The organism is Aquimarina aggregata (assembly GCF_001632745.1).
Taxonomy (GTDB): domain Bacteria; phylum Bacteroidota; class Bacteroidia; order Flavobacteriales; family Flavobacteriaceae; genus Aquimarina; species Aquimarina aggregata.
Map to the genome: position 1 here is coordinate 1 of NZ_LQRT01000001.1, position 57,671 is coordinate 57,671.

At 32.1% G+C, this 57,671-nt stretch carries 51 protein-coding genes (1 of these 51 running past the window's edge); 26 read left to right on the forward strand and 25 right to left on the reverse strand.

The genetic code is table 11. The features are described 5' to 3' along the window. Positions 1 to 752 precede the first annotated feature (752 nt). Both AWE51_RS00005 and AWE51_RS00010 read right to left on the reverse strand, forming a co-directional pair. Positions 753 to 3,053 carry an FdhF/YdeP family oxidoreductase gene (locus AWE51_RS00005; RefSeq protein WP_066307721.1) on the reverse strand — a complete coding sequence of 767 codons (2,301 nt, stop codon included), beginning with the start codon at positions 3,051 to 3,053 and terminating at the stop codon, positions 753 to 755. A 209-nt stretch (positions 3,054 to 3,262) separates the two neighbouring features. Beyond that, complete coding sequence (locus AWE51_RS00010; protein WP_066307724.1) at positions 3,263 to 5,233, reverse strand: putative porin; 1,971 nt, start codon at positions 5,231 to 5,233, stop codon at positions 3,263 to 3,265. 125 nt (positions 5,234 to 5,358) lie between these two features. Here AWE51_RS00010 and AWE51_RS00015 point away from each other — a divergent pair, with 125 nt between their 5' ends. From AWE51_RS00015 to AWE51_RS00025, 3 genes are all read left to right on the forward strand, one after another. Beyond that, positions 5,359 to 5,958, forward strand: a complete 600-nt coding sequence (locus tag AWE51_RS00015) for a ribonuclease HII (RefSeq protein ID WP_066307729.1) — start codon at positions 5,359 to 5,361, stop codon at positions 5,956 to 5,958. 155 nt (positions 5,959 to 6,113) lie between these two features. Continuing rightward, on the forward strand, positions 6,114 to 8,582 hold the full coding sequence (locus AWE51_RS00020) for a hypothetical protein (protein WP_157765989.1): 2,469 nt from the start codon (positions 6,114 to 6,116) through the stop codon (positions 8,580 to 8,582). Positions 8,583 to 8,796: 214 nt separating this feature from the next. Further along, entirely contained in the window at positions 8,797 to 9,588 is a 792-nt protein-coding gene (locus tag AWE51_RS00025; RefSeq protein WP_066307733.1) for a hypothetical protein, read from the forward strand. Between the two features lie 84 nt (positions 9,589 to 9,672). Here the strand turns inward: AWE51_RS00025 and lipB are convergent, their stop codons facing one another. The 3 genes from lipB to AWE51_RS25975 form a co-directional block, all read right to left on the reverse strand. Then, positions 9,673 to 10,368 carry a lipoyl(octanoyl) transferase LipB gene (gene lipB, locus AWE51_RS00030; RefSeq protein ID WP_066307738.1) on the reverse strand — a complete coding sequence of 232 codons (696 nt, stop codon included), beginning with the start codon at positions 10,366 to 10,368 and terminating at the stop codon, positions 9,673 to 9,675. 96 nt (positions 10,369 to 10,464) lie between these two features. Beyond that, positions 10,465 to 12,057 carry a S41 family peptidase gene (locus AWE51_RS00035; protein ID WP_066307741.1) on the reverse strand — a complete coding sequence of 531 codons (1,593 nt, stop codon included), beginning with the start codon at positions 12,055 to 12,057 and terminating at the stop codon, positions 10,465 to 10,467. A gap of 83 nt (positions 12,058 to 12,140) precedes the next feature. Further along, positions 12,141 to 12,299: a YqaE/Pmp3 family membrane protein gene (locus AWE51_RS25975; RefSeq protein ID WP_082832250.1), complete on the reverse strand. Its 159-nt coding sequence runs from the start codon at positions 12,297 to 12,299 to the stop codon at positions 12,141 to 12,143. A gap of 112 nt (positions 12,300 to 12,411) precedes the next feature. Here AWE51_RS25975 and AWE51_RS00040 point away from each other — a divergent pair, with 112 nt between their 5' ends. From AWE51_RS00040 to AWE51_RS00050, 3 genes are all read left to right on the forward strand, one after another. Continuing rightward, positions 12,412 to 13,476 (forward strand): response regulator transcription factor, encoded by a 1,065-nt coding sequence (locus tag AWE51_RS00040; RefSeq protein WP_066307744.1) that lies wholly within the window; start codon positions 12,412 to 12,414, stop codon positions 13,474 to 13,476. A gap of 112 nt (positions 13,477 to 13,588) precedes the next feature. Then, complete coding sequence (locus tag AWE51_RS00045; protein WP_066307745.1) at positions 13,589 to 14,071, forward strand: DUF1573 domain-containing protein; 483 nt, start codon at positions 13,589 to 13,591, stop codon at positions 14,069 to 14,071. Between the two features lie 98 nt (positions 14,072 to 14,169). Further along, the gene (locus tag AWE51_RS00050; RefSeq protein WP_082832251.1) at positions 14,170 to 14,727 is read left to right on the forward strand and encodes a thioredoxin family protein; all 558 of its coding nucleotides are present in this window, start codon (positions 14,170 to 14,172) and stop codon (positions 14,725 to 14,727) included. Positions 14,728 to 14,793: 66 nt separating this feature from the next. Here AWE51_RS00050 and AWE51_RS00055 read toward each other — a convergent pair whose 3' ends face one another. Next, positions 14,794 to 16,308, reverse strand: a complete 1,515-nt coding sequence (locus AWE51_RS00055) for an alpha/beta hydrolase (RefSeq protein WP_066307747.1) — start codon at positions 16,306 to 16,308, stop codon at positions 14,794 to 14,796. 303 nt (positions 16,309 to 16,611) lie between these two features. On the opposite strand from AWE51_RS00055, the gene lysS reads away from it, so the two are divergent. Together lysS and AWE51_RS00065 are read left to right on the forward strand one after the other, a co-directional pair. Beyond that, a complete protein-coding gene (gene lysS / locus AWE51_RS00060) occupies positions 16,612 to 18,300 on the forward strand; it encodes a lysine--tRNA ligase (RefSeq protein WP_066307751.1) in 1,689 nt (562 codons plus the stop codon). 95 nt (positions 18,301 to 18,395) lie between these two features. Next, the gene (locus tag AWE51_RS00065; protein WP_066307754.1) at positions 18,396 to 19,988 is read left to right on the forward strand and encodes a hypothetical protein; all 1,593 of its coding nucleotides are present in this window, start codon (positions 18,396 to 18,398) and stop codon (positions 19,986 to 19,988) included. 82 nt (positions 19,989 to 20,070) lie between these two features. Here the strand turns inward: AWE51_RS00065 and AWE51_RS00070 are convergent, their stop codons facing one another. Then, positions 20,071 to 21,804 carry an alkaline phosphatase D family protein gene (locus tag AWE51_RS00070; RefSeq protein WP_232517312.1) on the reverse strand — a complete coding sequence of 578 codons (1,734 nt, stop codon included), beginning with the start codon at positions 21,802 to 21,804 and terminating at the stop codon, positions 20,071 to 20,073. A 196-nt stretch (positions 21,805 to 22,000) separates the two neighbouring features. Between AWE51_RS00070 and AWE51_RS00075 the strand changes: the two genes are divergently transcribed. Continuing rightward, complete coding sequence (locus tag AWE51_RS00075) at positions 22,001 to 22,603, forward strand: SPOR domain-containing protein (protein WP_066307758.1); 603 nt, start codon at positions 22,001 to 22,003, stop codon at positions 22,601 to 22,603. A 74-nt stretch (positions 22,604 to 22,677) separates the two neighbouring features. On the opposite strand, the gene AWE51_RS00080 is transcribed toward AWE51_RS00075, so the two are convergent. The 4 genes from AWE51_RS00080 to yiaA form a co-directional block, all read right to left on the reverse strand. Then, positions 22,678 to 23,238, reverse strand: a complete 561-nt coding sequence (locus tag AWE51_RS00080) for a GDYXXLXY domain-containing protein (RefSeq protein WP_066307760.1) — start codon at positions 23,236 to 23,238, stop codon at positions 22,678 to 22,680. A gap of 51 nt (positions 23,239 to 23,289) precedes the next feature. Further along, entirely contained in the window at positions 23,290 to 24,591 is a 1,302-nt protein-coding gene (locus tag AWE51_RS00085; RefSeq protein ID WP_066307762.1) for a DUF2157 domain-containing protein, read from the reverse strand. Positions 24,592 to 24,622: 31 nt separating this feature from the next. Beyond that, the gene (locus AWE51_RS00090) at positions 24,623 to 25,363 is read right to left on the reverse strand and encodes a ceramidase domain-containing protein (RefSeq protein ID WP_066307769.1); all 741 of its coding nucleotides are present in this window, start codon (positions 25,361 to 25,363) and stop codon (positions 24,623 to 24,625) included. Positions 25,364 to 25,518: 155 nt separating this feature from the next. Further along, a complete protein-coding gene (gene yiaA / locus AWE51_RS00095) occupies positions 25,519 to 25,995 on the reverse strand; it encodes an inner membrane protein YiaA (RefSeq protein WP_066307771.1) in 477 nt (158 codons plus the stop codon). 154 nt (positions 25,996 to 26,149) lie between these two features. Here yiaA and AWE51_RS00100 point away from each other — a divergent pair, with 154 nt between their 5' ends. From AWE51_RS00100 to AWE51_RS26305, 4 genes are all read left to right on the forward strand, one after another. After that, positions 26,150 to 27,631: a hypothetical protein gene (locus AWE51_RS00100; RefSeq protein WP_066307773.1), complete on the forward strand. Its 1,482-nt coding sequence runs from the start codon at positions 26,150 to 26,152 to the stop codon at positions 27,629 to 27,631. A gap of 472 nt (positions 27,632 to 28,103) precedes the next feature. Beyond that, positions 28,104 to 30,620: a zinc-dependent metalloprotease gene (locus tag AWE51_RS00105; RefSeq protein ID WP_066307779.1), complete on the forward strand. Its 2,517-nt coding sequence runs from the start codon at positions 28,104 to 28,106 to the stop codon at positions 30,618 to 30,620. 292 nt (positions 30,621 to 30,912) lie between these two features. After that, positions 30,913 to 32,400 carry a hypothetical protein gene (locus tag AWE51_RS00110; protein ID WP_066307782.1) on the forward strand — a complete coding sequence of 496 codons (1,488 nt, stop codon included), beginning with the start codon at positions 30,913 to 30,915 and terminating at the stop codon, positions 32,398 to 32,400. Between the two features lie 479 nt (positions 32,401 to 32,879). Further along, positions 32,880 to 36,014 (forward strand): family 16 glycosylhydrolase, encoded by a 3,135-nt coding sequence (locus AWE51_RS26305; RefSeq protein ID WP_066307785.1) that lies wholly within the window; start codon positions 32,880 to 32,882, stop codon positions 36,012 to 36,014. A 196-nt stretch (positions 36,015 to 36,210) separates the two neighbouring features. On the opposite strand, the gene AWE51_RS00120 is transcribed toward AWE51_RS26305, so the two are convergent. Further along, positions 36,211 to 36,855, reverse strand: a complete 645-nt coding sequence (locus AWE51_RS00120) for a DUF4494 domain-containing protein (RefSeq protein WP_082832252.1) — start codon at positions 36,853 to 36,855, stop codon at positions 36,211 to 36,213. Positions 36,856 to 37,048: 193 nt separating this feature from the next. Between AWE51_RS00120 and AWE51_RS00125 the strand changes: the two genes are divergently transcribed. From AWE51_RS00125 to AWE51_RS00135, 3 genes are all read left to right on the forward strand, one after another. Continuing rightward, positions 37,049 to 37,993, forward strand: a complete 945-nt coding sequence (locus tag AWE51_RS00125; RefSeq protein WP_157765990.1) for a hypothetical protein — start codon at positions 37,049 to 37,051, stop codon at positions 37,991 to 37,993. A 141-nt stretch (positions 37,994 to 38,134) separates the two neighbouring features. Further along, positions 38,135 to 38,590, forward strand: coding sequence for a hypothetical protein (locus AWE51_RS00130; protein ID WP_066307789.1), 456 nt, complete (start codon positions 38,135 to 38,137; stop codon positions 38,588 to 38,590). A 379-nt stretch (positions 38,591 to 38,969) separates the two neighbouring features. Then, positions 38,970 to 39,518, forward strand: a complete 549-nt coding sequence (locus AWE51_RS00135; protein WP_118505636.1) for a hypothetical protein — start codon at positions 38,970 to 38,972, stop codon at positions 39,516 to 39,518. Between the two features lie 71 nt (positions 39,519 to 39,589). Here AWE51_RS00135 and hemL read toward each other — a convergent pair whose 3' ends face one another. The 3 genes from hemL to AWE51_RS00150 are packed head-to-tail and all read right to left on the reverse strand — an operon-like array spanning position 39,590 to position 42,769. Then, a complete protein-coding gene (gene hemL, locus AWE51_RS00140; protein WP_066307794.1) occupies positions 39,590 to 40,876 on the reverse strand; it encodes a glutamate-1-semialdehyde 2,1-aminomutase in 1,287 nt (428 codons plus the stop codon). A gap of 2 nt (positions 40,877 to 40,878) precedes the next feature. Continuing rightward, positions 40,879 to 41,817 carry a glucosaminidase domain-containing protein gene (locus tag AWE51_RS00145; RefSeq protein ID WP_066307797.1) on the reverse strand — a complete coding sequence of 313 codons (939 nt, stop codon included), beginning with the start codon at positions 41,815 to 41,817 and terminating at the stop codon, positions 40,879 to 40,881. 7 nt (positions 41,818 to 41,824) lie between these two features. After that, positions 41,825 to 42,769: a 1-aminocyclopropane-1-carboxylate deaminase/D-cysteine desulfhydrase gene (locus AWE51_RS00150; protein ID WP_082832253.1), complete on the reverse strand. Its 945-nt coding sequence runs from the start codon at positions 42,767 to 42,769 to the stop codon at positions 41,825 to 41,827. 75 nt (positions 42,770 to 42,844) lie between these two features. Here AWE51_RS00150 and AWE51_RS00155 point away from each other — a divergent pair, with 75 nt between their 5' ends. After that, positions 42,845 to 43,780, forward strand: a complete 936-nt coding sequence (locus AWE51_RS00155; RefSeq protein WP_082832254.1) for a polysaccharide lyase family 7 protein — start codon at positions 42,845 to 42,847, stop codon at positions 43,778 to 43,780. 46 nt (positions 43,781 to 43,826) lie between these two features. On the opposite strand, the gene AWE51_RS00160 is transcribed toward AWE51_RS00155, so the two are convergent. Continuing rightward, complete coding sequence (locus tag AWE51_RS00160) at positions 43,827 to 44,153, reverse strand: hypothetical protein (RefSeq protein WP_066307808.1); 327 nt, start codon at positions 44,151 to 44,153, stop codon at positions 43,827 to 43,829. Between the two features lie 29 nt (positions 44,154 to 44,182). Here AWE51_RS00160 and AWE51_RS26820 point away from each other — a divergent pair, with 29 nt between their 5' ends. From AWE51_RS26820 to AWE51_RS00170, 3 genes are all read left to right on the forward strand, one after another. Beyond that, positions 44,183 to 44,359, forward strand: coding sequence for a DUF5522 domain-containing protein (locus AWE51_RS26820; protein ID WP_158597703.1), 177 nt, complete (start codon positions 44,183 to 44,185; stop codon positions 44,357 to 44,359). An 82-nt stretch (positions 44,360 to 44,441) separates the two neighbouring features. Further along, positions 44,442 to 44,978 carry a DUF4136 domain-containing protein gene (locus AWE51_RS00165; RefSeq protein ID WP_066307811.1) on the forward strand — a complete coding sequence of 179 codons (537 nt, stop codon included), beginning with the start codon at positions 44,442 to 44,444 and terminating at the stop codon, positions 44,976 to 44,978. A gap of 140 nt (positions 44,979 to 45,118) precedes the next feature. After that, positions 45,119 to 45,733 carry a DUF4230 domain-containing protein gene (locus AWE51_RS00170; RefSeq protein WP_066307813.1) on the forward strand — a complete coding sequence of 205 codons (615 nt, stop codon included), beginning with the start codon at positions 45,119 to 45,121 and terminating at the stop codon, positions 45,731 to 45,733. Positions 45,734 to 46,213: 480 nt separating this feature from the next. Here the strand turns inward: AWE51_RS00170 and AWE51_RS00175 are convergent, their stop codons facing one another. The 9 genes from AWE51_RS00175 to AWE51_RS00215 form a co-directional block, all read right to left on the reverse strand. Next, positions 46,214 to 47,101, reverse strand: a complete 888-nt coding sequence (locus AWE51_RS00175) for a PhzF family phenazine biosynthesis protein (RefSeq protein WP_066308511.1) — start codon at positions 47,099 to 47,101, stop codon at positions 46,214 to 46,216. A 61-nt stretch (positions 47,102 to 47,162) separates the two neighbouring features. Next, on the reverse strand, positions 47,163 to 47,699 hold the full coding sequence (locus AWE51_RS00180; protein ID WP_066307815.1) for a sigma-70 family RNA polymerase sigma factor: 537 nt from the start codon (positions 47,697 to 47,699) through the stop codon (positions 47,163 to 47,165). A gap of 29 nt (positions 47,700 to 47,728) precedes the next feature. Then, positions 47,729 to 48,529 (reverse strand): hypothetical protein, encoded by an 801-nt coding sequence (locus tag AWE51_RS00185; protein WP_066307817.1) that lies wholly within the window; start codon positions 48,527 to 48,529, stop codon positions 47,729 to 47,731. Positions 48,530 to 48,593: 64 nt separating this feature from the next. Beyond that, complete coding sequence (locus AWE51_RS00190) at positions 48,594 to 49,139, reverse strand: hypothetical protein (RefSeq protein ID WP_157765991.1); 546 nt, start codon at positions 49,137 to 49,139, stop codon at positions 48,594 to 48,596. Further along, a complete protein-coding gene (locus tag AWE51_RS00195; protein ID WP_066307821.1) occupies positions 49,136 to 49,855 on the reverse strand; it encodes a DUF6503 family protein in 720 nt (239 codons plus the stop codon). The genes AWE51_RS00190 and AWE51_RS00195 overlap by 4 nt, the downstream gene beginning before the upstream one ends. A gap of 220 nt (positions 49,856 to 50,075) precedes the next feature. After that, a complete protein-coding gene (locus AWE51_RS00200) occupies positions 50,076 to 50,477 on the reverse strand; it encodes a hypothetical protein (RefSeq protein WP_066307823.1) in 402 nt (133 codons plus the stop codon). 165 nt (positions 50,478 to 50,642) lie between these two features. Continuing rightward, positions 50,643 to 50,861, reverse strand: a complete 219-nt coding sequence (locus AWE51_RS00205; protein WP_066307825.1) for a hypothetical protein — start codon at positions 50,859 to 50,861, stop codon at positions 50,643 to 50,645. Positions 50,862 to 50,875: 14 nt separating this feature from the next. Beyond that, a complete protein-coding gene (locus AWE51_RS00210) occupies positions 50,876 to 51,289 on the reverse strand; it encodes a hypothetical protein (protein WP_066307828.1) in 414 nt (137 codons plus the stop codon). Further along, positions 51,286 to 51,837, reverse strand: a complete 552-nt coding sequence (locus AWE51_RS00215; RefSeq protein WP_066307830.1) for an RNA polymerase sigma factor — start codon at positions 51,835 to 51,837, stop codon at positions 51,286 to 51,288. The genes AWE51_RS00210 and AWE51_RS00215 overlap by 4 nt, the downstream gene beginning before the upstream one ends. 404 nt (positions 51,838 to 52,241) lie before the next feature. Between AWE51_RS00215 and AWE51_RS00220 the strand changes: the two genes are divergently transcribed. The 6 genes from AWE51_RS00220 to AWE51_RS00245 form a co-directional block, all read left to right on the forward strand. After that, on the forward strand, positions 52,242 to 52,577 hold the full coding sequence (locus AWE51_RS00220; RefSeq protein WP_066307832.1) for a single-stranded DNA-binding protein: 336 nt from the start codon (positions 52,242 to 52,244) through the stop codon (positions 52,575 to 52,577). A gap of 186 nt (positions 52,578 to 52,763) precedes the next feature. Next, entirely contained in the window at positions 52,764 to 53,429 is a 666-nt protein-coding gene (locus AWE51_RS00225) for a Crp/Fnr family transcriptional regulator (RefSeq protein ID WP_066307836.1), read from the forward strand. A 330-nt stretch (positions 53,430 to 53,759) separates the two neighbouring features. Next, positions 53,760 to 55,370, forward strand: coding sequence for a glutamate synthase-related protein (locus tag AWE51_RS00230; protein ID WP_066307838.1), 1,611 nt, complete (start codon positions 53,760 to 53,762; stop codon positions 55,368 to 55,370). Between the two features lie 43 nt (positions 55,371 to 55,413). Then, a complete protein-coding gene (locus AWE51_RS00235; protein ID WP_066307840.1) occupies positions 55,414 to 56,169 on the forward strand; it encodes a hypothetical protein in 756 nt (251 codons plus the stop codon). A 2-nt stretch (positions 56,170 to 56,171) separates the two neighbouring features. Next, a complete protein-coding gene (locus AWE51_RS00240; RefSeq protein WP_066307842.1) occupies positions 56,172 to 56,555 on the forward strand; it encodes a DUF2721 domain-containing protein in 384 nt (127 codons plus the stop codon). A gap of 22 nt (positions 56,556 to 56,577) precedes the next feature. Further along, a protein-coding gene (locus AWE51_RS00245) for a thiamine pyrophosphate-dependent enzyme (RefSeq protein ID WP_066307846.1) crosses the window boundary here: on the forward strand, positions 56,578 to 57,671 show its 5' portion. Its footprint extends 862 nt past the window's final position; only the first 1,094 of its 1,956 coding nucleotides appear in the window; it begins with the start codon at positions 56,578 to 56,580; its stop codon lies off the right edge, out of view.

The window sequence follows — 57,671 nt, forward strand, 5'->3', positions numbered from 1 at the left end:
GTATGTATTAACTATCCTATAAATAAAATAGCTAAATACGCGCTGTCAATCAATATGTCTATGAACTTTCTTAGCAATCTAAAACCACATCTAGTAGCCAAAATTACTCTTGTTATTACCTAAGGAATCGAACCCTAATTCTACCTCAATTATCAGTAGAAAACCATTCTAATTATTTTTATGAACTCGCTCTGTTTCGCTAAGCGGATGCAAATATACAACCCTTTTTTATTCTACAAAGCTTTTTTGAAATTATTTTTAAAAAACTTTTTTCCTAAATCCCTAACCAAAACAAAACTCTCAATGAACTCCTAAGCCCTCGAGCTTAGCGGACGCAAACATACAACCCTTTTTTATTCTGACAAGCTATTTCATAGAAAAAAAATAAAGTTTTTTTAACCTAAAAATAAAACCAAATCTCAATGAACTACCCGAAACATATTAACCCGTTTCGAGGGCGCAAATATAGAATCCTTTTTCATTCTAACAACAAAAAAAAACAACTATTTTTTAAAAAAAATATAATATTCTAGAAACATTGACGTTACGCGAAAAATAAATCTACACATCAAAACATCTTCTCTTCTAAATCGTGTTATTTAGCCTATTTTATATCTCAACCATTTATAATTCATCAAACACTATTGTCTCTTCTTATTATAATTTACAATAGAAATAATGAGGTACAACGGTAACATCGTAAGAAATCTTTAGTACAGGCTATGCGAAATGAAGGCTTTTCGTGCTCTGGACTACTCTACTTTTTCCAAACTGATCACGATAGACTTACTAATAGGTGTATTACTTTTATCTGCAAAATGATTATAAGGCACCAAAACATTAGTCTCTGGAAAGTATGATGCTAGATTTCCTTCGGGGATATTAAAAGGAATTACTAAAAAGTTGATTGCTTTTCTTTCTATATTATCATAACTACTAATTAAATTAACTACATCTAATTTCTCAAAAGCATACTTTCTCATGTCATTCTTATTCATTAACACTATTCTTCTTTCATTAAACACTCCTCTATACCGATCATTTAATCCATATATCGTAGTATTAAATTGATCATGTGAGCGAATAGTCATTAATAAGAACTCACCTTTTTTTATTTCATGCTTTGGTAAATGGCATACACTAAATTGAGCTTTTTGATTAGGAAGTTTACTAAAGTCTAAATCTCTTACATTATTAGGTAAATAAAACCCCGAGCCTTTCGACTTTTTTTCAAGATCTTCAAAACCTTTAATGACAGAGGTTAGTTTTTCTCTAATTAGTTCATAATCTTCTCCCAACTGTTTCCAAGGTACCGGATGGTTGTTTTTGAAATATGCATTAGCTATTTCTCCTATAATTTCGGGTTCACTTTTCAAGTTACCCGAAGCAGGAGACATCATTCCTTTAGAACGATGCACTTTACCCATACTATTTTCTACTGTAAAGAATCTTTGTTTCCCATCTTTTATATCCACTTCTGAACGACCTAAAGTCGGTAAGATTAGTGCTGTTTTACCCGTAACCAAATGTGTCCTATTTAATTTAGTACTTACATTTATGGTCAATTCACAATTCTGAAGTGCTTCTGCGGTAAAATTTGTATCAGATGCGGCTGACAAAAAGTTTCCTCCTAAAGCCATAAAAACTTTTGCTTGCCCTTTATGCATAGCCTCGATAGCATGTACAGTATCTAAACCCTCTTTATTTGGAGGAGTAAATCCAAACGTTTTCTGAATTGACTGATTTAATTCTGTTGACACGTGATGCATTATACCCACTGTCCTATCTCCTTGAACATTACTATGACCTCTTACCGGACATGTTCCTGCTCCTGGTTTTCCCAGACTACCTTTTAGCAACAGTAAGTTTACACATTCTTTTATATTATCGACGCCATTTTTATGTTGTGTCAATCCCATTGCCCAACAAATAATAATCTTTTTACTATTTGCAAGTATTTCAACAGCAGCATCTACAACAGATTCTTCTACCCCTGACAATGTTAACAGTTCTTTTTCTGAATACCCCTCGATGCTTTTTATTAATTCTTCGAAACCGTTGGTATACTTTTTTATAAATTCATGATCAAAAACATTTCCTTTCTCTGTATCCAATACGGTTAATTTCTTAATCATTAGTTTCAGAAGTGCAACATCCTGATTAATTTTAACTTGAAGGTGTATATCTGTTAAGGAGGTACCTGTTGACAAGACACCTTTTACCTCTTGTGGGTTTTTGAAGCGTATAAGACCTGCCTCTTCTAGGGGATTAACACTAATTACTTTACCCCCGTTTTCTTTACATTTTTGTAACGCTGATAACATTCTAGGGTGATTGGTTCCAGGATTCTGACCTATAACCATAACGACTTCTGCCTTATCAAAATCTTCGAGCTTTACAGACCCTTTTCCTATTCCTAAGGTTTCACCCAAGGCAACACCACTAGATTCATGACACATATTTGAACAATCAGGCATATTGTTAGTGCCATATGCTCTAATAAAGAGCCCATACAAGAATGCTGCCTCATTACTTGATCTTCCTGAGGTATAAAATATTGCTTCATCGGGAGAATCCAATCTATGTAATTCTTCTGCTACCAATTTATAAGCATTTTCCCAAGAAATAGGTTCGTAATGCACACTATCTGGCCTTAACACCATAGGTTCTGTTAGCCTTCCACTTTTACCTATTTGAAAGTCAGACCATGTTGAGAGCTCTTCTACAGAATATTTTGAAAAGAAATCATTGTCTACTTTTTTATTTGTCGCCTCCTCTGCCAAAGCTTTAGCTCCATTTTCGCAATACTCTCCAAGTTTTGAAGGTTTATCAGGGTCAGGCCAAGCACAACCAGGGCAATCAAACCCTTCTTTTTGATTCATATGTGCTAGTGCACGAAAAGATCTTACAACTCCCATTTCTTTAAAAGTGTGTTGCAATGCTACTTTTACGGCAGGAAGTCCTGCTGCATAATCTGTAGGCTTTTCTAATTTTATACCTGTAAACTCTGTAGAACCTAAAACAGAAATGTTTCTTTTTTTGATAGTATTCATTCTCGTTTTTTGTAGTCAACAAAATTGTAAATGTTGATCACTTTCAAAGATACATCAAAATGTAAAGTCTTAGTATGCTAAACATACCTTCTACTTTATTATTTGTAATATGAATTAGGTTTTTAACTATATGTTCTATAAAGGAACATATCTAAACTTCATTTTTCAGGATAAATCAAAAAAATAAATTGCAAAAAAAAGAGAATGTTCTAGAGAAAGAAATTCCAGACTAATCCAAATCGTATCACCGCATCTCTCGTTGCATAGCCTGGGGCAGAAAACTCATTGTTTTGCTTAAAAGCTTCTCCAAAATTTTCGACTTTGAAAAAAATACGTGTTTGTCTAATTTTAGCATTGAAAAATATATCAACCTGCGGAAACCCACCTATTTTTTGATCATTCTGAACATAAAACTCTGATAATACAGGATCGTATGCATCTGCTGTATAATCTGTAAAATATTTAAATGTTACGCCCGTTTGTAAAAAAAGTGCATTCTTTTTGAACCAATGATCTTCATAATACAATGTATTTCTTGTAATAATTTCTGGTACATTATATATTTGATCACCTCCTTCTACACTTTGATACATTACTGTATTATCTAAGCCAAGTTTCCACACTTTCACTCCTTGTGTAAGTTTTACTTTTAGTAAATCTATTTTTTCTCCGGCTTGCAATGGCACAATAGCATCATCGCTATTCTTGGCAAAGTAAGTATAGTTATCGATTGATGAAAAACTAGCTTCTATTCTTGCTATTTTTTTTGCTCTAAGATCAATCTGGATTTTTTGAGTTTCGACGTTTGAAAAATCATTTTGCCAATTATAATTGACATAATCACTTTGGTTTAACAGAAAATTGTAATTAGGAGCAACTGAATTAGAGCTTATTTTGGCTTGAATTTCATATTTATCCTTAAGATTATATCCTGCTCCAGCATTAAAATAGTTTCCGTCAAAATCACCAGAAACTAATGTTTTTAAACTTCCAAATAGTTCAAAGCCTTTATAATTATTCTGATATTCACCACCTACTGAGTACACATCTCCTTTAATACGATTTGTAATATCAATCGAATTTCCACTTTCATCCACTTGTCTAAGCACAGAATTGTATCCATAATTATAATTTGAACTTCCGCCAATTACCTTTAGTTCCCCAAGCCATTTATTTTCAAATCCTAAAAACACTTCATTACTAAAATCTTCTAACGCTACTTTATCAGAAATTGCTCCCGATCTAAAAGATGCTCCTAAAAGGTTATTGGGCGCAATTGTGGTTTGATCAAATCGAAATGATTTATCTGTAAGATCCATAATATGTCCTATAGATAATCCTGTACTAGCACTATCGCTTTTCTTTATTATTGAATATTGGTGATCTACATAAAATCTTTTTCCCTTAAGAATGTTCTCTGCATTTTCAAAATTAACGGTTATTGTTCCTCTATCCTTGAACTCTTCTTCTTCTCCAACAAAATCTCCTATATTTAAGTACTCTTCTATACCTTGTTCTGATAAACCACCATTTTCTTCATTTAATAGATCTTGAGCTACAAAATGTGATTTTACCCTATATCTTTTATTTTTTGTGATATAATTAAGCGTTGATCTAAAGTTACCTGTACTCGTGAGGGCATGTTGGTATTTTCCTAAAGACCGCACTCCTTTATAAGCAATAGAAAGATTAAGTCTTGGTGAAGTATTTATAGTAAAAAAAGCATCTAATTGCTGTCCTTGTTCAAAAGTTGTTCTGAAATATAATTCTGTTAGTGGTGTTGGCACATGATAGTAGTTAATATCACTTGCTTCCATAAAATTGAAATGTCTTGCTCTAGCTCCAAAAAGTGGCAATACACGTTGACGCTCTTCTCGTTTAGCTAAACTATTATAAGTTTGACCAACATTATGAATAGGTAGTAATTCAAAATCATCCCTTCTTAAATAATTAAATTTATAATCTTTTTGAAGGGTCAAAGTTGTATCTACATAGGTCGTATCATTTTTTATTGTAATAATTTTATAATCGGTCACTGGGGGTTTCTCTTTCTTTTCTTGGGGTGTAAATTTCCTTTGGGGACCTCCAGAACCTTCTTCTATTTCTTCTTGATTTCTGTCCTGAGCCCAAATCAAAGAACTAGACAAAAGTGCAATTATAATTATTATATTTTTTCTCATTAGCATACTATACTCAGGCAAAAATATACTTTTTTTAACGAAAGTATATCATCTAGATTATTTGTTTAGGATATGATTTTAAAAAATAGTTTTTTGATCTTCTATTCATACTGTATCTTCGTGTTATGCTTACTTTAAAATTACATCCTGAACTCTTAGAGTGTGGCACAGACGAAGCTGGTCGTGGATGCCTTGCCGGTCCTGTTACTGCTGCCGCAATATTACTTCCTGACAATTTTAGCAACGCTGTTTTAAATGACTCTAAGCAACTTAGTGAAACTAAAAGAAAATCTTTAAGACCACTATTAGAAGACTGTTCTTTGACCTATGGTGTTACACATATTTTCATGGAAAAAATTGACGAAATCAATATTTTGAATGCCTCTATTCTAGCCATGCAAGAAGCTATTGCCCAACTTAACCCACAACCTGAGCATATTGTAGTAGATGGAAATAAATTTAAACCGTATCATAATATACCCCACACTTGCGTTATCAAGGGGGATGGAAAATATTTAAATATTGCAGCTGCCTCTGTGCTTGCTAAGACATATAGAGATGAATTTATGGAAAAAATACATGAAGAGTATCCTATGTACAATTGGAAAAAAAATAAAGGCTATCCAACAAAAGAACATAGAGAAGCTATTCGTAAACATGGTATTACAAAATATCATCGAAAAAGTTTTAGGCTATTACCAGAACAACTGACAATAGATTTTTAACAAAGAATTATATCTTTGAACCCAAAGCAGAACGTAGTACCAATATATTCGAATTATATTTCGATAAATAAAACAGACATTATATGTTGCAGAACAAGAAACCTCATTTTTTAATTTTAAACACTTGGTTTAAAAATACAAGGCCTTTTTTGAGAATGAGACAGATACTTACAATACTTACCTTGGTTCTTGCTGTTTCATGTGATGATGTTGCTAAAACATCAAATTCATTAATTGATCATGTTCCTAGAGATTCTCAAATTATTATCAAAATAAATAATATTGAAGAAGCAACCAGCAAACTAAGAGATAACAACTTCATTAAAAATAACCCTCAAATTGCATTCTTTGAATATTTCAAAGACCTAACAATTCTTAATGAAAACAAACGTCAATCTGGTTTATTATGTTTTTCTCCCAGAGGGAAGAATGATTTCGAGTATACATATGTGTCAAAATTAGATCCCTCGTTACTAAAGACTGATTCTTTAAAAACGAAGCAGATTGAAACTATGAATTACGCCGAGAAAACAATTTATAAGATTACATCAAAAGGGCAGTCTTTCTTTGCAACCAGACAAGATAGCATCCTTATTGCTTCACCATCTCAATTATTAATAGAGAATTCGATTAGAGTGCATGCTAACCCGATTCCTATTGATAAAGATTTAAAAAAAGTATATGATGTTTCTAGTTCAGATAACGCAATGTCTTTATTAGTTAACGGAAAGAAGCTTCAAAATATTCACAATTCATTATTACCACAAGCCGAACAAACATTCTTAACTAATTTTAGTGGTTGGGCTTCTCTTGATACAACTATCGATCAAAACATGATTCATCTTGATGGTATTGCAATAGAAAAAGATTCTTTATCGAGCACTATAGGCATCTTTGATAGCACAGTCCCGCAAGAAAACCGAATTGCACGTATAGTACCCGTTACAGCAAAAGGTTTTATTTCTTTTACTTATGATGATTTTGACACCTTAAAGAAGAATCTGTCTGTAGCTCAAGATAGGGATATTGAAGATATTTCAAGTGACCTGGATGACATCTTATCAGGAACATCTGAAATAAGCACCATTTTTATGGAAAAAGAAAATGCTTTAGTACTAACTTCTTTAGATTCTAATAGTGCTGCACAAAGTTTAGCAGGAGACAAAATCGATACCTATAGAAACATTGAAATCTACAAGAATCAAAATTCTGAAAATTTTTCTCAGATTCTAAATCCACTTATTAAAAAATTTGAAGCAAAATTTTATTTTGTAAAAGATGAATTCATAGTCTTTGGTCCTTCAAAAGGTATTCTTAAAGATATCATTGCTAATATTCTTAATAAAACCTTGATCGGTCAACAAGAATATTACAAAAACACGATTAAAGATTTATCCGACAATTCTTCTATTTTAATTGGAGGGGCTGTAAAACACATAAAAGAATATATTTCAACTAATATTCAGGAGTCCTATGCTCCACAATGGGAAGAGCTACAACATAAAGGTTATCAAATTGGTATTTTACAAATAATCAAAGAAAATGACTTTGCTCATGTTCATGGTGTGCTACAAAAAAGCGTTACCAAAGGTGCAGCAACATCGGTAACTCAAGTAGCTTCTACTACTTTAGAAAAGAAAGTACTTACTAAACCTATTTTAGTCAAAAACCATAGAACCAAAGGTATGGATGTAGCTATTCAGGATATTGAAAATACTTTATACCTGATCTCAGACAAAGGTTCTATTTTTTGGAAAAAGAAAATTGATGGAGAAATTCTTGGTGACATCCAACAAATAGATATTTTTAAGAATGGTAGATATCAATTATTATTTAATACCGCAAATACTTTGTATTTGGTAGATCGCGACGGTAACGATGTTGCTCCATATCCTAAAAAGTTTGAAAAAGCTATTACACAACCTCTTGCACTATTTGATTATGACAAAAGCAAAAGATATCGCATTGTTATAACTCAAGGTAATCAAATTACTATGCTAAATGCCGAAGGTAATATTGTTACTGGATTTGGTTTCAAAGGCACAGATACAGATCTGATTCTTGCTCCTAAACATATACGAATAGGAACAAAAGATTTTATTTTACTTGCCGAAAATAATGGAAAGCTTACTATTTTAGACCGATTAGGAAGAACTAGAGTTGATGTTAAAAACACTGTAGATTTCTCTAAAAATCAATGGTATCAGTATCAAGACAAATTTTCTTCAACCACTAAAGACGGAAAACTAATTCAAATACAAGAAGATGGTAATGCGGTAACTCAAAATTTAAATCTAGATGAAAATAATAGAATAGTAGCTACAAATAAAACTCTTGTTACATTTTCTGAAAACAAACTTTCTATAAAAGGACGGACTATTGAATTAGATTTTGGAGTATATACGGCCCCAAAACTATATTACATCAATAACAAAATCTACATTTCTATTACTGATATACAAGCTAAGAAAGTGTATTTATATGACAGTAATGCAGTATTATTTCCTAATTTTCCAGTCTACGGAAATTCTGCCATGACTCTTGGTAACATGGATAAAGATCCAAATCTTGAGTTTGTTGTGCAAGGAGAAGACAATGGAATTCTTATTTATCAAATCAACTAACAAAAACTAAAAGGAAACATCATTCACAAAATATTATAAAACACCCAATAAAAAGCCTTAGATATTCAACAATCTTTAAGGCTTTTTTTAATCAATGAAATTTAGGGATTCTTTATTACAGTAATTACTACGTAAAAAATAGGGTAAAGTCATTTTTAATTGTTGTGTACTTATATTATTAAACACAAGTCATTAATTTAAAACAATTTTAAAAATGAAATTTTCATTTATTGCCAAATTAGCATTAGTAACAACATTTATTTTTACGATTACCTCTTGCGAAAAAGACAATGTAGATACTCCGGAAACAAGTCTTGAAACAAGAGCTCCATTATCACTTGATTTAAACTCAAGCATTACCTCTAAAGCTGAAAACCCACAATTACCACAAACTATCGAAGAATTAAGAGATGCCGGAATTAGTGTTTCTTTTGGGTTAGCTAATTTTCTTTCAAACGATCTAAATATCCTTTTACAAGTTCTTGACTTAGATACTAGAACATTAAGAAGACTTGGTTTCTTTGAATCTGAAATAGCTGAACTAGAACAAATCAGAATAGCATATAGACGATTAGTTTTCACTATAGAAAATGCGGGAAATATTGCACCTGACCCAGGAACAATATCAAGAATAAGAAATGCTTCTTATGTATTAGGTAAATGGACAGTAGAAAGTTTTAGAATTAACACATCTGCTGGTGAAGATCAATTATTAACAAACGATTTAAGCAGAATAAGTAATGCGCCTGCGGGGGTTAATGGTTTTGAAGTTTCTGCAACTGAATTTAAGTTTACAATTGATGGAGTTCAAGCTGGAGAAGCATATCCTATTGTTGAAATTACAGAAAATGGATCTATTACCTACCTTAAAGACAACGAAGTATCAAGATTTTATCGTATTGGTCTAAGAAATGAAGCAGGAGATATTTTTAGTGCTACAAGTCTTATTCCTAGAGGAAGTTCTATCGATGGTTTTATAGTACACCATAGATTTAGAAGACAATAATAGAAAATTCTATTTTGCAAAAAAATAAAAATCCATTTATATAAAAATATAAATGGATTTTTGTTTAAGTCTCTTTACCGAGATCTAAAATTCTGCTTCAAAAAGTGTTTTAAAATGTTTTAACAGCTTTTGTTTTATTTCTTCTTCATTTACTTTTTCTAATCCCAACTCTACATTTAGAGATGTTACCGCTTTACCTTTTATACCACAAGGAATAATATTATCAAAATAACCTAGATCTGCATTTACATTTAATGCAAATCCATGCATAGTAACCCAACGACTTGCTCGAACTCCCATTGCACAAATTTTACGAGCAAAGGGTGTTCCTACATCTAACCAAACTCCTGTTTCACCTTTGCTTCGGGTAGCATTAATACCATACTCTGCTATAGTAAGAATAACCATTTCTTCGAGAAATCTAAGATACTTATGGATATCGGTAAAAAAATTATCAAGATCAAGAATAGGGTAACCTACTATTTGACCAGGGCCATGATAGGTTATATCACCACCCCTATTAATTTTATAAAATGTAGCGCCTTTCTCTTTTAATTGTTCTTCACTTAATAAAAGATTACTCATATCACCACTCTTTCCTAGAGTGTATACGTGAGGATGTTCTACAAAAAGAAAATGATTTGGCGTGTCTAATCCTGCATCTTCTCTTCGGTTTTTTACCTTAATATCTAAAATCTCTTTGAAAAGCACTTCCTGATACTCCCAGGTTTCTTTAAAATCTCTGATTCCAATATCTTGAATTTGAATTTTTTTATTCATAAGTATAATAGAAAGGCAAAGATACGACGATTAAAAAAAGTAACCTACCTCATCTTTAATTTCGATTATCCCATTCTAAAAAGAATATCGAATAAACTAATTAGATCCTTTAATATTGTTTATGACCCAGTCTAAGGGATTATCCGTTCCTATAGTTTCGGATACATAAATATCCGGTTTGATTCCGAATCCATCCTGATCTACTGTATAAGGGGCGTTTATCTTCATTAATCCAACCCGCATTTTTACTTTAGAGTTTGGAAGCTCTACTAAAGCAAAAAGACCTGCTATTGTTCCATTATATGCCCCACCTGTTTCTTCTCCGACAAAAACCGCTCTTTTTGTCGCTTTAAGATGTGTTGACAAAATACTACTTGCAGAAAAACTTGCTCCATTAATAAGAACATATATCTTTCCGGTGTAGGCATTAACTTTAGGTTTTTGAAGTCTACTAAATTTTAATTTAAAATATGGTTCTCCATTTTCTTTTTTAATCTTAAATAATTGATATCCCAATAATACTGGAGATACTAAGGTCGCTCCTACTTTTTTCACCCAAGGTTTTCCATGAAAAGCAGGATATAAAAAATTTGTGCGTTTGGTCATTTTTGATTCTTTGATAAACACATATTCTTTATCCGTTAAATAGGAATACAGCTCATCAATTTCTGCTATTCTTCCTCCTAAGTTATCACGTAAATCAATAATCAAATGTTTAGTTTTTGCAGAATCTATCTTTATGAAACTTTCTTTATAAAAGTCCTTATAATTCCCTCTAGTAAAGCTTCTTATCTTCATATAAGCTATTGCAAGTGCTGTATCAGACGCTATAAACTTAAAATTTCTATTATATTCTTTCTTGTACGTATTAAATCCGTATTTATTATTAAGCTTTCGACGTGCTTTCTTTTTTCTTCTAGTTATCTTATCATCGGATTTACTCTGTTTTTTTGCACGAATTATTGTCGAATCCTTATCCTTTTTTAATTTGTTTTTTGTTGTCTTTTTCGGCTTACTGTATTTCGCATATAAAAATTTAGAATAAATACTATCTCCCGATTTTAACGTCATCAAAACGCTATCCTTTTGTTTGTGCGTGCCCGCATACAAAGGGCCAAAACCATTTCCTACGTAACGCGGAACAAATGTTGTATTATATCCATCACCGGTATACAAATTTGTAAAATCAGAAAACACATCTTTAATCTCCTGATTATCTACGCTTAAGACTTGAACACCTTTAACAAATACACTGTCCTTTTCATAATTTTTTTTTATAAATAAATCGTCTCCGATTCTATGAAATGCTAGCGGTTTAAAAGGATAACTTCTTTTCCCTTTACTTTTCTTTTCTTTCTTTGTTTGCTTTTTTCTTGGTGAATAAATAGAAGTATGCCCTTGTCGTATGCTCGCAATAACAGGAGCAAACTGTTTATAAAACTCTAAACTAGATATCGGTTCTTGTATATTTTTCTTTAGATCACTTATTTTTTGATTTAAGGAATCTTTACTAATATACCAGTACAAATCTGGGTGTAGTCTCTTTAATTTTTGATATGCAAAATCAATGTCTTCCCGAATTTCTTCAGGATTATGCAATTTGCTTATCTGATTATTATATTTTTCTACAGAAGAACAACTGGTCAATACTACTATAGATAGGCAGCTCAGTACTTTTCTTATCATCATTATACTAACTTACAAATAACCTGAGAGATTTCCTTTCTTTGCCAAAGAAATATAGATTAAAACATTTATCTATTATGTGTTAATTAAGATTTTGGATTATTAAGTATTACCAATGCAGCAATAACACCCGGAACCCAACCGCAAATAGTCAATAACAAAACTATAACAACTGATCCGCAGCCTTTATCTAATATTGATAGGGGTGGAAAAAAAATAGCTAATAAAACTCTCCAAATACTCATAATCGTGGTCTAAATAAATTAAATGTTATAATTATATGTATCCAAGAATTTTATATTGTTACAATAAAATCGTAAAATTAATTTCTATATTTTTAAAGTTTTGTATTTCATTATGAAATTGTACTGTTACCTTTTTTGTATTTTCTTGTTCGCTAGTCAAAAAACTCTAGTTGCGCAATATCATTTTTCTGGATACGTAGACACTCAACATTGGTCTGGGGATATCTATTTATCCTTAATTGAGGATTACAGAAAGTTATCTGGTGTGTATCCTGAACAAATAATTCAAAAGACTACTAGTGATTCCTTGGGGTATTTTAGTTTCTCTGGAGACAATCTACCTTCAGAAAATCGCATGTATAGAATACATATGGAAAATTGTTCGGAGGATGAAAAAGATGCAATTCATTTTAATGGATTTTGTCCAGACAGTAAAGAAATACTTTTCATAGCAAATAATCACGACTCCCTTACACTACCGTTTTCTTTTGATAAAGAAATGTTCTGTAAGATTGTATCTAATAATCAAAAAAGTGATGCTTTTATAAAAGTTGATTCTATTATTCATGAAATGCGTTTTGCCTTTGCCTCATATCGAAGTGAAACAAATCGTAAATTAAATGTAAAAAAATGGTTCTCTACTTTACAACAATATGTTCAAAATCAGGATGAGCCACTTACAGAGCTATACATTTATGCTTTTCTATCAGACAAAGCCAATAATCTGTATGCCTACTATCTTGAGGATCTTAATACAAATCCTTATTATGACCAACTGCTACAACGGCTTCAAACAAAATACCCTAACAACATATATACAAATCGTTATAAAGCAGAATTAGCTTCTGATAAATTTCTGATTAATTCTGGTGAAAATACTCCGAAAAACTATTGGTTATGGGCATTATTCATAGTTTTAATATCTTCAATAGCAATTAATATTCTTCAATTTAGTCAAGCTCGGGCAAGAAATAAAATAGCTAAAGATTTAAGTAAGAATCTTACGCAACAAGAACAAAAAGTATTAAACTTTATTTTAGAGGATAAAACGAATAAAGAAATAGCTTCTTCTATGTTTGTAAGTATTAGCACTATAAAAACACATATTAATAATTTGTACAAAAAGCTTAATGTACGTTCAAGAGAAGAAGTTAAATCACTATATATCAATAAATAACAAAAATTCCACCTAGGGTCTAGTCCTCATTTCAAACCCATTTTTATTGATTTTACTTGCTCTTATTTTCATTTTTGGCAACATAATCTATTTATGAACTAAAAATAAAATAATGAAAAAAGCAATCTTAATTCTATGTGTAATTTCAATTGGTTTCTTAATGTCTTGTAGCAATAATGCTAAAGACAAAATCAATCCAAAAAATGTCACCACGGCAGATGTTCGTGATGCCAAAGCCAAATTGTTACCTGCAATCACATTTACTAAAACAAATCATGATTTTGGTACTATTAATGAAGGAGATATTGTAGAACACAATTTTACTTTTACCAATACAGGTAATGCTCCTTTAGTAATAATAAATGCAAAAGGAAGTTGTGGTTGTACTGTTTCCAAATGGACCAAAGAACCAATAGCACCTGGAGCCAAAGGAGATATGTTAGTACGCTTTAACTCTAATGGCAAGCCAAATCTTCAAAACAAACAAGTTACCATTACAACAAATACAGAAAAAGGAAAAGAAATTCTTAAAATTAAAGCTATGGTAACTCCAAAAGGGAAAACAGCAATAAGTGGTACTCCATTAAGCGAGTAATGTATCTATCAAAGAGAGTCTCTCGTAAAAGAGAGGCTCCTTCGTACTACTTAAAATAACTACTCCCTTTTTTCAATCTATTAATTACACATTTTAAAATGAAGACTATTATATCCATCTCATTCTTGTTTTTACTTTCTATATCTCTAACAGCTCAGTCATTTAATCAAGAAATTGCACGAGAAGGGCGAGCTCCAATTCTCGTTGGCAAAATCAACAATAAAGGTTTAGCTAAAAAACCTTATGATCACTGGTTTACAAAAAACTATCTAGAATACACCCCTAATCAAAATATAATTGATACGCTGAAAAATAAACTTAATACATATACAATTAAAATTTTTTTGGGTACATGGTGTGGAGATAGTAAACGTGAAGTCCCAAGATTCTATAAAATATTAAACAACAGTGATTTTTCTTTAGATCGTGTTACGACAATTGCTGTAGATCACAGCCAAGACAATTATAAGAAGAGCCCCGGAGGAGAACATGAAGGGTTAAACATTCATAAAGTACCAACTTTTATATTTTATAAAAATGGAAAGGAAATTAATAGAATTGTAGAATCACCTAAACGCTCTTTAGAAGAAGACATGTTAACTTTATTATCTAAACAATATATTCCAAAATATAACCCTAATCCAGTAACGAAGTAATATCCAGAAACAAACTCTCAACTTTGACCGTATTGAATCATACTAACAGCTTAACGCATCTGGTATCTATCGTACAGAGTCTCCTTTATGAATTGTCATTTCTAAAAGTTCATAGTGTTCTCCTAATTTTCTAAGATCGATTGTTTTATTCTTTTTTAAATGTTTATCAAAAAAAGTGGTGACAAGTTGGGTTGTAATCTCTATACCTAATCTGGCATCGATTGTTCCTGTTCCTGCAATAGATTTTATAGGTATCATAAACGGAATATCCATAAAATTAGGGTGCCCCGATTTTAATAATTTAGTTTCATAAAAATAATCAGTACTCTTATGTAAGTATGCATGAGAATTTATGTCTGGATGTGACGTTGGCCAATCAGCCGAAATGTATAAGAAAGGCTTGTGATAAATGGTATCCATCATTTCGCCCCATTGCACACCATCTATATTGGCTGCGGCCTTTATTCTATTATCCTTTATCGTTGCTTGACCCGCTGCACCACCACCTACAGAATGACCAAACACCCCTATTTTAGTCACATCTAACTTATTCTTAAAAAAACCTTGAGTATTCCAACCGTCAAATTGATCAATAGTATACACTATATCCTTAGACCATCTTTTTATTACTTCAGTAACAGAATATTCTTTAGAAGCTTCTCTAAGTATTTTATGTCTTTCTTTAAAAGAAATATCTTTAGTAAAAGCGTCTTTTATTGGATCTATATGTTTCATAGATTCAGAACTTATTTTAGCTTGAAAATCATAATCAAAAAATTTCATAGTACCATCAGGAAAAGTAGTACCAAGACTTTCATACGTATGAGTCATATTTACAATAACATATCCATGACTGGCTAATTCTGTTAATAGCGCATAGTATCCGGTAGATTTGGAACCATATCCATGAGAAAAAATTAAAATAGGAAATTTTTCATTTGCAATAGCAATACCTTCATACACGTGAGTTTTTACTCTATCTAAGTAGTTGATTGTCCAACTTGGTAAAATACCTTGACTATACTTAGTGATAAAGCCAAGTCTATTTGCCTGATCCACATATGGCTCATGTTTTTTGGTCACTGTAGCGTTCGACGGATACCAAACTTTGATCATTAGTTCCCGATTATCCGTAGGATCTTTTGTAATAGTTTCTTTAAGCTCTGTTTTTAAATGAATCCATTGTGTTCCTACTCTATATGGGCCTGTAGGTTCTGGAAGTGAAAATACAGGAAGTACAATCGGTAAAACCCACCCTATAATTACTAATAGTATAGTCATCAGAAATCCTAGTCCTCTAAAGAAAGTTAATTTTGAAGGCTTACTTAGATTTACTCTTATTATTCTCCAAAGTAAGACTAAAATCAAAAAATATGCGATTAACATCTGCCAACGCCAACCTTCGATACTTAAATGCAAAACAAGAGTGAGTATCAAAAAACCTAACACATATTTTCTATGTACAACTGTAAGCAATGGTCGTTTTACAAATGGTAAAACTGTAACACAAACTAATAAAAGAATTTCTAAAGCTCTCATTTTCTTAACTAAAAGGTTATAATCCTCTGCAAGTTCTTCCATTACTATTGGTTATTTATTTTTTATCGATGAATTACCTATTAAGGTTCCTTTTCTTATAAATAAGTAGCATAAAATGCATTTTAGAGGCCAATTGATTTGAGTTATCTGATTGAACCTATATCTTTTCGACATCACCTCTTATTTTTTTAATGTAACAGTAAAATCACCATGAGTTTCAGTAAGAAATTCACTGTAAAATTCTATAATTGATAATATCTTTGAAAAAGCAGCAAAAGTTTTTAAACAGACTTTTCTTTAAATTATACAAATAGGCTACTTTTGTGCCTTCAAAATGGAGAATTTATGCAATTATCAGAACAAGAACTTGTAAGAAGAGAAAAATTAAATTCATTGCGTAGTATGGGAATAAACCCATATCCTGCAGCATTATATCCTGTTGATTACACTTCGAAACGTATTAAAAGTGAATTTGAAGAAGGTAAAAAAGTAATCATTGCAGGTAGATTAATGTCTAGACGAATTCAAGGAAAAGCTTCTTTTGCAGAATTACAAGATGCTGATGGTCGTATACAAGTATATTTTAACAGAGATGAAATTTGTACGGGTGATGACAAAACTAAGTACAATGATATTTATAAAAAACTACTGGATATAGGTGATTTTATTGGTGTTGAAGGTGAATTATTTACAACTCAAGTAGGTGAAAAAACTGTAATGGTTAAAGATTTTTCTATCCTTAGTAAATCTCTAAAACCATTACCTTTACCTAAAACCGATAAAGACGGTAATACATTTGATGAATTTAATGATCCTGAATTAAGATACAGACAGCGTTATGCAGATTTAGTTGTAAATCCTCATGTTAAAGATGTATTTATCAAACGAACTAAACTGTTTAATGCCATGCGCGAGTTTTTTAATGAGCGTGAATATTTTGAAGTTGAAACACCTATACTACAACCTATACCAGGTGGCGCTTCTGCCCGTCCGTTTATTACACATCATAATTCTTTAGATATTCCTTTATATATGAGAATTGCCAACGAATTATATCTTAAAAGATTAATTGTAGGAGGCTTTGATGGAGTTTATGAATTTTCTAAGAACTTCAGAAATGAAGGAATGGATCGCACGCATAATCCTGAATTTACGGCTATGGAAATTTATGTAGCCTATAAAGATTACAACTGGATGATGGATTTTTGTGAGCAACTATTAGAACATTGTGCTATAGCTGTAAACGGAGATACAAAAGCTACATTTGGTGAACATGAAATTGATTTTAAAGCTCCTTATGCTAGAGTTACCATGGCAGATTCTATCAAACATTTTACAGGTTTTGATATTACTGGCAAATCTGAAGATGAAATTCGTAGTGCGGCCAAAGAGATGAATATCGCAGTTGATGATACCATGGGTAAAGGAAAACTTATTGACGAGATTTTTGGTGAAAAATGTGAAGGAAAATATATCCAACCCACTTTTATTACAGATTATCCTAAAGAAATGAGTCCTTTATGTAAAGAACATAGAGATAATCCAGAACTCACCGAACGTTTTGAACTTATGGTTTGTGGTAAAGAAATAGCAAACGCATATTCTGAACTTAATGATCCTATAGATCAACGAGAACGTTTTGAAGAACAATTAAAACTAAGTGAAAAAGGAGATGATGAAGCCATGTTTATAGACCAGGATTTTGTAAGAGCTTTAGAATACGGAATGCCTCCTACTTCGGGAATGGGTATCGGTATGGATCGCTTGATTATGTATCTTACGAATAACCAATCTATCCAGGAAGTCTTATTTTTCCCACAAATGCGTCCTGAGAAAAAACAAATAGAGCTTAACGACAACGAGAAAGCAATATTTGACATTCTTAAAAAAGAAAAGAGCATAGCTCTTTCTGACCTTAAAAATGCTGCAGGTTTAAGCAATAAAGGCTGGGATAAAGGAATGAAAGGATTATCCAAATTAGGATTAACAAAAGTTACCAAAACAGATGACAATCTAATTGTTGAAATAGCCTAGTTTTTAACTTTTTTTAACACTTATTTTAAGAGAGTTCAGGAGTTAACATTTTTTTAACTATATTTGCGCGGATACAAAAAAAACCCTCAAATATTATGAAAAAAAGATTACTGCTGCCTTTGGCATTATTAATTAGTCTTATCTCTTTTGCACAAAGTACAGATTTAGACAAAGAAACATTAACAGTTTCTTATGTTAAACTACCCTCTGAACCGATTTTAGATGATACCAAAAGAACGTATTCTTCTAGTAGTAGTTCAATAAGAATTTCTGGATTTTCTAAAGTAAAATCACCAGGAACCTTAGATATTTCTTACCGCTTTAATGGAACAAAATCTAGCGAGGTAAATATTGAGAAAATAACACATGAGAAAAAGGATGATGATGGTAACGTAGTATCAACAACTTACACTTACAAAGCAAAATCTTCTATATCATCATCTGCTACAATAAATGTTATTAATGCAGCCAATGGCGAGAGTTATGAAAAAGGATTTAGTGATTCTAACTCTTATGAAAGTAAAGAATTTGATAGCTATTATAAAGCTGAAAGACATTACAAAACTAACAAGTACGATATCAGAAGTAGTCATGGATCTAAACATAAAGGAAATATAAAAAGAAGTATCCGCTCTTATTTAGACAGAAGATATGGTTATGTTCCTTATACTACTAGTTCAGAATTTCTTTGGATTCTTGGATCTAAAAAACATCCAGAATTTCAAAAACATCATGAAGCACATGAAAAAGTAAAAGCTGCTTTTGCTAAAATGAAGTATGATGAGCCATTAGACGATGTAAAAAAAGAAGTAGAACCTGTTATCGAATACTTCAATAGTATTATACCAAACTACCCTGGTACAAAACGTAAAATGAGAAAAGTAAAGTATGCTAGTTACTATAATATAGCTAACATCTACTATTACTTAGATATGCCAGAAAAAGTTAAAGAATACGCTCAAAAACTTATTGAGAATGACTACGACAAGAAAGACGGTAAAAAATACATAAAGTATGCTGACAATCTAATTAAAACACTTGAAGTCAACAAAATGAAAACTCGTCACATGAAGGTGCTTACTGAAGATCTTAGTAACATACCTGATGAAGAAGAGGAAGTTGAAGAAAAACCAGCTGCTGCTCCTGCGGGAATAGAAGTAAATCAAGCGTATTTAATTACTAAAAAAGGTGATACTACACTTGTAGACATTAAGACAGAAGATATTGTAAAAATAGGCTTTGATCTAAAAACTGTAGAATATGACAATAACAAAAGTCCTATAGGTACAAGAGTACAGGCAGCTAAGAACTGTCAAGAACTTCTTTTTGTTGACGGTTTACATTACAGAAACATTAAATTTAAAGAATCTGCTCTTAAGGGTGATGCTGTAGATGCTGGTCAAATGTTAGCTGGTGCTACCGACAAATTGTGTAAAGTTCTTTTTGAGTCTGACAAAATAAACCTATACATATTTAACAATAAAGAATTGGTTATCCTTCCTACAGGTGCAGAAAAAGGAAAATCTACTATGGGTACAAGTTTTGTTTTTGGTTTTAAAAAGAATCTTGCAAAATTTGCCGAAGGATGTCCTGCTGTAATAGAAAAAGCTAAAAGTAAAGGGTATAAAAACACTAAAGAAAGTTTACTTGAATATTGTCAAGAACTTACAAAATGCGAAGTTAAATAACTCCTTTGCATTACGAATACAAAAGCAAATAATAAAAGCGCAATCAATTATGATTGCGCTTTTCCCCTTTTTAGAACTAATTCTAAGTATACGAAACTGATTTTCCAATAGTTTCTGTATATCCTTCTTGCGCAATAGTATCAATGAAACTCCACTGCGCATCAGCAGCTCCTGCTGTAAACGTTACCTTTAAATACCCCCTTCTAGAAGAATCTGTATATTGTAAATCATCAATAAGTGTTGTTAAAGCAAGTTCAAAACCCATGATCTGATCTTCTTTTAATCCAGCAAAACCTTCAAATCCAGGAGACGTTACAGAAGATGTGGCAAACTCTACACCCACTTCTTTTCCATTACTATCCTTTAATTTGCTATGCCATGCATTATGTGTATCTCCAGCTAAGCACACTGTTTTTTTATCTGCAAGAATTGCAAATAATCTTTCTCTTTCTACAGCATACCCGTCCCAAGCATCAAGGTTATAAGGTATTACTGTTTGCACTCTCGCTTTCTCTTCTGGCGTCAATGACGTATCGTTGGCTAACAGCCTTCCTTTAATTGTTGTTAGCTCTGTTAATGAAGTTTGAAAAGCTGTAGCAGTGGCTTCTGAAACAGATCCTGTTGCACCAACTTCACCTACAATCCTTCCCAATAAAATTAATACTTCGGCAGGCATAAACATTTTTCCCATTAACACTTGTTGTCCTAACACTTGCCATGAAGCATTACTTCCAGATACTACTCCTGCTAACCATGTTAATTGATCCTCTCCTAATATACTACGCCCAGAATCTTGTAAGGCAGCCTGAAAAGCTACTGCATCTAATTGACCTGTAGTAGCATCAAAAAAATCTCCATACGATAATTGCTTGTCTCTACCGATAACCCTAGTATCTAGCATATGTAAACTTATGATTGCCCCAAAATCAAAAGATCTATAGATTTTAGAAGGATCAGCTGATCTAATAGGTAAAAATTCGCTATACACCTGGATTGCAATTTGCTTTCTAGTTTCATAAGAACCTTCATTTTCCTGATGGTTCTCTGCTCCTTCTTTATATGCATCATTTGTTATTTCATGATCGTCCCAAACGCCTATAAATGGTTTCTTTTGATGCGCTAATTGTAATTGTTTATCACTACGATATTGCTTATATCTACTTCTATAATCCTCTAAACTTAGGATCTCATCTTTGGGGCTATGTACTCTATCCAAAGGGACTGTGTTTTCATTAGTACCATATTCTCCTTCTCCATATTCGTATATATAATCACCTAAGTGCACTATTACATCCACATCTGATTTTGCAAGTGCACCGTATACATTAAATAAACCAGCAGCAAAATTCGCACAAGAACAAACACCCAGCTTAACATTAGCAATAGTATCAGTAGATGCGGGCAACGTAATTGTCTCACCTACAACAGACACTTTTTTTGTGTTTAACTCAAAAAACCTGTAATAAAATTTACTATTTGAAGGCAATTCTTGCACATCTATTGCCACTGTATAATCCTGTGTAGTGGATGCTGTTACCTCTCCATTTCGTACTATATCATTAAAGGTAGCATCTGTTGCCACTTGCCAATTTAAAGTAATTATATCCGCATCAACCTCTGGCGTATAGCGTGTCCAAATAATAACACTTGTACTAGTTGGATCAAAACTTGCTAAACCTTCAAAAAAATTATCTCTATTTAAGTCTGGAATTGTTATTGGTGTATCATCGTCGTCGTTACAACTAATATATATTGGCGCAAGCATTAAACCACCCGTAACTAAAAGTGATTTCTCAAAAAATTTTCTTCTATCCATTTGTGTGTTTTTTAATACTGTATAAAAGTATTTCCCCATTCCTATATTAATGTTATGACTCAATTAAATAAACCTTAATATTTATTTACAACCAACACCAATAGCCTATAACACCTTGTATAACAGCATCATTACCATTAATCACCTTAAGTTTTAGAAGAATTCCTATATTTGGTGTGTTTAAAAACTAACAACCATGGCATTTATAACGGATGAAGAACTTCAAGATCTTAAGGATCAAATAGAAAAAGTTGAAGAGGCTAAGCGCTCTGCAACCTATTTAAGTGAAAAAGCTGTTAAAGAGGAAAAAGAAAATTCGAGAAAATTTAAAATCGCTACTATAATACTAGGTATTATAGCCTTACTTGGTGTAGCTGGCACTATTTATTTTATGCAATTTGGCGCCAAAGATATGATTTCTCAAAAGGATCATAAAGAAAAGATAAGCGCATTAGAAACTAAAGTAACCGAATTACAAGGTACTATTCAAAATCTTTCAATGAACCAAGAATTAGCTTCTGAAGACAATGGGGAGTCTGCTGGTTCTATAGAAGGCGAAGTTATTTATGCTGTCCAGATTGGAGCTTTCGAGAGCAAAGACCTTTCTTTGTATTCTGAAAACTTTGTAAACTTTAGAGAAATCAAAAGTGAGGGCTTTAATAAGTATGCATTAGGAAATTTTGAAACACTTAATGAAGCTAAAAAATTTAGACGAGAAATTGTTCAATTAGGATTTAGAAATGCTTTTATAGCTTCCTATCAAAACGGGGAACGCATAAAAATCGAAGAAGCCTGGTAACAAGACCCAATAACATGCAAAGGGAAGTAAATCTACCTTAAGGTAGATTTACTTCCCTTTTTCAATATACATCTTTATTGATGCTCATTCTCAACATATTCTTTTATAGACATTCCTTTAATAATAACGTCTGCAAGGACTGAACGCCCATTTTTTACATATACCAAAGCATAGACATTTTCTTTTGAATTATTTCGGTTCACCTTAAAATAAGCTTTTTCGGCGTCATAGGCTTTGCTCTCTTCCATATAAAACCTATCAAATGGCAATTTGAATGTAACCGTATTATCATACGTATTTGTAACTTTAGCTACAATATAATCAGCTTTGATATTCAATTTCTTTTTGCTTACGTCTACCACTTTAGCAAAACCCTCATCATCTTCTTTGATGTATACCTTAATTTTGTCTCCATATATAAAGACCTTGTCTTTTGTTTTAAAAGAGTTTATATCAAAACGTAATGTAATATATTTGCCCCTAAAAGGGTCTGAAGGGTCTATAGGCTTAGTTTTAAACTTATAAACTTTACCCGATAGTAAGACATCTTCTTGTTCCCAAATCATATATGACGGGACAAAAAGCTGAAATAATGCTACTATTACAAATCCAAGTGTTATATATATTGTTTTCATTTATTATCATTTTAGAATTCTTTAATTATTAACAGGAAATACATTCGATTTTTAAACCTGTAGGTCATTTAATTGTTTCTTAATTTTTTGTTGCTTTTTTAACATCATATAATTGGTTAGAAAAAAACCTAATCCCACTATTACAAACAATATCCCTCTAAGTACAAAACTCATTCCTGTATCAAAAAACCTACAAACAATAAGAACAGAGACTATAAGCAAACCATAATTAAGAATTTTAAAATTAAACTTATCTGCACCAATTTTTATGGCAGACACTCCCAACGCAAAGACCAAAATATTTATAAGAACTACTGGTAAAATCTCTACAGTAAAGAGCAAGAAGTAAATCCCCCAAAATAAGATAAAAGCGACTTGAAACAGATTCACTTTTTTAAGACCTTTTTTCCATATTACAAAGCTTAGTGTAATTGCACTTAACATAAATAACGCAGATGATACGTAAAACCCTTGTAAATCAAAATTGAATCTTGATGAGGATTCATCCCAAATCCATCTAAAAGTAAAAAACAATAGAGAAATGACAGATCCTAATGATCCGATTACAAGAAATCCATTTCTAAAAACCCTTAGTTTTTCAAATACGGGAAGCTTTCCTATGTTATATAGCAATCCAAATAGGGTAATGTACATAACGAATCCCAGATGACCATTATGCCCTATAAATGTTCCCAACACAGTAAAAATGCTGGCTGGTAGTATCCAATTAAGTATTGTTATCATATTACTAGAAATAGATTTTTTTAGCACTTGCAGGTAATAAGGTATCACTGCTAACATAAAAACAAAATACAACCAAGGTGTCTCAGAATTTCTGTACTGCCAATATCCAACTTCGACAGCATAGTATGTACTAAAAATTATACAAAACAATACTATTGCATGGGATCGCAATAAATAAATTAATGGTAAGCATAGTAAAATCCAGGTAACAAGAAAAGACCCCAATGTACCTGGAATATTATAAATCTGACTTATTAGAGAAATACAAGCACCTATCGCAAAAAATAAGAATGTACCAGAAGCTTCTTTCCAGGTGCTACTTTTCTTTTTAAGAATTGAGAAACCTGTTAAAACCTGACCTATTAGTAATGGGGTAAATGCCAAAATTGTTTTGGTTAATTTGGTAAAATCATCCCAGTTATGAGCTAACATTAAAATAACACCAGACCCAATCAATAATGCACCTAAAACTCCAAATATTGTAAACAACTTAGTAGACTTTCCTATGTCTTTTGTAGCATAGTATTGCTCTATTTTTTGTGCTAACTCTGGTGAGATCACCTTATCTTTTATTAGAGTTTGCAACTCTTTATTAAATTTTGAACTCATTTCATTCTTCTTTAATAATTAAAAAATATTTTTATTTCATGATAGATATTCTTTCTTCGTAGGATTTCAATAGGACCCAAAGACCTAATCCTGCAAAAATATGTTTTAATGAATGCCCACTAATAATGGTCAACACATCGTAAATAAAGTTATCATAATATTCTACTATTTTTGCAATTAGATACGAAATCAGGAGTAACCAATATGTTTTTTTAGTACTAGTATTCGATTTGTAAAAAACAAGAATTAAGAGTATTGTTATCAATGGATAAAACTGTACTAAAACATAAGGTCTCAAATCATGTGTTTCTCCATATACCCAATAAACAATTGAAGCTAGTCCAATTAACAACAAAGGAGCTAAAATAAAGTTACCTAATTTCTTAGAGATAAATTCGCTAATTACTGTTGAAAATAAGGTCATAAAAACAATTGTCATTGGTAATCTATCCCAAATCAATGATTGCGTATTTGGTGAGAAATGATAATAAGCAGACCCTAAACCGGCTAAAATAATTCCAATACAAAGTATCAAATAGTGTAACTCTACCCTTCTACCCTTACTAAACATATACAAACCTCTTATTCCTACAATAACAAATAATAGATTCGATATAACATTCCAAAAATTTGAGATACTAAAAATATCTCGTGTGTCGCTAAAAGAATGGTATTCCTCGTTTTGTAGTATTGGGTTTAGAAAAAACATTATGGTAATAGCAAGTATACCTAATGACACCAGTAAAAAACCTCCTATTTTTTCTTTCTTCATTTTAAATATAAATTATAGACTCGATTATTCGGCACTCATTAAAAAGACAGCCGCAACCTAGCGGCTGTCTTTACTAATCATCAAAACAAGGAGCCTACCCCCGATACTATTTAATGAAACAATTATCATTAAACAGAACCAGCTCCTTCTTTTGATTAGTCTTCACTTTTTTCAATAAACTTTTTATCTCTTGTGTTTTTTTGTACGGCAATAGCGGCGAATAAACTTAACGTAAAAGCCATTCCATAAAAACCTTTTTCACTTAACTCTAGGTCTGCATTCCACAACCCTATCACTAATAACAAAATTGATATGATAGTTGTAAACCAACTAATTCCGTAGTAGATGTCTGTAACAGGTATCCCTTCTAATCTATCTCTAACACTTTTTTGAACAGATACTGCAGAGAATAACCCAAATAACAAAATTGTAAAGTAATACCCTTTCTCATTTAGTTCCATATAAGCATTCCAAAGACCAATACAATAGGATACCATACCAATAAATAGTGCTGTCCAAGATGCTGATATAAAAGCAGGAGTTGGTTTTTGATCATACACTTTTTGTACTCTTTTTTCTACTTTTTCATTTACTGTATCTTCTGATACATCATTACTAAATTTATAATCCATGATAAATTGTTTTTGATGATTAACAGTACAAATGTGTGATGATTCTGTTAGCTATCAAATTCTAATTTTTTAAAAAACTTACGATATAATTTATTTTTTTAAAAATTAATGTATTTATTTATAGTTATTTAAACCCTAAATAACTTATGATATAATGAATACTATATCTTCAATAATACAGACATTATCAGATGAAGAAAAACGAAGTTTTATAGTTTCTCAACGACAAAAAAACAAAAGAGGTGACACTAAAAACATTCAATTGTTCAAACTTCTGGACACTACAGATCATGTTCTCAATCCTGATGTTTTACTCTACGGAAAGCCCTCAAAGGGAGCTTTTCATGCACTTAGTAAAAGAGTTCATGATAGTTTAATTGATTTTATTGCTTCTAAAAGTTTTGAAGGAGAGACTTCTGAAGAAATGGAAATCCTAAAGCTTTTACTAGCAAGTAGAATTTTCTTTGAACAAAAGCAATATAAAATTGCTTTTAAAACAATTCTCAAGGCAGAACAAAAAGCAAAAACATATGATCTTTTTAGTATTCTTAATGAAATTTATTATACAAAAATTCAATATGGTCACCTCAACAATAAAATATCGTTAGATGAACTAATTTCTGATTTTAGAAATAATAAAGAAGCTTTGCAGCAAGAAGAAAATCTCAACCTCTTTTATGCTACAATACAAAACAAATTAATGCAACAAAAAAAAGATTTTGTAGGCATTATTAAAAAGACTTTAAGTTCATTTGGTATTTCGGTTACTAAAGGACTCACTTTTAGATCACTTTTTAAAATCCTTGAAATCACAAACACTACTGCTCAAGTAACACGAGATTATTATACCATACTTCCTTTTGTTGAAGAAGCCTATTCACAAATCGATGCTAAAGAAAATTTAATGGACAAACAATTGTTCTATCATATTCAAATCTTGTATTATGTAGCCAATGCCTATTTTAGAAATCGAAATTTTAAAACATCAATGCAATATCTTTCTTTAATGAAAGATCAAATGTTAAAACATCAACAAAAATATAACAAACGTTTTTTTCCTCAATACACCCTATTACAGACATTAAATCTAAATTATACAGGAAATGCGCATAAAGCAATTGCTATACTTGAGTCTTTTGACAACATTAAATATAAAGACCAAGTAACATCTATTTTAGATTTAAAATTAGGTTTAATAGTATGTTACATTCAACAATCACAATTTAGAAATGCATTTATGATTCTAACCAATTTTTACCATAGTGATCATTGGTACATAGAAAAAGCCGGAATGTTATGGGTAATAAAAAAAAATCTTGTTGAAATTATACTACATATAGAATTAGACCATATGGATCTGGTAGAATCTAGAGTAAATAGTTTTAGAAAAAAGCATGGCGGTTATCTTAAAGACAATCAAGAAATTCGAATATTAACTTTTTTAAAACTAACTTTAGCATATTATCGAAAACCTGAAATTGCGACTACTAAAGAGTTTAAAACCAAAGTCTATGACTTGGCTAATATTCCTAAAGCAAAACAAGATGATATTTTTGAAATCAGCTTTTATGCTTGGTTAAAATGTAAAACACAAGACATGGGGCTTTATGAAACTATTCTAAAATTAATTAGTTAACATTTATCACCCCACGTGTGCTAAGAAAGATCAATTCCCTTACAAACTTATCTTTGTTTAATCTTGTCCAGATACTACCCAAAATATACAGATGAATTTTGATAGCCTAATGTTATAAAAAAGCGATTTTATTTTCATTTTACTTTTGTTTTTAATCCAATATTACATTGTCTAAAATTCTTAATCCTAGTTCACAATAGAATAGATATACAAATTCTAAGACACTTCAAATTTCACCTAAAGTCTTCGATAAAAATATTTCCTTGTATTTCATATCGTATTCATAACTAGAGTCATTAATAGAAAATCTATTAAAGCATACTATTTGTTATATACTAAACAAGAACTAAAAACTCTCTATAAAACTTAACAATCGTTATAGTAAAACCCTCTCTCTGTTAACCTTTAACCTTCCTTTCACATAAGTCCGGTTTATATTTTATTACCTTCCGCCGGAAAAAAAACACATCACATGCTTAAAAATACGTTTCGACTACTGTTATTATTAGCAGTAATCACTATTTCTACCGACTGTTATGCTTTTCAGTCTAAAAAAGGAAAAAAGGGGAAAAAAGGAAAAAATATCCAAGCACCAGCAAAAAAACCCGGTAAAAACAAAGACACTATATTGCCTTATGGCAAAGTGATTACCAAAAAAGCCAAAAGTGACAAAGGCTTATTTACTGTTCATAATCTAGATAACAAATATTATTATGAGATTCCTGATTCTCTGTTAAACAGAGAAATGTTAATGGTTACCAGAATTGCTAAAACTGCCACAGGAATTGGTTTTGGAGGTGGTAAACAAAACACTCAAGTCTTAAGATGGCAACGAAAAAATAAACAAATATTACTTCGTGTAGTTTCTCATCAGATTTTTGCTGCAGATTCATTACCAATTCATGAAGCTGTAGAGAATTCGAATTTTGAACCTATCTTATATGCTTTCCCAATAAAAGCATTTCATAAAGATTCTATTTCTAAAACTACCGCTACTGTAATAGACGTCACTAGCTTATACAAAAAAGATGTCAAAGCGCTAGGTTTTCCTAGTAGAAGAAGAAAACAATACAAGATTTCTAAACTCGATGACAGTAAATCGTATATTGATACGATTAGAAGTTATCCATTAAATATTGAAGCGCGTCATGTCAAAACTTATAGCGCAGGTGAGCCTCCATCAAATAGTAGTACAGGTTCTATTTCTTTAGAAATGAGTAATTCTATGATTTTACTCCCTAAAACTCCTATGAAACGTCGTTATTTTGATCAACGTGTGGGATGGTTTGCCAGAGGACAAACTGATTATGGATTAGAAGCTCAAGAAAGTAAAACTGTTCGTTACCTTGATAGATGGAGATTAGAAGTAAAAGATGAAGATCTTGAAAAATTTAAAAGAGGTGAGCTTGTAATACCTAAAAAGCAGATTGTATATTATATAGATCGCGCTACGCCAGAAAAATGGAGAAAATATATTAAACAAGGGATTGAAGATTGGCAAATAGCTTTTGAACAAGCTGGTTTTAAAGAAGCAATTATTGCAAAAGACCCTCCTACTGTAGAAGAAGATCCTGATTGGAGTCCTGAAGATGTTCGTTACTCTGTAGTACGTTATTTAGCATCACCTATTCCAAATGCTAACGGTCCCCATGTAAGCGACCCTAGATCTGGTGAAATTTTAGAAAGTGATATCAACTGGTATCATAATGTAATGACTTTATTACGAAATTGGTTTTTTGTTCAAACCGCTGCTATCAACCCTCAAGCTCAAACTGTAGCATTCAAGGATGAAGTAATGGGTAAACTTATTCGATTTGTATCTGCTCATGAGGTAGGACACACATTAGGATTACCCCATAATATGGGAAGCAGTGTTGCATACCCTGTAGAATCTCTTAGAGACCCTGAGTTTACTAAAAAATATGGTACGGCGCCATCTATTATGGATTATGCCAGATTTAACTATGTTGCGCAACCTGGTGACGGGGATGTGGCTTTAATGCCTGCTGTAGGAATATATGACAAACATGCTATACGATGGGGATATCGCCCAATTTTGGATCAAACTGCCAAAGGAGAAAAGAAAACATTAGACAGCTGGATTCTAGAGCACCAAAATGATCCAATGTACCGATTTGGAAGACAACAGTTTGGAGTAATAGATCCTAGTTCACAAACTGAAGATTTAGGTGACGATGCAGTTAATGCAAGTACTTATGGAATTAAAAACCTACAACGCATTGTACCTAACCTTATAAAATGGACAGCAGAAGAAGGTAAAAACTACGACGATTTAGGCACCATGTACAGACAAGTATTAGGACAGTATAATCGCTATATGGGGCATGTATCTTCTAATATTGGAGGTGTATATGAATATTTTAAAACTTATGATCAAGAAGGTGCCGTTTATACTCATGTGACGAAAGCAAATCAAAAACGTGCAATGAAATTTTTGCACGAGCAGTTGTTTGCCACTCCAGCATGGTTATTAGATAAGAATATTTTTGATAAAATAGAATCGGCTGGTAATATAGAACGTATTCGAGGTACACAAGTACGAACCCTTAATAACTTATTAGATCATGGCCGTATGGCAAGATTAATAGAAAATGAGGCATTAAATACTAAAGATGCATATACATTATTGGATATGATGACAGAATTAAGATCAGGACTTTGGTCTGAGTTATCTAGCGGTAGATCTATAGATGTTTATCGTCGTAATGTACAACGAGCATATGTTGATAGAATGGAATTCTTAATGACAAAAGAACAACCTAAAATTCCTGAAAATTTTAGAAGATTTGTAGTGAGAACAAATGTTAATGCATCACAAAGTGATATAAGAGCAGTTGTTCGTGCAGAGCTAAATACATTGCGTAGAAATACAAGAAGTGCTATTGCTAGAACAGGAGACAGAATGACAAGATATCATTTACAGGATATTGTTGAACGAATTACATCTATTCTTGAGCCCAAGAAATAGTAATTAAACTTATATGAATAAACCCCTATCTGAGCATCAGCTAGGGGTTTATTATTTTATATAATATTTCTACAAAATAAGAATATCACATTTGCATAGCAATCACCTTACTCAAAATCAAACCAGTACTCTTTCTATATACACAAAACTTTTCAAACCTTTATACGGAATTCCGTATGTAATTCCTTAATTATTGACGTAAATTAAACATTCAAAAAAATATTGTAAGCATAGTAGTAAACACACTTCGTCCAAAATAGTTTTTAAATCAATAAATACTAAACCACTATTTATGAAAACTAAACTCACTACTCTCGGCTTAGCATTACTCATACTTACTATTAAGGCATGTAGCCCTGAAAAGAAAAAGCCAATTGCGATACAAGATCCTTTTATCTATGATAAGATTACACCGGTAAATTTCCCTAAAGTTAACGTACCAAACTTCAAGTTTCCTGAAGACTCTACTACACTTAACGAATGGATTCGTAAAAATGATACTTTAAAGATATATACTCATGGTTGGGGTATATGGGCTGGATTAACACAGCCCACAAGCCAAACTGCAGGAGGTCAAAATTTACTTGTTTTTGAAACTTGGCTTACTCCAGAAGAAATGATTGATTCTATTTTGCAAAAACCAAATAAGAGATCCAACAGAGCTAATCTCAAACGTCCAAATCAGTTTACTCATTTCGGACATACTGTAAATGACAGCATACATGAATCAGTCTCATATAGTCCGTCTGCTGCGAATCATGCTATAAAGAACAAGTTGTTTCTAGCATCATCTTTATACGAATACGCAAAACAGGGTAAAACTGAAATTCCGATATTTCCAGACGATGCCATTACAATTAAACCAGTATTTAAAATTTTACCTGTTTCTAAAGCAAAAGATCAAAAACTATTTGCCATTTCTACTTGGCCTGGCACTATAGATTCTCTTGCTGCTTTCCCTGAAAAAGATTGGCATTCTGCAGTTTATATAGACATCACCAATCACAGTCATGGAGATGGTAATCAATTGTATTTTCCAAATAGTACCACTCCTCCTGAACCCACAGCTGCCACAACCTATGACCTAAGTGATTTTATACACTATACCATGAATAAGGAGGATGCTCATTTTTTTAATCAAGAGTTTACCGAAAACACGAGTAATCCCATGACCGCTAATCCAGGAGATATCGTTATTCTTGTAGGTATGCATGTTAATTCTAGAGAAAATACCCGATGGACCTGGCAGACTTTTTGGTGGGTAGCAGACCCTGATAATCCTGCAGCTCCGAGTTCACAAGCCATTGCTAACCAAAGACCTAAAGCCCTTACTCATGCAGCATCTCATTATGCCATGGCTGTAGCCTATTATATGATAAATCCTGAAGAACCTAATAATGGTGTTAATATACAAGGTAATCCGAACTATGCCTTTAACCCGTATTTAGAAGCTGGATTTGGACCTGACGTATTTAATAAAAAGATTAGCCAGATTACTACAGCAAAAAAGGACACCATACCCACTTACGCAGGCGTTAGAACAAATTGTATGAGTTGTCATAGTATGGCTACTGTAAATACTGATGCGCTAAATACTAGTAAAAATTCTTCGACCCCCTATATAGGAGATGCTTATATCCCTTTAAACGACAGTATTTTTACTGGCCAATTAAAGTTAGATTTTGCATGGTCAATCCAAGGCAATATAGACACAACTGGTTTTAAAACCTTAATAAAAAAGTATACAAATACCTTAGAAAACAATACTATACAAGAATAATTGTTGCTAATTCAAAACCATGGTTATCGGGATGCGATAGAAGCTTTTTTTTATGAAGGTTAAGTTTGAGCTTTTGTTAATTACATCTCGATACCATTTTGATATATCAAAGCATTAGATATAATTTAGTATTTCTCTATTTTATTAGGTTATGCTTTATTGTGTTTTGTCTAAAAATTGCAATCAAAACTTCTATCGTATTTATGAGCTACTTTATTTTTGTATTTCCTATATCGTTTCTTAATCGCCCACAAAACCACAACTATCTATAAATCAGACACAATTAAATAAAATTATAAATGTAAAATGTACATTTTCTGTTTTTCGAATTCTAATCAAATTACTACGAATTCTTATAATTCACTACGAATACTAAACCTGTTTATATAATTATACTAGTCATCATTAGTTTTATATTAAATTATTAACTCTAATTATACTAAAAAATTAACTCAAACAACAACTAACACACACAAGTCATGAAAAAAATCACCTATCTTTTGTGTGCGATACTATTTTGTATTGCATCTCAAAAGTCTTTCGCACAACCCGCACCTCCAAATGGAAAAAAGTGGGAAAAAATTGAAGTCATGTCAGATGAATTTAACGGTTCATCATTAAACACCTCCAAATGGGCAATAAACGATCCGCAATGGGAAGGTAGACGACCTGCCAGATTTGAAACTTCGTCGGTATCTGTTGGCAATGGAAATCTTAAAGTATCAGCTTCGAAAAAGTCAAATCCTTTTGGTGGATGGACACACAATGGCGGTCTTGTAAGATCAAAAACCCGAAACCAATATGGGTATTATGAGACTCGTATGAAAGCTAACAAAACTTTTATGTCATCCACTTTTTGGCTGATTAATAAAAGAAATGAATTCACAGGATGTGATTTCAGAACTACTGAGCTTGACGTAACTGAAAATATAGGTGTTAACACTGGTGGACAAGCCTGGATTAATAGAAATATTGTTACTATAAATTCTAATACGCATAGTAGAGGCGCACGATGTAATAGCACACCTATTGGCATCAGAGGAAACAAAGCTGACATCGGTGAACCCGCATACGCAGGGTATCATACATATGGTGTATGGTGGAAGAGTGCAAAAGAACTTCTATTTTACCTAGATGGTAAGTTTGTATATGAAGTTACTCCTGCTGCAAACTTTAATCTTCCTATGTATTTACGAATGGTAGTAGAGACTTACGACTGGAACCCTCCAAAGAACGGAAGAGATGGTATGAATGATTCTCAAGCTAATAGAACTACATATTATGATTGGGTTAGATCTTATAGATTGGTAGACTGTAATTCTGATTGTGGTAATACAGATCCAGATCCAAATCCTAGTACTGTTTCTATTGATTGTAATAGTTTACCTTCTACTCTTACAACGGGTACTTCTATTCAAGTTCCTGTTTCTTATACTGCTGATCAAAATAGAGATGTAGTAGTAGAATTATGGAATTCAGGATGGTTAGCACAAGGAAAAAAGACTGTAAGTGCAGGATCCGGAACTACAACAGTAACTATTAATATAAATAATGCTCCTGCTGCAGGCTCTAATTATTTATTAAAAGCAAGTGTTCGTCCGGTTGGTGCCGGATGGCAACAAAATATTAAAGCGTGTTCTAAAAACAACATAACGCTTTCGACTGGAACAACAGACCCAGACCCAGACCCAGACCCAGATCCGGACCCAACTTCTCCACAAACGGTTTCTTTATCAGCTATTGATGATGCCTATTTACAAGGAGGTACTCGTTTTAACAGCACTGTTTTACGTACAGAAAATGGAAAAAGAGTGTCTTATCTAAAATTTGACGTATCTAACATTAGCGGTACTATTACTGAAGCAAATTTAAAATTAACAGTTAACGGTGATGCTGGTAACGGTAATATCAATGTAAACAATGGTAATAGCAATAACTGGAACGAAAGTAATTTAAGCACTTCTAATGCTCCTGGAACAGGTGCTTTATTAGGAAGCTTAAATAAAACTTATAGTCTAAACCAAGCACAAAATTTCAAATTAAACAACCTATCGGTAAGTGGAAACTTCTTAACACTAGTGGTTACACAAACAGGAGGAAATGATGTAAGTTTCGCATCTGATGAAAATCAAAACGGAAAACCAGTTTTAACTATTACATATAACACTACTGCTGATCCTGTTCCTAATTCAGATCCAAATCGTGATGCTGTATCTATAGATTGTAATAGTTTACCTTCTACACTTACAACGGGTACTTCTATTCAAGTTCCTGTTACCTACTCTGCTGATCAAAATAGAGATGTAGTAGTAGAATTATGGAATTCAGGATGGTTAGGACAAGGTAGAAAAACTGTTAGCGCAGGATCTGGTACTACAACAGTAACTATTAACCTTAATAATGCTCCTGCAGCGGGTTCTAATTACTTATTGAAAGGAAGTATTAGACCAGTAGGTGCTGGATGGCAACAAAATATCAAAGCGTGTTCTAAAAACAACATAACGCTTTCAACTGGAACAACAGATCCAGATCCAACACCAACTGGAGGAGCGTGTAATACCACTAATAAGGTTACAGGTTTAAATTCTACAGGAAATACTAATAATTCTGTTACTATTGCATTTAATCAATTAAGTGGAGTAAAAACATATGAATTAAGAGCTTTTAAGAAAGGCACATTTACTGGTAACATTAATGGTGCAGATGCATACAAGAGCGGTGCTAGTTCCCCACTAACCATAGGTGGTCTAAATGCTGGAACAGAATATACATTCGTTATACGTGCTCTTTGTAATTCAGGCGGACCAACTCCTACTTCTCAAGTAAACGCTTCTACTTCTGGTACAGGCGGAGGTAATGGTGGTGATGGTACTGTCGGAGAACCAGACAATGGAGGAGACTCAGGTTGTACTGGTAGAGATACTTTTGATCAAGGTGTGAAAATTGTTCCAAATGCAAATTCATGGAAAGATAGTTATAAAGCAAACGGTTATTGTTTCTGTAAATCTTCATTTGATCACGGTGTTGGTAATTTTAAAATCACTATCAACGGACAAAGAAGAAACATTAGAGATGTTTGTGATGAACTTAAAAAACACCCTAAGTTCAGAGATTTAAGAAATGGAGATCCTAGATACAATACTATACAGTGTGGTAACGAACCTGGACACGGAGATGCTATTACTATTCAAGGTAAGAGAATTAAGGATGAAAAAGTATGTCCTGGTCGTGTAGATCAAGGTAGTAAAGGATGTAAATGTAAAGGGCCCAAATACGACATGAAATGGCTATCAAGTCGTAGTCGATTTGGTGGAAATGGAAAAGATACAAGCATTAGTAAATCTGATAGTTTCAGTATTTATCCAAACCCAGTTAATGCAAATGGTGAGTCTTTCTTGAACATTTATTCAGACAAAAATGAGCGTGCTCGAATTTCAATTCATAATTTAAGTGGTCAAATTATTGCTTCGATGAATTATGATGGAGCTGAAGGAACTACTTCTGCTATCGAGATTACAAGCTTAATTGAAGCTGCTTCTTCTGCCAAAGGAGTATACTTTATTTCGTACAAGACTAGATCTGTTTCTATGTCAAAAACTTTAGTTATTAAATAATATAAAACTAAATAGGCAGGTACAACTTTAAGTGCCATATTCAAAAAATGGATATGGCACTTAAAATTTTATATTTTAACACAATAGTCACTAACCATCCATCTTAAGGCCGCTAAGTTTATTTTTTCTTAGCGGTCTTTTTATTAAAAAACCCGGATCTTCATCCGGGTTTATAAATTTTTATTGTGATCATTTGTTAAGAAAAATCTTCTTCAGTAGTACTTTCTTGTACAACATTTTCCTCTTCACTAGATTCTTTTGTTACATCGTCTTCAATAACTTCGGATTCTTCTAATACCACTTCTTCAGTAACCTCATCAAAATCTTCTTCCAACTCAACCTCTACCTTAGGAGCGCCAGATTCCTTTATTGCATTAAAACGCTCTATCTGTTCTGCCTGTTCTTCTTCTCCGGAAAAATAAGGAAAAACATCCATAATAGGAGATTCTGCTATTGCAGGAATTGTATAATCACTAGTTGTCCCCTTCAATGCTGCGTTTGTATTATCAAAGGCTTCTTTAACATCATTTGCTTGTACTAATAAGTAGATATTTGACTTCCTTTCTTTACCACTTTCTTCATCATAAGCAATTAGGGATACTTTTGATTTAAACCAACGGTCAGAATTTTCAAAAGGATGAATCTCTGCAAAGTTAGCTACCTTTATATTTGTAATTTTAAACTCATCACTAATATATGCCGACATCTCTTCATTAATTCTGGATTCGGCTTCGGTATAGGATATAGCATCTACCAAATAAGGTTCTGTAGTTACCTTTTGCACACCCGAATCATTTAGTTTTCTATATTTTATTTTACACTCATACCAAGTTGCACTCATATCGTTTCTTTTTTAGGGAGGCAAATATAAATTTTAAAAAAAGGTCGTACTATTATTCTCAAAAATAGATATTCACAATATTCTAAAAGCAACATTAAAAACAATAATACATTATATTTTTAGTAATGTAAAGGTTAAAAATAAAACCTGTAAGGTTATACTTTATACTAAGTCTACTTAAAAAAACAATCTTATGTTTTCATTAGTTCGAAAAGTTACGCTACTTAGTATATGTATGAGTTTACTATCTTTCTTTAACTACAATCACTACTCAGAAAAACTTATTTCACCCGACAATTATTCGTATTACAGTGATTATTTTGTCTTTATTGCCGATGATGAAGCAGCACCATTAGTTATTCCATTAGATATGAATTGGTCAATTAACCCCAACGGATATACAAAGGAATTTAAAAGTTGGTATGGCACAAAAAATCATTGGCCAATTGCATATGTCAAGAAAAAAGTAACTAGTGCTTTTGATAGTATACCAAAGGAATCTTGGGAACACATTAGCACCAAAACATTTCAGTTTCAAACCACAACCAGACAAATCATTACTAAAATTCCGGGAGCTCCAGCAGTACACCTAACAATTCCTGAAAAATCAAAATGGGTAGCTATGCCATCAGATACTACCGAGAAAGAGATTTATGCTTTTAGGACTACTGCAAAAGTCAAAAAAAAGATTAGAAAAGGATGGATGATATATGAACGCATCCGATGGAGTGCTTCAGCTGTAAAGAATTTTGGTGATTTTGAAACTTTTTTTTGGATCCCATTGGTAATTAATGGTGATTTCTTTCATTTTGAGCAGCATAAAGGTAAACAAACTGCTACCAAATGGTCTTTTAATGGCACACAAGTTAAAGTCTCTTCTCTGCCAAGTTTTATATTACAAACGATAACTACGACTAAAGATAAAATAAGTGGTCGAGATAATATTCCTAAAACAATCCAGGTACAAGCTCCTGAATGGAATCTTGATATTACTTTAAAAAGTAGTGGTTCTCAAGTGGGTCATGGCGCTAAGTTTGCAAATGGATTGGCGTACTATAGACAAAGTCTTCTAGAGCCCACTAAAACCTCTAAAACAAAAGGTTATGGGATGCTTGAACTTATTATAGAAAATGACTAAAATGACACAAAACACCTTTTAAACTTTAAAGTTTCCAGAAATTTCCCCTGTAAGAAAGGGAGATTGTCCCCTTTACATCACACGTTTATTTCACTTAGGTTTGCCATATCACATTTCTAGTAAACCCGTAAACCCATTAAAATGTCCTTAGAAAATCTAAGTAGCATTACCTTTTCTGATGCAGAATTACATCAGCTTAATCAAGGTATTCTAGCTATAAAAGAAGTAATCGTTGGTAAGGCTATAGAGCTTACAACAGATCAACGTGATCAATATATACATATTGCAAATCAAAACATGTGCATCATCGATACTGCCAAAAATCATATGGAACAACATCCAGATTTGGTACCAACATTTTTAGATAAAGAAGAGTTTGATAGAGATTACACCACATGTCTTCAAATCAAAGAAAATATTGATATCCTTAAACAACTAACCCAACAACTAACAGATACTAAAATTTTACTTGACTATGACAACTATACCAACGCACTAAGTTTTTATCAAGCAATACGGTATAGGGCTGGGAAAGATGAACCTGATGTAAAAAAAGTATATGACGAAATGAACCTACTTTTTACAAAAAAAGAATAAACGCAATAATAAAACAGCTTTTAAGCTGCATCTTATCAAAACATTGAAAATTGAGTTTGTATTAGTGTTAAGACCTCTCTAGAATTTCTTGAAACCTCTGAGAGGTCTTACATTTTGATTTAATTAATACTCTTTTCAAAATAGTATATCAAATCAAAATTACTTCGTCTAATAGTTATATCTACCTGTTTGTTTTCTTTGCTTTTTTAACACTAATACATAGAAAAATAATGTATTTTTAATACAACATAGCTTAAACTTACCTTAAAGAAATAACGTACAATCTATATTACGAGTTAAAAATTTTATTTAACAAAACGTAGTATAACAAATTCTAGTGTTAAAACGTTATACACAACAATAAATACATTTCACACAAATGAGTATTTTACCACATTATGGGCTTAAACAGTACAGAAACTCTGCTAGGATATATATGAAAACAGTTACTGAAAGTTTAAAACTTTTCAGAGAAGAAAATCCTGATTTTAAAGTCCCTGTATTTATATTTCACAAACATGATGAATTAGAAGAATTAGACAGCGCTATTAATTTTTTGAGCAATTTTGATGTTTTACTTGCTGCAGATTGGATCGAAGCAAATATGTTTGATGACACTTCTACTGCAGCTGTTAAACTTGTACATCAAGCTATTAAAAATAAAATAAAGGAACATAAAAAATTTATTTTCTTAGCTACCGAAGATGCCATTACTTCAAAATTAGGTAAATGGGTATTGGGGCAATTACATGGCTTAAAAGATATGGAGCATATTGCTATTTTTCCAATACGAGGAGATTATAGTGATTATGGTGGTGAAGAGTATTTGGATAAATATCCTTATATACATGAAATTGAAGCAGAAATATATGGCGTAAGATATCCCAATGGGGATACAAAAGAGCTTGGTGCTTGGTTATCATCATAAATGAGCTAAAAAGCTATCCCAATTTTGTAACACTACAAAATTGGGATAGCTTTTTTATTTTTTAAATTCTTTTATAATGTTTGTGCCACTTTTTGCACTGCGTTTATCGTAGTGTCTAGATCTTCATATGTTAATGCTTCTGTTATAAACCAAGTTTCATAAGCACTTGGTGCGATATAAATACCGTTATTGAGCATTCCATGAAAAAACTTTTTAAAAGTTTCGTTATTACCATGGGTAGCCGTATCAAAATCTACAACATTCGTTTCAGCAAAATGAACCGAAATCATAGATCCAATTCTGTTAATTGTATGGGTAATATTATTCTCGACAAGGGCTTTTGCAATTCCCTTATGCAAGTATTCTGTTTTTTTAGCGAGACTATCAAAAATTTGAGAGTTCTGATTAAGCTCTTTAAGCATTGCCAATCCTGCAGCCATTGCTAGAGGGTTTCCACTCAACGTCCCTGCCTGATACACTGGTCCTAATGGGGCCAAGTGATTCATAATTTCTGCCCTTGCTGCAAACGCACCAACAGGTAGTCCTCCTCCAATTACTTTTCCGAAGGTTACTATATCTGCATTTACACCTAATAGTTCTTGAGCACCACCTTTTGCTAACCTAAAACCAGTCATAACCTCATCAAAAACGAGTAAAATATTATGTGAATCACACAATGCTCTTAATCCTTCAAGAAATCCTTTTGCCGGCGGGATACAGCCCATATTTCCCGCTACAGGTTCAATGATAATACATGCAATTTCTTCTAGATTAGAAGAAATAATATCCTTTACATGTTCTAAATCATTATATTTTGCCAAAAGAGTATCTTGTGCTGTTCCTTTTGTAACACCTGGGCTATTCGGACTTCCGAACGTTACCGCACCACTACCTGCTTGTATCAAAAAAGAATCACTATGGCCATGGTAGCATCCTGCAAACTTAATTATCTTGTCTTTTTGGGTATATCCTCTAGCCAATCTTACAGCACTCATGCAAGCTTCGGTACCTGAATTCACAAACCGTATTTTATCGATATTAGGCACCATTGATACTGCTAATTCGGCAATTTGTGTTTCTATTTCTGTGGGCATACCAAAACTAGTTCCCTTTTTGGCTTTTTCGACTACCGCTTCTACAACAGGCGGGTGTGCATGTCCAAGAATCATCGGACCCCAAGAATTTATATAGTCTATTAATCGGTTTCCATCTTCATCATATAAATAAGCTCCTTTAGCTTCTTTGACAAATATAGGATCTCCTCCCACTGCTTTAAAGGCTCTTACAGGTGAATTAACTCCTCCTGGAATTACTTTTTGCGCTTCTGTAAACAATGCGCTACTTCTTTGATAGATCATCTTTAATTAAAATCTTCTTCCTCTTCGTCGACAATTATTTTAGCTACTTTTAGTACCTGTCCGACTTTGATATTGTTATTTACTAACTTATTAAATGCTTTTAATTCTTCGACAGAAATCTTGTATTTACGCGATATAGAATATAACGTATCTCCGTTAATTACTTCGTGTTCTCCTTTTTTAGTAGTAGCCGTAAGAGCACTAATGGTACTAATGACAGGCTTAGAGACTTGAGGTGTCGTAACAACTGCTTCAGTAATTTTTTCTTTTTTTGGTCGTTTTTTTCTTCCTAAGACATCATTATCAAATTCGTACAAACGATACTGCTCTATGATCGCAATGAGTTTTTGAGGGTATTTTTTATCCGTCGCATATCCCGCTTCTCTTAAACCACGAGCCCAAGATTTGTAATCTTTTTTACTAAAAGTAAATAATCTAGCGTAGCGTTTTCTGTTTTTAAGGAATAAAGAATGATCTCTAAAAGAATCACTTGCTTGGTCATATTTTCTAAAACATTCCTGAAGGCGATCATCATCATGATACACCCGATCTCCGGTCCAATCATGACATTTTATTCCAAAGTGATTTTTAGCCCTAGTTGTTAAATCTCCATAGCCTGCTCCAGACTCTAAAATACCTTGGGCTAAGGTTATACTTGCTGGGATACCATACGTTTTCATCTCACTTTTAGCAATTTCTGAAAATTCAAAAATATACTGTCTTACACGCTCTTTATATGGAAGTGCAGCTTTTGGAGGTCTCTTTACAGAGGTAGGAGTTTCTTCTTTTACAATTTCTCTTGTATTTCTCTCAATCTTCGTAACAGTGGTCTGTTTCGACGTTGCTCTTTTTGTCTTGGATGACGTTGTTAACACTTTTTTATTTCCTCCGCAAGAAATTAAAAAAACTGTAACACATACTAATGAAATAAATTTCCTCATTTTACTATCAAATTGTAATAAGGGGTAGCTTCTTTTTCTTTAATTTTTTATTCATACCAGCAATGCCTTGTAACCCTCCGGTATGCACGGCTAAAATACGAGTATTTTTTATAAAAAACCCCTTTTGTACTAGGTCAAAAATCCCAAAGACCATCTTACCTGTATAAACTGGATCTAGAGGGATATGTTGCTGATCATAGAAGTTATTTATAAAATTTACTCCTTCTTCATTTATTTTACCATATCCTCCAAAATGATACTCATTTATCAAATTCCAATTTGTCTTTGAAGTATATTTTTTGATTTCTTTAGATAAAAAATCCCCTTTTAACGCAGGAAAACCTAAAACTTTTTGGTTCGGTCCTGTACTATTAACAATTCCCGACATTGTACCTCCTGTACCTACAGCACAGCAAATAATATCATATTCAATATCATTATTTGTTAGTATTTCCTGACAACCTTTGACTGCCAAGTCATTGGTCCCTCCTTCTGGAATTAAATAAAAATCTCCAAACTCGGCTACTAATTTATTTCTAAACGATAAAGACTCTTTATCTCTATATTCTTTTCTATCTATAAACTTAAATTGCATTCCGGCTTTAGCGGCAAATCCAAGTGTATCATTCTCTAATAGGGTTTTATCAAGATTGTTAGCTAGCTCTTCTCCGCGAATTACACCTATTGTTTTTAACCCCAGTATTTTTCCTGCTGCTGCGGTTGCCGCAATATGATTACTATATGCTCCCCCAAAAGTAAGAATAGTGTTGTGCTCTAAATTTTTAGCTTCTAATAAATTATACTTCAATTTTCTGAATTTGTTTCCAGAAACATACTGATGTATAAGATCTTCTCTTTTAATATCCAAGGATACCTTTGCCTTATCCAAAAGCTCGTGCTTTATTTGTTTATTCTCTGAAAACTTAGTTTCCGAAGAAAAAAAATTCTGCATATTCTTTGTTTTTGATATTGCAAAACTACGTTTAATTATTTTTGTTTACTTTTGGTTGACCAAAATAACAGTGCTATGAAAATCAATTCTTTAAGAACTTGCTCTATATTACTATCCTCTACAAGAGTATTACTTTTATTATGCTTAAGCATACTCATTAGCTGTAGTAGTTCTGAAGAAGACAATATGCCGGTCACCGAACCAGTTTCTGATGGAGATCCAGTTGATGAAGACACAACAGAGGAAGAAGAGCCAACTGAAAAAGAAAGTGTTGTTTGGAAAAATTGGTACTTATCTGTGCCTTTAAACCGCGGAAATGGTAAGGCTACTTCTATATATTATGAAACTATAGAAAATGACGGACTTACTGCGGATCAAAAAAAATATTTTTATAAAAATCAAGATGGTAGTTATACCTTTTTTACAGAATTTACTGGATATACGACGTCTGGAGAATCTGCTCTAGATGCAAGCAAGTATTGCAGGACGGAGCTTAGAGAATATTGGAGAGGTAATCAAAGTACTTCTGACAATTGGTCTATGGCAGAAGGAACTCACCTTTTAGAATCTACACTAAAAGTAAATTATTGCGAAGGAAGAAAGCAAACCTATATAGCTCAAATTCATGGTATCAAGAACGAAGCCTTAGGACTCAAAAACTCACCTGCTACGATTAAAGCACAGTGGTTTGACGGTAATATTGTTATCGAATACTATCAAAAACCTACTAGTGGAGAATGGACTAGCGAGGGTGATGGCAAAGTTACTATTGGTCGTGTTGATAATGAAAAATTTACCATTCATTTAAAAGTTGAAGATGGAAAATTTATCTACAAATTAGTTTGCCCAAATAAAAACTTAGATACCGGTTATATAACATTATACGATTATGTAGGTAATGGTTATACTTATGAGAATTATTTTAAAACAGGAAATTACTTTAAATGGAATTCTGACTACACGCAATCAGCAGAAGTTATATTATATAGCGCAAAAACAACACATAACTAGGTTTTATAAAGACAAGGAATATTTAATCAAGTATATATTCAAACTTTTAAAGATATTTGATAAAGCTCCAAGGTTTTCTTCTCTTGAGATAGTGTAAATCATCTTCATTAAGGTAAGCTTCTCTTTCAAATGAAATATTACAATATGCTAATTGCGCATTTCGATATTGTAATAGCCTAAAACAGTATTCTGTAAAATATAAAAAATAAAAGGGTATGACAAGTAATTCTACTTGTTGTCTCAAGTGAATTTTTTCATGATTAATAAAGTATTCGTCTTTTTTTAAGAAAGGATCTTTAACCACAATAAACGGCCAAAGCGCTATCCCAACAAAATGCCTACCTATCAAATATTTGTTAACTACTATGCGCATATAACTCTAAGATACTATTTTTGTACGAAATGAGAGACCCTAAAAAAGTATTAACTCCAAAAGAAGGAGATTATTATATTACCCCAGAAGGGTATCGATGTTTTACAGAACAATATCACCTTAGAAGAGGGTATTGTTGTGAGAGTGGATGTAGACACTGTCCGTATGGCTATGACAAAAAAACAAACACTTATTCTAAAAAATAATTGCCTAACCTACTGCATGGTATGATTATTGTGCTTATTTTTTCTAAAAAAAGCTATTGTTAAACCTTTAAAATCAGGGATTATGAAATTTTTTTCACTTTTATCATTAATCCTTATCATAACTCTTAGTTCGTGCACTACCGTTCGTGTTGCTTCAGATTATGATAAGAAAGCAAATTTTAACACTTACAGGAGTTTCGCGTTTTACAAACCCGGAATAGATAAAGCTGACATCAGTGATCTGGATAAAAAGCGTATTTTAAGAGCTATTGAAGCAGATATGGCTACAAAGGGGTTCTCTAAATCAGATAATCCAGATATGCTTGTAAGTATTTTTACTAAGACCAAAGAAAACATCAATATCTACCAAAATAACTTTGGATGGGGTTATGGATGGGGTTGGAATCCTTGGTTTTGGGGTGGAAATAATTTTAATAGCGTTTCTCGTGTAACCGAGGGTACTTTATATATTGATCTTATTGACGCTTCTAAAAAAGAACTAGTATGGCAAGGTATGGGAACCTCTGCATTAACTAAAGATGTAAATAGAAAACAAGAAAAAATGAATGAAATCGTTACTGCGATTTTAAAAGAATATCCGCCTTTAGCGAATAACTAAGAAAAACATTTTTATTATAGATAGATAAAGCCTTTCTTTTATGAGAGGCTTTTTTTTGTGTACATTTATAACAAAACTGAATATAAGATAGCCTTAAATTGATTTTTAAGTTTCTGAACTTATACTGATAATACTCGTTTATGCGTAATTTTTTACTTGGTGCAGCATTAGCTTTTATGGTAGCCTTTGGAATAAAATATTTTATTGATAAATCTACTATCAGAAAAACCGAACTTGAATCATCTGATCTTATTCTAACTCAAATTAAAAACGTTGGTAAATTAGTAGTAACCGAGGGGCACTTTGCCGAGGTTATTACGTATAAGGATGATAAAAAATACTATTTGGATTTATTGACTGCTACCAAAAAAGCAATTGTAGAAGTAAACGCCCATGTCCAGGTTTCTTATGATTTAAGTACTGTTGAACATCATATCGATAATACAACTAAAACAGTGGTAATTACTAAAATTCCTAAAGCTGAAATAAACATTAATCCAACTATAAAATACCATGATCTACAAGCTGATTTCTTTAATCAATTTATTCCTGATGATCATAATTTAATTAGGGAAAAAGTAAAAAAACAATTAGAAGAAAAAGTAAAAAAATCTACATTAGTAACTAATTCTCAAGATAGATTAATTAGTGAACTACAAAAATTATATATTTTAACTAATTCTCTGGGATGGACATTAAAGTATAACAACACTATTATAGAAACTCCTGCTAATCTAAAACAATTCATTGATTAACTTTCGAATACCCTATAGTTAATAATAAACAAAAGTCATCCCATCTTTGACCTGGGAACTATAGTACTACAAACTCGTATAATTTATCTTTCTTGATCAAAACTGATCACAGAAAAAGTCTAAAGATCGACTGGGATGACAGTTCTGTATTTTAAAAAAGATGGAAAGAGAAAACCCTTTCCACCTTATTATAAATCTGCTTTTATAGAAATTTGTTTGTCCCTCAATCTCTAAAATTTTCTACAGATTACTAATTAGTTTACATAGTTAAAACGCGATACATTTAAAATACCCTACCCCCCTGTTATATCAAAAATTAAAAAAAATTAATTGATAGTAAATTAAGTCGCATCTCTTGTGCTCTCTTATCTAATATATTTTTACACTTAGTACCTATAAATAAAACCTTTCATTTATAATCATCAAAGGATTCTACCTTGTCTGTAGTAGCAGTTGATCAAACTAAGTACAGAACCATAATCAACTGTTTATTTCGATATTAATACGTTTTTTAAACATACCTTTCCCACCTGCCATGAGACTAGTAATACGCCCATTTTTTACAGTAAGATCTACAGTAATTAAACTTGATGAGGGGTTTTTCATATACTCCCCTTGTTCTATTAAAAATTTCTTTTTTTGACTTTTAAATTGATCATAAAGATAACAAGCAAGTGGCCCAGCGGCCATACCTGTTGCTGCTTCTTCGAAAATATTATATCTAGGCCCGAACATTCTTGAACTGGCATCTCTATCCTTATGTTTTGTATCCAGAGTAAACGGATAAAAACCAATTAAATCAAGTTCATTACTAATGCTTGTAATTATATCATGATTGGGCTCTATATTTTTTAGTATAGTAGAATTTTTAACTGGAATAAGCATAAATGAATTTCCTGTATTTACGACTTGAATTGGCTTATTTGATATAAGGTCATTTTTATCTAACCCAAGCGCAATTAAAATGTCTTTCTTTTTATGAGATACATCAATGTATCTTGGTGCTTTTTGTTCCATATATGCATAGTCTTCCTTTAGCAATATTTCTAAAACACCATCAATTGTTTCTTTACTAGAGTGGTCACTTTTTACTATCCCTAATTGTTTTAAATATGAAAATGTCGCTATAGTAGCATGACCGCAATGTGCTATTTGCTTATTTGGTGTAAAAAAATCTAACTTAAAATCTGCACGATTAGATTTTGAAACAAATGCAGTTTCCGAAAGACCAACTCTCGAAGCAATTTCTAATTTGTTTTCATTTGATAAATTATCTGCATTTAAAACAACTCCTGCAGGATTACCTCCTTGATCATTATCTACAAAGGCATTTAAAACTTGTACTTCAATTTTTTTTGTATCGCTCATTTTATCCATTTTTTAGTATGATATATAATGGACGCAGAACTATAGAAAAAGACGTGAAAAATTATGAGTTATTAGAATCAAAGTCAATTAACTTTCCTTGAATATCTGTTTCTACATTTGGGCAATTAATAATATTTTCTTTTAAAATATCTCTTGCTTTCTGTACTCTGGATTTTGTTCCTGAATATGAGATTTTCAAATGTTTAGCTAGTTCTTTTTGAGAATACTCTTTAAACGTCACTAAAACAATAGCCTCTTTATGTTTACTAGACAGCAAATCTATCTTTTGATTGATACATGTACTCAACTTTGTATATGCTATATCTTCACTTTGTTCTTGGGGAATATCAATATCGTCAACCGATATATTTTTAATTTTTAACGAACGAAAGTAATCAATAATAGTATTGCGCGTAATTTGATATATCCATGGAATGAGTTTCTGTACTTGCTGTAACTGTCCTATCTTTAACTGTATCTTTATAAAAACTTCTTGAAGAATGTCTTTGGTGACCTCTTTGTCTTTTACTTTACTGTAAATAAACTTATAGAGTTCTTCATTAAGGTCTATCCAAATATTTTCAACATCTTTTTTCATGGATTTATTTTTATAAGTACTACATCTACCTATTTTGGAAGTCCCAGAATGTAGTAGCCTAATTTTTTTCCGTTTTTTTTCTTAGCAGATTCTATTTTCCAAGTATAATCTTCATCTTCTATATCTTGCAATAAATATCCTACATCCTTAAAAGTATAGGTTCTCATTGTAGAAGCTTGACCATCCCAAGCATAACAAATCGGAATGATCGGAATAAAATACGTAAATACTATTTGTTGCCATGTCAAAGGGCGTACAAAGGGAGTCATAAAAAGAGACATCACAAATAAGATTAGTAATGAAACTGGTAAAAATAACCACCAGATAAGAGTAGGTACAAAATTTTCACCCATTTCATATATCAAAATTGGTTCTTTATTTTCTTGAGCTGATTTTAATATTTTCTTTGCCTGAGCAGGAGGCATATGATGAAAACTATTCACCATTGTTTTAAGTCCCTTTGGTGTTTTATCTAAATTTGTTGCATTTATAGAGGTTTCTTTATATACCACATTCTTTAAACTTCCATTATTTATCTTATGTATACATTTTGAGTTTGGGTACAGATCTGTTAAAATCAACTGTATTGGTTCATCTTTTTTTTCGTTAATCAACTTGATCACTTCAGGCATTGCTCCTCCAGAACCTGATCCTAAATCTATTACTTTAGAAAATTCGTGATGTTTCTGAACATTTTCTAATAAACCTACGAGTACTTCACTAGTATTTAAAATTTTATGTAAAACTACAATCAAATTAGTCATACAAGTTCGTATCACTTCGGGAAACCAAATAAAATCCTCAAACTCAAAAAGCTCTATTCTTTTCATTATTTAGATTTTTATTTACGGGATAAACCAATTCTATTACCATATTTCGTGTAAACATATTATTTTAAATATTCATATTCTCTGATACACTTGGCTTATTAGTAGAAGCAACACAATCAATTTTCCATCCTTCATCGTATTTCCTATAAATCGCAACCCAAGAAAACTCGGTTTTCTCTCTTATTAATTCTTCATTTTCATTAGAATATTTTACAATAACCTCTTTGTTTACAATCGCATACGCCATCTTATAATCATCAGAAAATCTAACAATCGGAGGGTTAACATCATCCCATTTCTCAAATTCTACAGAATTAAAGTAACTGCTAAAACGTTTAATGTTACTTTCTTTTGAGGGCATATTTATTTCGCCTCTATTAACAGAAATATGAGTCGAAGATAACTGAGAAGCAAATTCTTCTGCCATCTTATTAAAATGATACTCCCGTTGTTTTTGATGTAATTCTAAAATTTTATTCTTTTCTTCCTCTTCTGATATTGTATAGTTAAAACTACATGAAGCACATACCAATAAAATGCTGATCAATAATCCTAAAAAATTCATTGAACACATCAAATTCATCTTTTTGTTAGCTATCATAATTCTCATTCTGTTATTTCTTTTATGATTATATCACTACCAGAATAGCTATCATCCTTTAACTCATGCCAATGTCTAAATCTTGGAATTGTAATATTGTCTATGACAACATCTCCATTAAAATACAAACGTTCTCCTTTATTTGGATCATCCAGAAAAATGATTTCAACGCCTTTAATTTTATAATCTATCTCAGAAATAAAGACATTCCAATGTTTTGAAATCATCTTTTCCTTTAATTCTATTTCAATTTTATAACATTCTTCTTTGTTAAATTTTGTCTTTGTTGTCTTTCGTATTGTAAGCAGATACTTGTTTAACGACATAGGTAGGCCGTACATAAGATGATAAAAATTCTTATAACCTATATTTCTGGATGCATCTAATCTGTATCTTTTTTTAAGTACAGAATCGATATCTCTTTTTCCATCTAAAAGAACATAACTATTAGCATTGTTATCTAAAACATGTGTAGAAATATACTGATCTCGATTTCTTGACAACTCAAAAGTATTTTTTGAGTTATCTAATTTTAAAATTGAATAACGATGAGGATTAGCTAGTCTAGGTTCTTGAATATGAATATCTAACCTAGTTTTATGCCACAAATTTAGTGAATCATGCTGCGCTATTGTTTTCTCTAAAAGCTGTAAACCATTAAGAGAATTTTTCTCAGCACAACCGCACAACAGTAGTATGCATAGCCCAAATACTATTAATTTCATAAATACGTTTTTTGATTGAAGTAAAAGTTTTAAGTATGATGAGTACTTTTTTATTGATAAAAATGATGATTACAGCTATTTATACCGTATCAAAATCAAGATACTTCGTGTATAATAATTTTCAAACGAAAATTACATCACAACAAACAGTGAATCATATAGTTTAACATTAATTTATTATAAAATTATACTTTACTTTATGATTTTTTCTTGAGAACATCTATTCATCCTCTATATTTTTTTCCATCAAAAGCCCAATCAATGGAAATTGCACCCAAAATGAGAAGTAAAAAAAAGTTAAATACCAATATATTGGTATAAACTGTAGTCCTTCTCCACCAATCCAACCAATAAAAATCACATCATATATAAATAATGGTACTGTTAAGTATAAAGCCAACCAAAGTGAGTTTTTAAAATATTCACGATCTGGAAACATCTTTTTTAATAAAAATGGAGCAAGGGGTATGTACATAATTGTTACAAGTATTACTATAATTACCTTTGCTTCGTAACTCCAGCTCTGATAATAATCTGGCAATCCAACAAGTACAAAGAAACCCCAAGTAACAAAACTCATGAGTAGAAGAGCTAAATGATATTTTAAAGCTATTTTATTCATTTTTAACGGTTTAATAATTAGGATAAAATTTCTATTATATCACCATTGATACTTGCAAAAAATTTCGTCTTATACATTTAAAGCAAGATACTATTTTTGTAGTATTTCAATTTTAATCTTAGAAGTTACATAATAGGATATTTAAGCCATCATGATTTCAAACATTTAGTCTGGTAATATTTTAATATAAAAACCTTTAAGTTGAACCAGTTTAATAACATCCTCTTCTGACAATTTTTTTGTAGCTTCAATTCTGAGCACATTATCTATATCTTCAAGATCAATAGACCATTTTATAATTTCTGAATGATTATTAAAAGTCGGTTTTAAAGATTTTACTTTTTTCTTTGATTTAATATCCGTTCGAAATAATAGTAATTCCATTATTTTTTATCGTATTATTCTGATTCTGATGTATTTTCTTCTGTTTGACCTGATTGCCTTTCTACAAATTGCCTGTAATATTCATCCCCTTCTTCTTTCCAGAATTTATCATAATATTTCCATTTCGAAAAATCAGTTTTTGAATCCTTTTTACAATCGTTTTTAGATTTTTTTGATGAGCTTTTACCACTGCCTCCACTACCACAACCGCCGATTAGTAATTTTAACAATATAAACAAACCTACTGCTTGCCAATATGTAAGTGTGGTAAGTCCAAAAATTTCGGGCATAAGCCAGTTCCATAACCACATAATAACAAATCCAAATAAAATTGCTAATCCGGTTATGGCGATTATTCCAAATAGTATTATCCCAATGATTTCGATTGGTGATTTTTTCCTGAATTTATGAGTGAAAAAATTTGTCATGATACATGTATTTTATGTTTTTTTATTTCTAATTCTATATTTTTATACAATATTCCGATTGCCCTATGTCTTCTGGACATTAATGTTCCTGCAGGAATTCCTGTTTCTTTTGAAATTTCTTGATATGAATACCCTTCATAATCTACAGCTATGATTATATCTCTATAAGCCGGTTTAAGCTTGTCTATACATTTCTTAAGCAGTGTGATTAATTTGTCTGAAGGATAGACTTCATTTGATTGTTGTAATACGTCTACCAATTCTAAAAGATCATCTTCACTATCTATTGAGGTTTCTTTGTACTTATTTGTTCTCATAATATCAATAATTTTATTTTTTATTGATCTATAAACGAAACCGGCCACATTTTGTATAGGACCATATCTATCCGCGCCCGAAAACAATTTCAAGGCAACATCCTGGATAATATCTTCTGCATCTCGATTTGCTGTATCACTTATTTTTGTGTTTACATACATCTTGAGAGATTGATATTCTCTTCCAAAAAAATCTTTAAGTTTTTTACTATTGTCTGATTCCAAATTCATGTAAAAACCATTTAAGAAAGGCCTTTATTTAAAAGACGATACTTTTTAAATCTATTGCATTTTAGAACATTTTTATTTAAAAAAGATCAAATTAAACATTGGTTATTAGTTTTTATAAATAACAATATGCAACTGATTTAAAAAGAATAAGGAGATCAAGGTGTTTATACAATAATCTCAGAAAATAAAAACGCTCTTAACGCAAACAAACGTTTACAAACGAATACAAATGAAATTAAATACTTCCTAACCGAATCTGATATAAGTCATACTATAGGTTTGCAGTGTCGAATTGAATTAGTACAACACAAACTGTTTCTAATTTAAAATACATTAAAAAAGTTCTGAATATAAACTTTAGAACATAATACGAATAATAAAGGTTTAACACGAAAACAAAAATTATGAACACGATTAAAAACAAAGTACAACTAATTGGAAACCTTGGACAAGAACCAGAAATTGTAAATCTGGAATCCGGTAAAAAACTAGCTAAGTTCTCTATTGCAACAAATGATTATTACTACAACAAACAAGGTGATAAAATAACAGATACACAATGGCACAATATTGTAGCTTGGGGAAAAACGGCCGATATTATTGAAAAATATGTAAGTAAAGGTCAAGAACTTGCTATTGAAGGAAAACTTACTTCTCGTAGTTACGATGATAGTGATGGTCAAAAACGATACATTACCGAGGTCGTCTGCAATGAACTTCTAATGCTCGGAAATAAATAATCATCATATCTTGAAACACAAATTTAAAAAGCCCTCTAACAAAGGGCTTTTTTTACATTAGAACCATAATTTAATAGGTGCAAATTTTATCAGATTGTCGCCTGAAGTAAGTTTCTCAAATTAATTTACAATCAATAGTATTGAAATACTTTACTTTTAACAGTATTAACTTACAACTTCTTTAATTTGAATACATATACTAAATATTGGTTTTTAGAAGGATTCAACCTGTTTAATAAACTTGGTAGAATTACAATGATGCGTATGTGCGAAATCCTTGAAATGAAAAATATTGATAAGGGAACTACTATCCAATTACGTACTAGAGACCAAAAATGCATTTTTTTCCTCAAAAAAGGAACCATCAAAATAGTAGATGCCTCTGATGAAAATGTGAAATACATTGTTAAAAAAGGAAATATTTTTGGCGAGCTCTCTCTTTTAGAAGAACAACCTACAACTAAAGAATATGCCATAGCCCTAGAAGATTGTATTATATGTTATATAGAAGCTGATAGAATGGAAAAGATTATAGAAAAACATAAATCTCTTAAAAACGGCATCCTCAAGATATATGGTTTACGAATAAAAAAATTAGAAAGGCGTTTGCGAGACTTACTATATAAAGATAGCACTGCAAGAATTACAGATTTTATTGTCGATTATATTAATGAGTTTGGAGAAATTGAAAAAGGTAAAATAACTGCTAAAAATCTATTATCACATAAAGATATAGCAAATCTCACAAATACATCAAGACAAACTGTAAGTAATGTAATGAGTATCTTAAGAAAACAAAGAATAATAGATTACAATACTCAGTTTTTATCATTACTAAAACAAAAAACGTAAAAATATAGTGCAAAAAAAATTATACATCAATTACAAACTAAATCTATTTCATAATAAATCGAAAGCCTTTACTGATCTTTTCGTCAAATTATAAAGCACTCAATAATGTTATATCAATCATTAAAACAATCATATATTTTTCTTTAGATGTTTTCTATATAAGTTACAATTACCATACTAAAAAAAGAAATGCATTATAAAATATTATCTTAAAGAAAATTTTGGTCACAGTAGGGATCAGGTAGAAAATAATTTTGTACTCGTTTTTATAGTACCGACATACAAAATGAAAAAACTGAATTAAAAAAATCAAAATAAAAACACACAATCATGAAGCAACCAGTTTTAATTGCACAAATCAGTACGCTAGAAAATAAAAAACCAAGTCATGCCTTGGTTAATGGGCTAGATCTAGTTATTGTAAAATTTGACAAAGAAATTTCTGTTTTATATGGAAGATGTTTACATAGAGGTGCATTAATGTCTGACGGTCATGTAGAAGGAGACAATCTAATTTGTGGTGTTCATGGTTGGGATTACAGAGTAGATACTGGTGTTTCAGAATATAATAATCATGAAGTATTGCATAAATTCACTATCAAAATAGACGATGATAACCTATATGTAGATGAAGAGGAGATCAATACATATCTAAAAGCGTACCCGCAACCATTTAATAGAGACGAATATCTGGGAGCATATGCTGATACTCACCCCGAAGACACAGAACCCTACACGAATTATATTAAACATCTTGCTCAATATGGATTAAAAAAAGTTGGGCATCATGGGTTTTCCGAGGCTATGGGTGTTGATCGTAACACCTTACCAAAATGGGACAACATACAATTTCTTCCAGCTCAGCTAGCAAAAAAACCTCTATTAGATGATCACCCGGTTGCCACTAAAGTAGTAATTGGCCCTAAAGCCAAAAAACCTTTAATATTAGATATTCCCTTGTTTGTAAGTGATATGAGTTTTGGAGCACTATCTCGAGAAGCAAAAATATCGCTATCAAAAGGTGCAGAAATGGCTGGGACAGGAATTTGTTCTGGTGAAGGAGGAATGCTACCAGATGAACAAGCCGAAAATTCAAAATACTTTATGGAATACGCCTCAGCCGGATTTGGTTTTGCTTGGGATAGAGTTCCTAAAGTGCAAGCTTTTCATTTTAAAGGAGGGCAAGGTGCCAAAACGGGAACAGGAGGTCATTTACCTGGTGAAAAAGTAAAAGGAGAGATCGCCAAAGTAAGAAACTTAAACGAAGGAGAAGCTGCAATTTCTCCTGCTACTTTTACTAATCTTGTTACCGTAAAAGATTTTAGAGAATGGGGGGACAAAGTTCGTGAAGTTTCAGGAGGCATACCCGTTGGTTTTAAATTAGCTGCAAGTCATATCGAAAAAGATATTGCTTTTGCTTTAGAAGCAGATGCAGATTACATTATTCTTGACGGTCGCGGTGGCGGTACCGGTGCTGCACCGACTGTATTAAGAAATAATATCAATGTACCTACTATTCCTGCACTTGCCAGAGCTAGAAAATTTCTTGATAAACAAGGTGTAAAAGATGTAACCCTAGTAATTACAGGAGGCCTAAGAATCGCAGAAGATTATGCAAAGGCTATGATGTTAGGTGCAGATGCTATTGCAGTGTCTAATGCCGCTATACAGGCTATAGGTTGTGTAGGAATGCGAGCTTGTAACACAAACAACTGCCCAGTTGGTGTCGCTACTCAGAAAGAAGACTTAAGAGCTAGATTAAAAATACAATCTTCTGCAAGACAATTAGCTAATTATTTTGAAGCCTCGACAGAGTTAATGCAAGTAATTGCCCGATCCTGTGGTCATGATGATATTACTAAATTTAACTTTGATGACCTTACAACTTTTGACTATGACATGCATCGATTAACAGGTATCAATTATGCTGGTATTATCTAGGATACTTAAAGTAAACTACTATTAATTAATAAACATAAAATCTATGACTACTCAATTGCATATTGCTTCACAATATTTGGCTGCGGCGCAAATAAGTTTTTTAGATAAAAAAGATGATGATAGTCACACTAATATTGGATTTAATATTGAAAAGGGATTTCTAGAAACCCGATCATTAAATGATGCCGGATATAAGCTTGCCCTTGATTATCAAAAATTCGCCTTACACTGGACACAAAAAAATACGACACGCTTTAGCCTAAATTTAAATGGAAAAACACATCATGAAGTATTAGAATGGATACAAAAAGTTTTAAAAGAAATAAAAACTGTAAAACCATTTAAATATGATTTACATTATGAACTCCCATACTCGGTTACAGAAGACTATAGTTTTTCAGTGCCAGATACCGATAATTCGATACTTCAAAAACTAATGCAACAAAGAGCATTAGCAAATACAGTTTTGCAAGATGTTTTACAACAGCAACAGTTAAAATCAGACGTTAGAATCTGGCCTCACCATTTTGACACAGGTGCCTTTAGCATTTTCACAGGTAAAGATATTTCTGTTGGATTTGGCATGGCAATACCGGATAGTATGCATGACGATTACTATTTCTATATTAGTGGTTATAAAGGCCATGACGCTCTGGATACTTCTAGTCTTTCTAAACTTACTTATGGAAACTGGTATTCTGATCAGTTTAAAGGAGCTATTTTACCTGTCACAGAAACAACTAAAGAAATGGCTACCTTGTTTTTTAACGAAGCTATTTCAATACTTAGAAACTATTGATCATGGAAAATTGGTATATCCCGGCTACAATAATACCTGGTATAGGGCTTTTAATATTATCTACTTCAAACCTGTTGGTAAATTTAAGTGCCGAGATCAAGTGGTTAATTAATGAAGATACCTCCAAAACCATTCTTATAAATCGAAAATTAAAGCAGCTTAAACTACTAAATAACGCCATGGTATTTCTTTATATAGCCGTGGCATGCCTAGTGATTTCTGCTTTAGTAGCAGGAGTATATAAAAGTGTAGCTTCTACTTTTGACTCTGGTATATATATTACGATTATAGGAATCATAAGTGCTCTTATTGCCTTAATTATGCTCATTACGTATTCCTTTAGAGCAGTTAAAATAAGACAAGATCAATTTCACAACAAATGCTAACATTCAGAAAAAAAACACGCTCATGACTTCAAAAAAAGAAACTGTTTGGTATAAAGTACTAGATAACAAAGATCGATTGCCTGAGGGAAGGGTTCAAACTGTAACTGCGGGACATCAAGGTGTTTGTTTGACTCATTACAATGGTAAATTTTCTGCACTCGATAATCGTTGCCCACATCAAGGTGGTCCATTAGGAGAAGGATCCATAGAGAATGGAATGTTACGGTGTCCTTGGCATGGTTGGGATTTTGATCCATGTACTGGATTACCCCCAGGAGGTTATGATGATGGGGTAACTACTTTTGATGTAAAAGAAGAAGATGAAGCTATATACGTAGGTATTCCAGAAGAAACTACACATCAAGATACCATTTCTGATGTCATGATGCAAACCATGACAAATTGGGGTGTAAATACTGTTTTCGGAATGGTTGGACATTCTAATCTAGGTGTAGCAGATGCCATGATGAGATTAGAAGAACAAGGTAAACTACAATTTTTTGGTATACGCCATGAAGGAGCAGCAGCTTTTGCCGCTTCTGCTTATGGTAAGTTAACAGGCAAACCAGCCGTTTGTTTTGGGATTGCAGGACCTGGATCTACGAATATGTTTACAGGAATGTGGGACGCAAAAGTTGACAGAGCTCCCATGTTAGCATTTTCGGGGCAAGTCAATACCCAAGTAATGGGTACAGGAGCTTTTCAAGAAGTTGATCTAGTACGTGCTTTTCAAACAGTTGCCGATTTTAATCATGCTGTACAACAAAACTCAAAACATAGTGAACTAATGAGTTTAGCTATTAAAAGTGCTTTGTTAAATAGAAATGTATCACATATCACATTTCCTGATGAAGTCGCGTTTATGCCTAAACCTAAGATAGAAGAAGCGCAAACCCCGGACGGTAGAATTACACCTATGAACATATCGCCACCAAAGCAAATGGTTGCAAAGGCAGTAGATATGATCTCTAAATCACAAAAACCAGCTATTATAGTAGGACATGGTGCACGGTTTCACATGGATGCAATTACTGCTTTTGCAAAACAATTAAAATGTCCTGTAATTACTACTTTTAAGGGTAAAGGGCTTATTGCAGATAATCATGAATTAGGATG

Excerpts from the sequence above, each read along its gene's own strand:
- AWE51_RS00155 (WP_082832254.1), top strand. The coding sequence starts at position 42,845 with ATGAAAATCAATTCTTTAAGAACTTGCTCTATATTACTATCCTCTACA.
- hemL (WP_066307794.1), bottom strand. The coding sequence starts at position 40,876 with ATGATCTATCAAAGAAGTAGCGCATTGTTTACAGAAGCGCAAAAAGTA.
- AWE51_RS00040 (WP_066307744.1), top strand. The coding sequence starts at position 12,412 with ATGAAATTGTACTGTTACCTTTTTTGTATTTTCTTGTTCGCTAGTCAA.
- AWE51_RS00050 (WP_082832251.1), top strand. The coding sequence starts at position 14,170 with ATGAAGACTATTATATCCATCTCATTCTTGTTTTTACTTTCTATATCT.
- AWE51_RS00180 (WP_066307815.1), bottom strand. The coding sequence starts at position 47,699 with ATGAAAAAAGATGTTGAAAATATTTGGATAGACCTTAATGAAGAACTC.
- AWE51_RS00200 (WP_066307823.1), bottom strand. The coding sequence starts at position 50,477 with ATGAATAAAATAGCTTTAAAATATCATTTAGCTCTTCTACTCATGAGT.
- AWE51_RS00065 (WP_066307754.1), top strand. The coding sequence starts at position 18,396 with ATGAAAAAAAGATTACTGCTGCCTTTGGCATTATTAATTAGTCTTATC.
- AWE51_RS00045 (WP_066307745.1), top strand. The coding sequence starts at position 13,589 with ATGAAAAAAGCAATCTTAATTCTATGTGTAATTTCAATTGGTTTCTTA.
- AWE51_RS00215 (WP_066307830.1), bottom strand. The coding sequence starts at position 51,837 with ATGAATTTGGAATCAGACAATAGTAAAAAACTTAAAGATTTTTTTGGA.
- AWE51_RS00090 (WP_066307769.1), bottom strand. The coding sequence starts at position 25,363 with ATGAAGAAAGAAAAAATAGGAGGTTTTTTACTGGTGTCATTAGGTATA.
- AWE51_RS00125 (WP_157765990.1), top strand. The coding sequence starts at position 37,049 with ATGTTTTCATTAGTTCGAAAAGTTACGCTACTTAGTATATGTATGAGT.
- AWE51_RS00230 (WP_066307838.1), top strand. The coding sequence starts at position 53,760 with ATGAAGCAACCAGTTTTAATTGCACAAATCAGTACGCTAGAAAATAAA.
- AWE51_RS00195 (WP_066307821.1), bottom strand. The coding sequence starts at position 49,855 with ATGAAATTAATAGTATTTGGGCTATGCATACTACTGTTGTGCGGTTGT.
- yiaA (WP_066307771.1), bottom strand. The coding sequence starts at position 25,995 with ATGGATTATAAATTTAGTAATGATGTATCAGAAGATACAGTAAATGAA.
- AWE51_RS00145 (WP_066307797.1), bottom strand. The coding sequence starts at position 41,817 with ATGAGGAAATTTATTTCATTAGTATGTGTTACAGTTTTTTTAATTTCT.
- AWE51_RS00020 (WP_157765989.1), top strand. The coding sequence starts at position 6,114 with ATGAGACAGATACTTACAATACTTACCTTGGTTCTTGCTGTTTCATGT.
- AWE51_RS00135 (WP_118505636.1), top strand. The coding sequence starts at position 38,970 with ATGAGTATTTTACCACATTATGGGCTTAAACAGTACAGAAACTCTGCT.
- AWE51_RS00080 (WP_066307760.1), bottom strand. The coding sequence starts at position 23,238 with ATGAAAACAATATATATAACACTTGGATTTGTAATAGTAGCATTATTT.
- AWE51_RS00130 (WP_066307789.1), top strand. The coding sequence starts at position 38,135 with ATGTCCTTAGAAAATCTAAGTAGCATTACCTTTTCTGATGCAGAATTA.
- AWE51_RS00015 (WP_066307729.1), top strand. The coding sequence starts at position 5,359 with ATGCTTACTTTAAAATTACATCCTGAACTCTTAGAGTGTGGCACAGAC.
- AWE51_RS00100 (WP_066307773.1), top strand. The coding sequence starts at position 26,150 with ATGAATACTATATCTTCAATAATACAGACATTATCAGATGAAGAAAAA.
- lysS (WP_066307751.1), top strand. The coding sequence starts at position 16,612 with ATGCAATTATCAGAACAAGAACTTGTAAGAAGAGAAAAATTAAATTCA.
- AWE51_RS00160 (WP_066307808.1), bottom strand. The coding sequence starts at position 44,153 with ATGCGCATAGTAGTTAACAAATATTTGATAGGTAGGCATTTTGTTGGG.
- AWE51_RS26820 (WP_158597703.1), top strand. The coding sequence starts at position 44,183 with ATGAGAGACCCTAAAAAAGTATTAACTCCAAAAGAAGGAGATTATTAT.
- AWE51_RS00185 (WP_066307817.1), bottom strand. The coding sequence starts at position 48,529 with ATGAAAAGAATAGAGCTTTTTGAGTTTGAGGATTTTATTTGGTTTCCC.
- AWE51_RS00190 (WP_157765991.1), bottom strand. The coding sequence starts at position 49,139 with ATGAGAATTATGATAGCTAACAAAAAGATGAATTTGATGTGTTCAATG.
- AWE51_RS00150 (WP_082832253.1), bottom strand. The coding sequence starts at position 42,769 with ATGCAGAATTTTTTTTCTTCGGAAACTAAGTTTTCAGAGAATAAACAA.
- AWE51_RS00220 (WP_066307832.1), top strand. The coding sequence starts at position 52,242 with ATGAACACGATTAAAAACAAAGTACAACTAATTGGAAACCTTGGACAA.
- AWE51_RS00070 (WP_232517312.1), bottom strand. The coding sequence starts at position 21,804 with ATGGATAGAAGAAAATTTTTTGAGAAATCACTTTTAGTTACGGGTGGT.
- AWE51_RS00055 (WP_066307747.1), bottom strand. The coding sequence starts at position 16,308 with ATGGAAGAACTTGCAGAGGATTATAACCTTTTAGTTAAGAAAATGAGA.
- AWE51_RS00005 (WP_066307721.1), bottom strand. The coding sequence starts at position 3,053 with ATGAATACTATCAAAAAAAGAAACATTTCTGTTTTAGGTTCTACAGAG.
- AWE51_RS00025 (WP_066307733.1), top strand. The coding sequence starts at position 8,797 with ATGAAATTTTCATTTATTGCCAAATTAGCATTAGTAACAACATTTATT.
- AWE51_RS00205 (WP_066307825.1), bottom strand. The coding sequence starts at position 50,861 with ATGGAATTACTATTATTTCGAACGGATATTAAATCAAAGAAAAAAGTA.
- AWE51_RS00085 (WP_066307762.1), bottom strand. The coding sequence starts at position 24,591 with ATGAGTTCAAAATTTAATAAAGAGTTGCAAACTCTAATAAAAGATAAG.
- AWE51_RS25975 (WP_082832250.1), bottom strand. The coding sequence starts at position 12,299 with ATGAGTATTTGGAGAGTTTTATTAGCTATTTTTTTTCCACCCCTATCA.
- AWE51_RS00105 (WP_066307779.1), top strand. The coding sequence starts at position 28,104 with ATGCTTAAAAATACGTTTCGACTACTGTTATTATTAGCAGTAATCACT.
- AWE51_RS00170 (WP_066307813.1), top strand. The coding sequence starts at position 45,119 with ATGCGTAATTTTTTACTTGGTGCAGCATTAGCTTTTATGGTAGCCTTT.
- AWE51_RS00240 (WP_066307842.1), top strand. The coding sequence starts at position 56,172 with ATGGAAAATTGGTATATCCCGGCTACAATAATACCTGGTATAGGGCTT.
- AWE51_RS00010 (WP_066307724.1), bottom strand. The coding sequence starts at position 5,233 with ATGAGAAAAAATATAATAATTATAATTGCACTTTTGTCTAGTTCTTTG.
- AWE51_RS00175 (WP_066308511.1), bottom strand. The coding sequence starts at position 47,101 with ATGAGCGATACAAAAAAAATTGAAGTACAAGTTTTAAATGCCTTTGTA.
- AWE51_RS26305 (WP_066307785.1), top strand. The coding sequence starts at position 32,880 with ATGAAAAAAATCACCTATCTTTTGTGTGCGATACTATTTTGTATTGCA.
- AWE51_RS00120 (WP_082832252.1), bottom strand. The coding sequence starts at position 36,855 with ATGAGTGCAACTTGGTATGAGTGTAAAATAAAATATAGAAAACTAAAT.
- AWE51_RS00110 (WP_066307782.1), top strand. The coding sequence starts at position 30,913 with ATGAAAACTAAACTCACTACTCTCGGCTTAGCATTACTCATACTTACT.
- AWE51_RS00075 (WP_066307758.1), top strand. The coding sequence starts at position 22,001 with ATGGCATTTATAACGGATGAAGAACTTCAAGATCTTAAGGATCAAATA.
- AWE51_RS00165 (WP_066307811.1), top strand. The coding sequence starts at position 44,442 with ATGAAATTTTTTTCACTTTTATCATTAATCCTTATCATAACTCTTAGT.
- AWE51_RS00035 (WP_066307741.1), bottom strand. The coding sequence starts at position 12,057 with ATGATGATAAGAAAAGTACTGAGCTGCCTATCTATAGTAGTATTGACC.
- AWE51_RS00235 (WP_066307840.1), top strand. The coding sequence starts at position 55,414 with ATGACTACTCAATTGCATATTGCTTCACAATATTTGGCTGCGGCGCAA.
- lipB (WP_066307738.1), bottom strand. The coding sequence starts at position 10,368 with ATGAATAAAAAAATTCAAATTCAAGATATTGGAATCAGAGATTTTAAA.
- AWE51_RS00210 (WP_066307828.1), bottom strand. The coding sequence starts at position 51,289 with ATGACAAATTTTTTCACTCATAAATTCAGGAAAAAATCACCAATCGAA.